Here is a 55,683-nt window from a genome sequence, read left to right on the forward strand (position 1 = left end):
TGCCGGAGAACCCGCCGGGACCCCGCCTGTCCGCCAGCCCGTCGGGACCGCGCGTGCCGGAGAACCCGCCGGGACCCCGCCTGTCCGCCAGCCCGCCGGGACCGCGCGCGCCGGCGAGCCCACCGGAACCCCACGTGCCCGCGAGCCCGTCGGCGCCGCGCGTGTCCCCGACGTCGATGTGCTGCGCGGATTCGCCCTGTTCGGGATCCTGCTCGTCAACGCCCAGCTCATGGCGGGCCCTTACACCGCCTTCGGCGGCGGTCCCGGTGTCTCGGCGCTCGACCGGGCGGCGGCCTGGGCGGTGACCGCGACCACCACCGTCTACCAGCTGTTCTCCTTCCTCCTCGGCTACAGCTTCGTCCTGGAGCGGCGCACGGCCCGCCCGGCGGACACCGGCGCGGCCGGAGCCCGTCATCTGCGGCGCACCGCGGGCCTGTTCGGCCTCGGGCTCGTACACGCCGTGCTGCTCTACCCCGGCGACATCCTGATGACGTACGCCGCGCTCGGCCTGGTCCTGTACGGGCTGCGCGGCCTCGCACCCCGGACGGCCGTGCGGGTCGCGGCCGGTCTGGTGGCGGGCCTGGCCGTGCTGCTCCTCGGGTACGGCCTGCTGACCGTCGCGCTGACCGAACCGGTCACGGCCGCCGCGTACGCGCCCCGGGCCGCGGACCTGGCCGCCGCCTACCGGGGCGGGTTCGGCTCGGTGGTCGGGGCGCATCTGCGCGAGCTGCCCTCGGCGCTCGGCGCCAACCTGATGTACACCCCCGACATGCTGGCCGCGTTCCTCGCGGGCCTCGCCGCGGCCAAGACGCGGCTGGTGGAGCGGCGCGGGCGGGACCGGGTCTGGCTGCGGCGGACCCTGCTGCGCTGGCTGCCGGTCGGCCTCGCGGGCGGGGTGGTCACCGCCGTCTGCGCGAACGGGCCGCTGGACAGCCGCTGGTTCCTGGTCGGGCACGCCGTCTCGCTGCTCACCGCGCCCGCCCTGACCGCGTCGTACGCCTGCGGGGTGCTGCTGCTGGCCGGGGCGGTGCGCCCGGCGGCGGACGTGCTCGCCGCCTCCGGGCGCATGGCGCTCAGCCAGTACCTCACCCAGTCGCTCGTCCTCGCCTGCGTGTTCACCGGGTACGGCCTCGGCCTCTACGACCGGGTCGGCACCGCGACCGTCCTCGCGGGCTGCGTCCTGCTGTACGCCCTCCAACTCGCCTACGGGGCCTGGCTGATGCGCCGGGTGCGGTACGGGCCCGCCGAACTGCTGCTGCGGACAGTCACGCTGGGGCGGCGTCCCGGCCGGGCTCCGGCTTGTGCAGGGTCACCCCCGGCAGCAGCCGGGCCGCCGCCCGTTCGGTGATCGCCGCCGTCTCCGCCTTCGCCGCCGCCGAGATGGCCCCGGCGCCGGGCTCCTTGTACCAGGGGCGCAGCCGGATCAGCGCCGGCCGCACACCGGTCGCGAGGAGCAGCGCCGTGCCCTTGGGCAGCGCGCGGATCCGGTCCGGCGGCAGGACGGCCTCCTGGCGGTAGGAGTACGACCGTGACGTGCCCTCCTTGCCGCGCGAGATGCTCGGCGTCCTGACGTCGTGCTGGCCGACCAGGGTGGAGATCTTCTGGACGAAGTCGGCGTCGTCCAGACCCGCGCCGAGGAGTTTGATGGTCGCCGCGCTCCACAGCGCGTCCATGCCGACCTCACCCCACACCCGGGCGCCCTGCCGGTAACTCTGGAGCAGGGTCACGACGTTGATGCCACGGGAGCCGAAGTGCGAGTACAGGTCGGGGAGATCGGAGATGCGGCACACGTTGGCCGCCTCGTCCAGCACCGCGGTCAGCGGCGGGTCGAGCCGGCCGCCCATGCGTTCGGCGGCCACGACACCGGCCCGCATCGTCGCGTCGGCGAGCCCGGCGATGACCCCGGCCGCGGAGCCGCCGCCGTCCTTCGACAGCAGGTAGAGCGTGTCGTGGCCGAGGACGTGCCGGTCGGGCCGGAACTCGGGGACGTCCGGATCGGGGGTGACCCAGGCGAGGATCTCCGGGTCCAGGAGGCAGGAGACGGTCTGCCGGGCCGTCTCGTAGATGCCGTCCCGGGTCTCCACCGCGCCGCGCACCGTGCCCTGCAACTGCTCGGCCATCGCCACGAGCCGGACCTCGCGCAGCAGGTCGATCGGGGTGCGGTCGGCGGGGTCGGCGAGCCAGGCCAGCAGGTCGGTCAGCGGGGCCTTTCCGCGTGCGGCGGCCAGGAACAGCGCGGTCAGGGTGTTCTGGGCGGCGGAGATCCAGAAGTCCTTCTTCGCGGTGTCGTCGTTGACGGACGCGACGAAGTGGCCGGCCATCCGGCGGGCGCCCTCGATGGTGTGGCACTCGCCGAGGATGTTCCACCACATGGCGCGCGGGGTGTGCGCGATGCCCTGCGGGTCGAACGTCCAGACCGTGCCCGCCTGTTCGCGCGCGGCGCGGGTGACGGCGTACACGTCGGACTTGTTGGAGGTGAGCAGCACCGCGCCCTGGGCGCGCAGCACCCGGGGCACCGCGATGCCGGTGGACTTGCCGGCGCGGGGCGCCATCAAATCCAGCTCCACGTCCTCGTAACTGCTGCGCAGTTCGGGGCCCTTGGGCTCCAGGTCGCCCAGCAGGTTGCCGGTCTCGTCCGGGTGGACGCGGTCGCGGCCCTTGAGGCCCGGGCGCAGTTCGCGGGCGCGGGCCTCGATGCCCTTGGGGCACATGGCGGCCAGTTCACGCCGGCCGGCCAGGCCCTTGGGGCGGGCCGAGCGGTCCATGAACAGCCGGACGGCCAGGGCGACGGGCAGCGCGAGAAGGACCAGCAGGGCGAGCATGCCCCCGTAGACGGCGGCGGGGGGCGCGGCCGGCCACAGCGTGCCGGGTCCGTCGGAGACCAGCCGGCCGATGGTGGACAGGGCGAACGGCGGGGCGTCCCAGCCGTGGCCGGACAGGCCCGAGCCGAGGGTGCCGCCGGACCAGGCGACGGTGAACACCGCCAGGCCGGTGCCGGCGACCGCGACGATCGCCCACGGCAGCAGGTCGTGCAGGTCGCCGCCGCCTCCGCCCTTGCCGTGCGGGGCGCTCACGCGGTCCACCTGCCCGCCGCCTCGACGCCCGTCCCGCCGGGGAGGGCGCCGCCACCGGGTCCGCCGGGCAGGACACCCTCCTGGGCGGCGCGGGCGACCTCCCGCGCGGCCCGCGCCGCCGCCTGTTCGACGGCGTCCTCGTTCGGCGTCCACCGGGTGTTGGTGTTGTGCAGGTGGCGCTCGGCGTCGGTGATGGCGACCTTGATGGGGATACCGGGGCGGCCACCGACCTTGATGAGGAAGCGGCCCCGGCCGGGCGGCTCCTCGTTGTCGCCGCCCACGCCCCAGCCGGGCGGCGACGACCACGACGACACGAGTTCGATCTCGCGCCGCGACAGGCCGACCACCTTGCCGAGGTCCTCCATCTCGGTGCGCGGCAGACCGGCGCAGACGACCATGCCGGCCCGCTCCACGAAGCCGCGCGCCTTGGCGCGGTCCGCGTCGGTGCCGAGGGCCTCGGCGTCCTTGAGGGTGTGGGTGATCTTCGCGTCGCCGAGACCGAGCGAGCGGTTGAGGCGGGTGAGCGCGTCGATGCGGTCCACGATGCCGGAGGCCGCGCGCAGCGGTCGCCACAGCTCGTCGAGGACGGTGAAGAACCAGCGGCGGGGCGCGAGTCCGGCGTCCGCGAGGGCGTGCGAGGCGGCGACCGTGCCGAGCCCGTCGGACCAGGCGGCGAGCATCGCGGCGGCGGTGAGCTGGGTGTCGGCCTCGCCGATGCCGGAGATGTCGATGCACACGGCGGGCGCGTTCGGGTCGATGCGGGTGGACGTCTCGGAGGCGAAGGTGTCGCCGAGCGGGCCGTCGAGGATGCCGAGCAGCGAGCGGTGCAGCGGGTCGACGGCGTCCCGGTAGCGGGTGTCGTCACCCCGGTCGAGGGTGACGGCACGGACCCGGGGCGGGCCCTCGGTGAGGACCCGCAGCACGTCGGGCAGCAGCACCGTACGGCCCTCGGGGGTGCGTTCGCGCAGGTGGTGCAGGACGGCGGAGAGCACGGACTGCTCGTGGTCGTCCATCGGCCGGCCGCGCACGATGGTGACGAGGGCCGCGACCATGTTCAGTACACGGCCGTGCGCCTCGGCCTTCAGCACCTCGCCCGCCTCGCCGCCGATCCGCGCGGCGGCGGCGCCCATCGCGCCCGGGTCCAGGACGTTGATGCCGCCCCGGCCGCGGCCGATGGAGATGACCTGGCCGCCGAGCGCGCGCACGGTGTCGGCGTAGTCCGGCTTGAGGTCGCCGAGGACGAGCGGGACGACCCCGGTCGCCGCCAGCCCGATCAGCATCCGGTTGACCAGGGTGGACTTGCCCAGGCCCGGCATGCCGAGCATGAACAGGGACGGGTTGGAGATGTAGCGGGCCCGGGTGAACCAGGACAGCGGGTCGCCGCAGACCGTGGCGCCGGTGAACAGGTGCTGGCCGAGCGGCACACCGGTCATCGGCGAGCCGGAGCCGGCCGCGAACGGCCACATGCCGCAGGCCTGCACGGTGGTCGCGCGCCACATGGTGGGCGGGTCCATGTAGCCGACCCGGCCGCCGCCGACGCCGTACCAGCCGCGGTGCGGGACGAACAGCTCCTTGGTCTTCCCGGGAGCCTTCTCCTTCCCGGACTGCCCCGGCTTGCCGGGCTTACCGGCCTTCCCGTACTTCTCGGCCTTCCCGGACTTGCGGGGGCGGCCGTCCTTGTCCGGCGGGGCCGGGGTGCCGGACGGGAGGGTGCCGGGGGCCGGCGCCCGGGACGCCTGCTCCTCGGCGAGCCGGTCGGCCCGCTCGGCGAGCTTCTCCTCGCGGCGGCGGCTCACAGCGCCTCCTGCAACTCGTGCGGGATGAGGGTCTGTTCCCACGGGAGGATGCCGGCGGGCAGCGTGCAGCTGAACGCCGCCGCCTGCATCCGGTCGGCCGGCCGCATCAGCACCCGGGACGCCGCGGTCAGGTTCCGTACGGTCACGCTCGCGTCCGCCAGTTCCTCCATGGTGTCGACGGTGACCGTCAGCATCAGGGAGAACTCCACGAGTCCGGCGCCGGACGCCTCCTCGGCGGCGGTCTGCTCGGCCGCCCGCACCTCGGAGGCGGCGCGGGCCTGGACCATGCCCTTGCCGGAGGTCGCCATGAACTGGGCGCTGCGCCGGTCCGCCTCGACGATCCGCGCCGAGGTGGCCGGGTCGATGGGCCGGTAGACCAGGGCGACCCGCTTGCGGCGGGTGCCGGGTGCGGCCTCCAGCATGCCCCGGAGCACCGAGGAGCGGATCGTGCCGCGCGGCGCGAGCGTCAGCAGCCAGGTCCGCGAGACGCCGGAGTCGTGCTGATAGCTGTTCACCGTCTCGACGGCGGCGGCCGGGCCCGCGTCGTCCCACTCCAGGCCCGTTCCGCCCTGCTGCGCACGGGCGTTGAGGACGTCGGCGGCGACCGCGGGATCGTAGGCGACCCGGACGACCTCGGCGATCCGCTCCGCCGACAGCGGGTACGCGGCGCCGCCGCCGGCCGCGACGAGCCCGCTGAGCAGGCCCGGGATGCGGATGGCGAGGTCGGTGATGACGTCGTCCTTCTTGCGCCGCTGGCCCGGCGGGACGCCGTAGGTCAGGGTGATGTACGTGTGCATCTCGGAGGAGGCGCTCGGGTACCGCTCCACGACCTCCTCCATCACGGCACGGGCGGCCGGCGGGGCGTCGGGGTGGATACGCGGCAGCACCTCGTGGGCGAGCCGGGTGCCCGGGTCGGGGGCGGTCTCCACGATCACGGAGGCGCCGCGCAGGCCGGGCTCGTGCGCCAGCCTGGCCAGCCACTCGCCCCACAGCGCGACCCAGACGTCCACCTGGTCCGGGTCGATGAGCGAACCGCCGTCCGGGTCGCAGCCGAGGACGATCGTGTACAGGTTGCGGACCGGGTGGTGCAGCACGCCGAACGGGCGGTCGTAGGCGTCCCGGCCCTCGGTCGCGGTGACCTTGTTGAGCAGCCCCGGCGGGCGGAACCGGCCGCCGGGACGGGCGGACAGCGGCCCGGAGACGTACAGGTGGGCGCCCTTGGCCTTCCGGCGCCACCAGCCGACGCGCAGCGTGATGAGCTGGTAGACGTTGCGGCCGTCCTGGGTGCGGATGGCCAGCGGCACGAGGAACAGCACGACCGGGACGAGGACGACCAGCGCCGCGTACAGCGAGATCAGCGACGCGAGCAGGGTGACGATGAGACCGCCGAACACCCCGAAGGTGCCGACGAGCCCGAGCGGTCCGAGCCCCGGGCGCCGTGGCCTGCGCCAGTTCCCGTAGGTCGGATGGGTGGCGGCTTCGGTGGACATGAGTCCGGTTTCCCTTCGTGAGGTGACGGGCACCGCGACGCGGCGGTTCGAAGACCGCCGGGCTCCCCGGGGGGACAGGGAGCCCGACGGCCGGTCAGAGGCCGGCCTCGGTGCCGGGGCACTGGCCAGGGCGCGGGCCGGGGCGCGGGGAGCCCGGCCCGGCAGGTACGGGGTCCGGCCATCAGGGACGGGGTCCGGACACCCCGTCCCATCGGGTACGGGGGCCGGTCATCAGGTACGGGAGCCGGTCACCGGCTCTCCGGGGGAGTACGAGGTGGAGGCGCCCGGAGTCGTCGGCGCCCGGGGAGCAAGTGCCGAAGGCACCGGGCGCCCGGTTGGCCGGGTCACTTGTTGTTGCCCAGTTCCCCGTCGGCGCCCTCCACCGCGCCGGAGACCGTGGAACTGGCCACCTGTGCCGCGGCCACCGCCGCGAGTACCGCGACCCCGGCCGGGCCTGCCGCCGCCGCGGCTCCGCTGCCCGCCGCGCCCGCGCCCGAGGCGCCGGCCCGGCCCGCCGCAGCCGCGCCGTTCGCGCCGCTCGACCCGGCCGCGCCCGCCTCGCCGCTCGCTCCGGAGGAACCACCCGCGCCGGAGGAACCGCCCGAGCCGGACGAGCCGCCGGACCCGGACGAGCCACCGGACCCGGTCGCCCCGCTCGGGCCGACCTGCGCGCCGCCGCCGGAGCTGCCGCCCCGGCCGCCGAGCTGGACCGCGCCGCTGGCCAGGTTGGAACCCGCCTGCCCCATGCTCGACATGGGGTTGCCGGTACCCATCGCGGCGGTGGCCGGCACGATCAGCTTCAGCAGCGCGGGCAGCGCGATCGCGGACAGCAGCATCACGCCGATACCGGCGATCCGGGTGTTGATGGTGGCCGTGTCACCCGTGCCGCTGTTCTTGCCCGAGTTGATCATCGCCATGCCCGCGTTGAGGACGAGCGCGACCGCGGGTTTGTAGAGCAGCCAGGCGATCATCCAGCCGACGTGCTTGCGCCACCAGCCGGCGCCCCAGTCCGTCATCGACGCCGCCGCGGCCAGCGGAAGCGTGCCGAGCAGCAGCATCATGACGCCGAGCCGGATGTACATCAGGATCGTGTGGATGATGCCGGAGATCAGCAGCAGGAACGCGAGGACCAGCAGCAGGAACGACTGGATGCCGCTGCCGTCCGAACAGGCGCCGACGTTGCTCAGCGACTCCCGTACGGCGTTGTTGAACAGGTAGTTGGAGTAGCTGTCGCCGACGGACGCGGCGGCCACCACGACGGTGGTCGCCGCACCCGAGACGAGCACCACCCGCATGATGCCCTTGAGCGCGGTGCGCCCCGCGTCGCCCTTGCGTTCGATGGCCATCCGGCAGGCCGCGAAGAGCAGCGAGCCGACGGCCAGGTAGACGACGATCCACTGGGTGTCGCCGCTGATGTCCTTCGACGTCTGGGTCTGTTCCAGCGTCGGGACGTTGGTGGTGAGCGCCGCGAACACGGCGACCGCGCCCGCGAGAATGGTCTTCGCGATCAGCTCGACGATGGTCCCGATGGGGTCGCCGAGAAAGCTGAAGAAGCCCTTCACCAGGTCGATGACCGGATTTCCGGACGTGCAGTTCACGTCAGACCCCCCAGAGGGTGAAGCCGTTGGTGCTCTGGACGGTGGACACCGGGGTGTGCAGGGACCCGTTGTCGTCGGGCCGCACCTTCCAGTCGCCGCCGCTCCAGCGCAGCGAGATGGTGGTCGCCGCGTATCCCTGGGCGCTCTTCAGGAGCAGCCGCACGGTCGCCGCCGACTCCGTGTACGAGGTGACCGTGAAGCCGACGTACGTGGCGACGGCCGTACCGCCGCTCTGCTCGTCGGTGTTGGCGACGGTGGCCCGCTGGAACTCGAACATGTCGCGTCCCTGCCCGGCCACCACCTGCTGTTCGGTGACGGTGCGCCAGTGCGAGCCGCTCATCTGCGAGGGGATGATGTGCGCCGCCAGCGCGGCCCCGTCGGGCGTGTGCGCGTAGCACCACCACAGCGGCCCCTGGATCAGGGTGGGGCCGGCCGAGGCGGAGACCGGCACCCGCGCGACACCGAGGGTGCGCCAGGTCACGTCCTTGGGCGCGGCCTTCGGCAGCGCGGAACCGGCGCTGTCGTCCGTGCCGCAGCCCGCGGGCCGGCCGTCCTTCGTGGCGGACGCCTTCGACAGGGGTCCCGTCGTGGCCGCGGCGTTCGCGGTGCCGGCGCCCCCGCCCGGGCCGGACAGCAGGCTGACGATCCCGCCCACCACGACCACGATGCCGAGGAACCCCGCGGACAGCTGCCAGCTCCGCTGCTTGTAGTACGGCCCGGACTCCGCGAGCCGGCGCTCCCTGCGCTTGAACATCACGACCGGCGCCCGCTTACGCGAAGACGAAGCTGATCAGCGGGCCCGCGGTGGCGACCAGGACACAGCCGCCGAGGACCATGCCGAGCCGGCTCATGTGCTCCGAACTCTCGCCGCGCTTCACCGAGACGGCCATCATCGCGCCGGTGATGAGCACACCGGCCACACCGGCGGCGGTGCCGGCCCAGGCGGCTATGCCGAGGACCGTGTTGACCTTGGTGGTCAGCTCACCGGGGGCGTTGCGGGCCGGCTGGGGGACACCGGAGGCCAGGAAGTTGGAGGCTTCGAAGAGCAGAGAGGACATGGGGATCTCCGAGGAATCGGCGCCCGCGCGAGCGGTGGGCGACTGGATGACTGGTGGTGCGCGAAGGTGGTGCGGGGTCGGACCGGTTCAGGGGCCGAGGAGTTGGAGGCTGCCGAGGGCCGCGACGAGCGGCCCGGCGCAGGTGGCGACCAGGCAGCTCAGGGTCACGAAGAAGACGCCCCGGAAGTGCTCGCCGCCCTCGCCGGGGTCGCCCCGGCGGAGCTGGAGCGCCATCTGGATGCCGACGATGATCAGTCCGCCGACCCCGCACGCCGAGGCGCACCAGGCGAGCAGGCCGAGGATCGTGTCGGCCTCCACGGGCGGGGTGTAGGCGGCGAGGAACCGCCCGTCCGGGAGGATCTGGCTCACGACGCGGCTCCCTCGCCGTAGAGGTCGCCGCCCACCAGCTTGGCGAGCGTGGCGAGTTGCCGGGGAACGGACCTGGGCCGGCCGCCGGTGCGCCAGGCCGGTATCCACGGCACGCGGTGCACGCGGGTGACCGAGCGGAGCACGCGGATACGGCGCAGCAGGGTGAGCGGCAGCCGTCCGGGGGCGTCAGCGACGAGGACCACGGCGAGCAGGTCGAGTCCCTGCGGGGCGTTGCCGTCTTTCAGCGCGCCGAGCGCCTGCGATACGGACTGGAGTCCGCGCGCGCTGGTCCTGCCGACCAGCACGATCCGGCGCGGTTCGCCGCGGGCCGGGTCGGGCCAGCGGGCGCCCACGTCGACCCCGCCGAAGGCCTCCACCAGCGAGGTCGCGCCGGACCCGCCGTGCGCCTTCACCCACCCGACCTCGTCACGCGAGCCCCCGCGCACCGGCCGGGGCCGCTTGGCCGCCTGCCCCCAGGCCGCCTCCCCGCCACCACCCCGCGCCGAACGCCGGGCGGGAGCAGCCGCCTTGGGACGCGGGGCGGCGGCTTTACGGGGGGCGGGGGGCGCTTGTACGGGAGCGGACTGCACGGGAGCGGCTTGTACGGGAGCGGGCTGGACCGGAGCCGCCTGCGCGGGGGCCGTCTGTACGGGCGCCACCTGGGCCGGGGGTGCCGCGTACTGAACAGGAGCCGCCTGAACCGGAGTCGCCGGTGCCGCCTGGACCGGGGGCGCCTGGACCGGCGTCGGCTGCGGCATCGGCTGTGGCTGTGGCTGGGGCTGGGGAGCCTGGAACGGAGTGTGCGGGGCCTGGGTCTGCGGGGGCACGGGCTGTCCGACCGGAGCCCCCGGCGCCTGCTGGACCGCCGGGGCCTGTTGGACCGGCGGGACTTGCTGGGCCTGTTGGACCGGTGGGGCTTGCTGGGCCTGTTGGACCGGCGGGGCTTGCTGGGCCTGTTGGACCGGTGGGGCTTGCTGCGCCTGCTGGGCCGGTGGGGCTTGCTGGGCCGGCGGGACCGTCCCATCGGTGTCCGGAGCGGGCCGTGGGTCCGGAGGAACCGGCGGTGGGTTCTTCGGTCCCCGTACCCATGCCCCCGGGCCCGACGGCATTGCCGAAGGAGTGCCCATGTGTGCCCCGCCCCCCTCTTCGCTCGTGAATCCGCTGCGCTGACTCATCTGTTTTCCACTGGTGTGAACTTATTTGCCCTGGGCGCCGTTTGGATCTGACGAGCCCGTCGGACAGCACAACGGGTCTCGTGGCCACAGCGGTTCAAGGTGTGGGGAAGAAGGCGGGCGCCATGAGTGGAGAAGGCGGAGAAGGCGGTGCGTCGACCGCCGTCCGGAACGGCATCATCGCGGGCACCGGCTGCGGCTGCCTGCTGTCGCCGCTCGCCCTGGCGGGCACCCTCGTCGTGGTGGTGGTGCTGGGCGGGTTCGGCGTCCTGCTGGCCCCGCTCATCGCGCTCTATCTGCTGTTCCACGGCGGCGGCGGGGACCCGCCGAGCCAGGACACGGCGGACCAGACGCTCAGCATCTTCCAGGGCGACGGCAAGGGGCAGCTGGACACCACGACCGTGCCCGAGGACCTGGTCGACCCGATCCAGAACGCGGGCGAACTGTGCGGCGCGATCGGCCCGATCGTGATCGCCTCGCAGATCGAGAAGGAGTCCGGCTTCAACAAGACCCTCGTCGGCCCGAACGGCGAGGAGGGCATCTCCCAGCTGCCGCCCGAGATCTTCACGCAGTACGGCAAGGACGACGACGACAACGGCAAGACCTCCGCCCTGGACGCGGAGGACTCGATCATGGCGCAGGGCCGCTACATGTGTGAACTCGCCAAGCAGGGCCAGCAGTTGATTGACGACGGGGCGATCCAGGAGACCGGCGAGGACGGCGCGAGCAACACCTCGCTCGACCTCGCGCTGGCCGCGTACGACGTCGGGATGGACGCGGTCAAGGCGGCGAAGGGCGTGCCGCAGACCAACGAGGCCCAGGGCTATGTCCTCGCGGTCCGCGCCCAGTTCGCGAAGTACCAGGGGATCGGCGCCCCGCCCTCGGGCGCCACTCCCGGCGTCACCCCCGACCCGGACGCCACCACGACCGGCCCCGCCGCATGAGGAGGACAGCGATGGCCCACTTCGACGTGTACATATCCGGTGAGGGGATCGCCGAGATCGACGGACGCACCCTGGTCCCCGCGCCGGGCCAGTCCGTGCACGAGGCCGTGCTCGACCGGTTGCAGGCTCACGCGGAGGAGCGGGGCGGGGCGGTCGAGGCGACGGTGTACGACGGTCCGGACGCCGTCCGTTTCGACCTCCAGGTCCTCCCGGACGGCTCCAGCCACGTCCTCGCCCCGACGGACCCGCCGACCCTGGCCCCGGCGGACCCGCCAACCCCGGCGGACCCGCCAACCCCGGCGGACCCGCCAACCCCGGCGGACCCGCCAACCCCGGCGGACCCGCCAACCCCGGCCCCGGCGGCGACCTCGGAAGCCGAACCGGCCCCGATATCACCGGAGTTCACCTCGGTCCCGCCCGAACATGCCCCAGCGCCAACGGAGTTCAGCGCCCCCGCCCCCACCGCCGTCGTCATCCCCCCGTCCCCCGCCGCCACCGCCTCCGCCGTCGCGACCGCCGTGGCCCGTGCGCGGGCGACCGCCGCCGCGCGGGCCGAGGTGCCGGACCCGGCGTCCGTCGCGGTGCGTGCCGTGCGGAGCGACTTCCCGGACTGGCTGACCGAGCGGATCGGCCGGATCAACGGGCTGGCCGCCGCCGGCCTGCTGGACGAGGCGTTCGACGACGCGACCGAGCTGCGCGAGAGCCTCACCGAGTCGATGGGCGCCGAGCATCCGCACGCGGTGGAGGCCCGGGCCGTCGAGGCCTACCTCGCCCACCTGCGCGGCGACCACCGCGAGGCCATCGTGCTGGCGCTCGCCGTGGCCCGGATCCGGTGCCGGGCCCGGGACGGCAGGGCCCCGGCGGAGGTGGCGCGGGCGGCGGCGGCCTGGCAGCAGCTCGACGACGACCGGGCGGTGGTCGCGCACGGCCGTGAACTGCTGCACATGTGGGCCTCGTTGGAGCGCAACGGCCTGCTGCCCCCGGGCTACGCGGCGCTGGTCCGCCAGGTCCGCCGACAGGTGGAGGCGCTCGCGGCCTACGTCTGATCTCCGGCCCATGGGACGCAAACCTCACGCGTACCTCTGGTCACACCCGTCCCGACCTGGCCGTCCATCGGTCCGTACAACCGACGTCAAACGAACGTGGAACACCCCTCGGAACACTCCGTTCCCCCGGAGGCCCCGGCTCCTCGTACCCCCCACGGGGCCGGCCATTCCCAAGGAACAGGAGCACACCATGAACGTGACGGTCATCGGATCGGCGAACGCGGTCTCCCCCGAGGAACGGGCGCTGCGCGACCTCTACCTGGAACACGGCCCCGCGCTCTACACGTATGTGCTGCGCATGCTCAACGGGGACACCCACCGCACCGAGGACGTCATCCAGGAGACGCTGCTGCGCTGCTGGAACAAGCGGAACCTGGGCGACAGCGAGGGGATGGCCGTACGCCCCTGGATGTTCCGGGTGGCCCGCAACCTCGTCATCGACGGGCACCGGACGCGGATGGCGCGCCCGCTGGAGATCGGCGGCGCGACCTGGCTGGACGAACTGGGCGCCGAGATGGACGACATCGAGCAGATGCTGTCGTCCATCGTGGTGCGCGAGGCGCTGAAGGCGCTCACCCCCGCCCACCGTGACGTCATACAGGCGACGTTCTTCGCGGACCGCACCACCCAGGAGGCGGCCGACGTGCTCGGCATCCCGCAGGGCACGGTCAAGTCCCGGGTGTACTACGCCCTGCGCAGTCTCCGGCTGGCCCTGCGCGAGCGAGGCGTCGCCGTGGACGAACCCGCCGCCCCCCGTCCCGTCACCGCCCGGGCCGCCACCCCCCGTCCCGTCACCGCCCGGGCCGCCACCCCCCGTCCCGTCACCGCCCGGCCCGCCACCCCCCGTCCCGCCAGCTCCCGTTCCGCCACCACTCAGCCCGCCGTCCCCCGTTCCGCCGCCGCCTGATCAGGCGTTCTCCGTCCCCTCCAGGCCGCGCAGGGTCTCCCGCAGCCCGGCGGCCTCCGGATGGCCGGTCTCCTCCAGCAGGGCCAGCGCCGTCCGGAACGCCGTGAGCGCCGTCTCCCGGTCGCCCGCGGCGAGGTGCGCGTCCCCCGCGTGCCGCAGGGTGTCGGCCTCCAGGGAGTGGTCGCCGATCTCCCGGTACAGCGCCACCGCCCGCTCGAAACGCTCGACGGCCGCGCCGTACTGGCCGAGCTGGTGGTGGGCGTAGCCGACGCTGTCCTGCGCGGCGGCCTCCCCGACCGGGTCGCCGGTCTCCTGGTGCAGGCCGACGGCCTTCTCGCAGTGCTCCAGCGCCTTGTCGTGCTCGCCGAGCAGGATGTACGTCCAGCCGACCTCGTTCAGGACGATCGCCTCGCCGCTCGTACTGCCCTCGCTCCGGTACAGCGCCCGGGCGTGCGCGTAGTGGTCCAGCGCGACGTCGAACCCGCCCTCGCCGTTGGCCTGGTAGGCCAGGCAGCGCCGGGTGCGGGCCTCGCCGGACGCGTCCCCCTCGGCCTGGAACAGCTCCAGCGCGCGCCCGAGGTCCCGGCGGGCCTCCGCGGCGTGCGCGAACCGGGTGTGGAAGAAGCCGATGCCGCGCAGCGCGTGCGCCTCGCCGGTGCGGTCGCCGACGGCCCGGGCGGCGCGCAGCGCGACACTGTTGATCTCCATCAGGTCGTGCCAGAAGCCGAGCCGGTCGAAGTAGAGGTCGAGGCCGACGGCGGTGCGCCAGGCGTGGTCCTCGTGGCCGTTGGCGGCGGCCTGCTCGACGACGGCGCGCAGGACGTGGCGTTCGGCGCGCAGCCAGTTCATGGCCTGCTTGCGGCCGGTGAACCGCAGCGGCGCGCTGTCCGTTGTGGCAGGTGGCAGGGGAAGGGTCTCGCGCAGCGGGCTGATGGTCGCGGAGGCGTGGTGGGTGGTGTGCAGGTAGTGGTCGTGCAGGCGCCGCAGGGCCGCCGCGCGCTGCTCCGGCCCGTCCTCGGCGTCGGCGAGTTCGGCCGCGTAGGCGCGCAGCAGGTCGTGGAAGGCGTAGCGGCCGGGGGCGTGTTCGCCGAGCAGGCTGGCGCCGGTGAGGTCGCTCAGCAGCGCGCGCACCGCGCGGACCGGCCCGGCGGCCAGGGCGGCAGCGGCGGCGGTGCCGATGTCGGGCCCGGGATGCAGGGAGAGCCGCCGGAAGAGCGCGGCGGCCCGGGGCGGCAGCGCCTGGTACGACCAGGAGAAGACGGCGCGGACGTCGGTGCGGGCGTCACCGCCGGTGAAGGCGTCCAGGCTGCCGTGGTTCTCGCGGAGTTCCGCGGCGATGTCCGCGAGCCGGAACGCGGGGTGGTGGGCGGCCCGCGCGGCCACCACGGCCAGCGCGAGCGGCAGGTGGGCGCACAGTTCCACGATGGCGTCGGTGGCCGCCGGTTCGGCCTCGACCCGGCCGCGTCCGAGCCGCCGGGCGAGCATCGCGCGGGCCTCCTCGCCGGTCAGCGGGCCGAGGGTGAGCGGGTGGGCGCCGTGTCCCGCGACCAGTCCGGTCAGCCGGCCGCGGCTGGTGACGACGACCAGGCAACCCGGGGTGCCGGGTAGCAGCGGGCGTATCTGCTCGGTGTCGCGGGCGTTGTCGAGGACGATCAGCACGCGGCGCCGGGCGAGGACGCTGCGGTAGAGGGCGGCCTGCGCGTCGAGCCCCTCGGGGACCGCCTGCGGGGCCACGCCGAGCGCCACGAGGAAGGTCTCCAGCGCCTCGGAGGGGTGCATGGCGGAGCCGCCCTGGGCGTATCCGCGCAGGTTGACGTAGAGGCTGCCGTCGGGGAAGCGGTGGGCGACCCGGTGCGCCCAGTGCACGGCCAGGGTGGTCTTGCCCGCGCCCGCCATGCCGTTGATGAGCGCGATGACCGCGGTGTCCGGGTGCTCCCCGGCGGGCAGCAAGGCCTCCACCCGGGCGAGTTCGGTGTCCCGGCCGGTGAACAGCGCGAGATCCGCCGGGAGTTGGGAGGGGTGCACATCGCCCCTGGCCGGTACGGGAACGGTGGCGCCCGGGTCGTCCGCCGGGCCGGTGCCGCCGGTGCCGCCGGTGCCGCCGGTGCCGGTGCCGGTTCCGCCGCCGCCGGTGCCGCCGCCCGGTCCGGTGCCGTGTCCGCCGTCCGGTCCGGTGCCGGTGTCGTGGGGCGGGACGGCGGAGATGCCGGTGGCGTCGGTCGGGTCGGTCGGGTCGGTCGCGTCGGTGGCCTCGGTCGCGGAGCCGGCCGAGGTGGCGGCCGGGGCGGGTACGGGCGGTGGGGCGAGGTCCGGGGCACCGGACAGCAGCCGGGCGTGGGCGGCGCGCAGGGACGGGCCGGGTTCGATGCCCAGTTCCTCCACCAGCGTGCGGCGGATGCGCGCGTACACGTCCAGGGCCTCGGCCCGCAGGCCGCAGCGGTGCAGCGCGACCAGCAGCAGTTCGCTGACCGCCTCGCGCAGCGGCTGTGCCTCGCGCAGCGCCCGCAGCTCCGGCAACACGGCTTCGTGGCGGCCGAGTTCGAGTTCCACGCGCAGCCGGTACTCCTGGGCGCCGAGCCGCCGTTCGGCCAGCCGGGCCCGTTCCGCGCGGGCGAACGGGCCGGGCACCCCGCCCAGCGCCGGGCCCTGCCAGAGGGCCAGCGCGCTGCCGAGCAGCCGGGCCGCGCCCCGGCTGTCGCCCGCCGCGCGGCGCCGCTCGGCCTGCGCGAGGCTCTCCTCGAACACGCCGAGGTCACTGGTGATCCGCTCGGTGCGCAGCGCGTAGCCGTCGCCCGCCAAGACCAGCAGCCGGGGCGGGGTTCCCGGGGCGCGGCCGGGCTCCAGCAGTCCGCGCAGCCGGGACGCGTAGGCGCGCAGCATGGGGACGGCGCCGGCCGGCGGCGCGGGACCCCAGACGGCGGCCACGAGTTCCCCGGCGGTGGCGGCGCGCCCGCCGCGCAGCAGGAGCACCGCGAGCACCGCCCGCTGCTGCGGTGAGCCGAGCACCAGCTCCGTCCCGCCCCGCCAGGCCCGCAGCGGGCCCAGTAAGGAAAAACGCACCACGTCCGCACCACCCGTAACCCTCACGGCACCGGAGGGTAGCGACTGTCCGTTAAGAACACTCGGCCGAACGTGAGATTCACGTGTTCGAGCCATGGATGTGACGCGTCACCGGGGTGGCCTGAACCGGACCAGATGGTTCCGAATGTCGTCGGAACACTGGCCGCATAAGGGACACTACCGGCATGGGTGAAGCTGACCATGCGCGGTGAGCGGGTTGTCCACAGGGTGTGGACCTTTGTGCGCGGCGCCCCGGGCACGTACATCTGGCTGGCGGTCCTGTTCGTCACGACCGTCGCGATGCACCACATGTCTCCGGATTTCGAAGCGCGGTTCCTGCGGCAGCGCTCGACCAACCTGCACGAGCTGTCGAGCAACCCGGTGCGGGTGCTGATCGCCAGCGCGATGTGGATCGACGGCGGGCGCTGGCTGCCGTACGCCGCGCTCTACACGCTCTTCCAGGCGCCCGCCGAACGCTGGCTCGGCACCGCCCGCTGGCTCGCCGTGAACGCCGCCGCGCACGTGCTGTCCACGCTGATCAGCGAGGGTGCGCTGCTCTGGGCGATCCGGCACGGCATGGCCCCGCAGTCCGCCTCCGACACCCTCGACATCGGCGTCAGCTACGCGCTCGCCGGGGTGATCGGCGTGCTCGCCTACCGGATCGCGACGCCCTGGCGGTACCCGTATCTGGTGATCGTCCTGGCCGTCTACGGGCTCCCCTTCGCCACCGGGCGCACCTTCACCGATCTCGGGCATTTCACCTCCGTACTGATCGGTCTCGCCTGTTATCCGCTGGTCAGAGGGCGGGGAAAAGCATGGAATCCGAAGGAGACAGTGGGCGCGTTCAGGGGTTAACGTCCCGCTCATGAGCAGCTCGGCAGACCACGCCGTGAACGGCGGCATCTCCTTCTGGTACGCGGACGACGGCTTCCCCGCCACCCGGGAACCGCTGACCGGCGACGCGACCGCCGACGTCGTCGTGGTCGGCGGCGGCTACACCGGACTGTGGACCGCGTACTACCTGAAGAAGGCCGCGCCCTTCCTGCGCGTGACCGTCCTGGAGCAGAAGTTCTGCGGCTACGGCGCCTCCGGGCGCAACGGCGGCTGGCTCTACAACGGCATCGCGGGACGCGACCGGTACGCCAGGCTGCACGGCAAGGAGGCGGCCGTCCGCCTCCAGCAGGCCATGAACGACACCGTGGACGAGGTCGTCCGGGTGGCCGCCGAGGAGGGCGTCGAGGCCGACATCCACCAGGGCGGCGTCCTCGAAGTCGCCTACACACCGGCCCAGTTGGCCCGGCTGAAGGCCTTCCACGCGCACGAGCTGTCGTACGGCGAGAAGGACCGCGAGCTGTACGGGGCGAAGGAGACCGCCGAGCGGATCCGGGTCGCCGACGCGGTGGGCTCGACCTGGACGCCGCACGGCGCCCGGCTGCACCCCGTCAAACTGGTCAAGGGCCTCGCCGCGGCCGTCGAGGCGCTCGGCGTCACCATCCACGAGCACACGCCGGTCACCGAGATCCGCCCGAAGCACGCGGTCACGCCCTACGGCACCGTCCGCGCCCCCTACATCCTGCGCTGCACCGAGGGCTTCACCGCGAACATCAAGGGCCAGAAGCGCACCTGGCTGCCGATGAACTCCTCGATGATCGCCACGGAACCACTCACCGACGAGCAGTGGGCGGCCATCGGCTGGGAGGGCCGCGAGACGCTCGGCGACATGGCGCACGCCTACATGTACGCCCAGCGCACCGCCGACGGCCGGATCGCGCTCGGCGGACGCGGTGTCCCGTACCGCTTCGGCTCGCGCACCGACAACGACGGCCGCACCCAGCGGGCCACCATCGACGCCCTAGACGACATCCTCGTACGCCTCTTCCCGTCGCTGGCCGGGGTGCGCGTGGCGCACGGCTGGTCCGGGGTCCTCGGGGTGCCGCGCGACTGGTGCGCCACGGTCACCCTGGACCGCTCCACGGGCCTCGGCTGGGCGGGCGGCTACGTCGGCTCCGGTGTCGCCACCACCAACCTCGCCGCCCGCACCCTGCGCGACCTCGTCCAGCAGGACTCCGGCCAGGGCGGCCCCACCGAACTGACCGGACTGCCCTGGGTGAACCACCGGGTCCGCAAGTGGGAGCCGGAGCCGCTGCGCTGGATCGGCGTGCACGGCATGTACGCCACCTACCGCACCGCCGACCGGCGCGAACTCACCACGCCCAGCGTCGAGTCCTCCCGGCTCGCCCGGCTCGCGGACCGGGTGGCGGGCCGGCACTGAGCCCTCGGGCGGGCGGCCGTGCCCTCGGGCGGGCGGCCGTCGGTTCGCCGCCGTTGCTGCCTGCGCCGTCGCTGCCGTCGCTGCCGGTGCCGTCGGTCAGGGCACGGGCTCCGGGACCGGGGAGTCCGTGGGGGCGTGCTTGGGCGGCTTGGCCGTGACCATGAGGCCCGCGATCAGACCCGCCAGCAGCATGATGCCGACCGCCCACCAGATGGCCACCGTGTACCCGTGCACGACGCCCTCCCGGACGACCAGCTCCCGCTGGGCGGGATTACGGAGATGGGCGGCGACGTAGGCCGTCGTACTGGTGGTGGCGATGGTGTTCAGCAGGGCCGTGCCGATGGAACCGCCCACCTGCTGCGAGGTGTTGACCGTCGCGGAGGTCACGCCCGAGTCCTGCGGGGCGACCCCGGCGGTGGCGGTCGCGAACACCGGCATGAAGGTCAGGCCCATGCCGAGGCCGAGCAGCAGCAGGCCCGGCAGCAGCTCGCCCGCGTAGTCGGATTCCACGGTGAGCTGGGTGAAGAACAGCATCCCGCCGGCCGCGAGGATCATGCCCGGCACCATCAGCGCCCGGGGCGGCAGATGCGGCAGCAGCCGGGCGGAGATCTGCGTCGAGCCGATGATGATCGCGACGGTCAGCGGCAGGAAGGCGAGACCGGTCTTCACCGGCGAGTAGCCGAGGACGACCTGGAGGTAGTAGGTCATGAACAGGAACACGCCGAACATGCCGATGACCGCGAGGCCCATCGTCAGGAAGCAGCCCGCCCGGTTGCGGTCCTTGATGATGTGCAGCGGCAGCAGCGGGCTCGGCGCCCTGTTCTGCCACCACACGAACGCGGCCAGCAGGACGACACCGCCGATGAGCAGCGCCAGCACCACCGGGTCCGACCAGCCGCGCGGCTCCGCCTCGCTGAACCCGTAGACGATCGCGACCAGTCCGCCGCAGCCCAGGATCGCGCCGGGCACGTCGAGCCGGACGTTCTTGTGGCCCGGCCGGTCGTGCAGCAGCGCGAGGGCGCCGAACACCGCGATCACCGCGATGGGGATGTTCACGTACAGGCACCAGCGCCAGTCCAGGTACTCCGTCAGCAGACCCCCGGCGATGAAACCGATCGCCGAACCCGAGCCGGCCAGCGCGCCGTAGATGCCGAAGGCCTTGCCGCGTTCCTTCGGATCGGTGAACGTCGTCGTCAGCAGCGACAGTGCCGAGGGCGCGAGCAGCGCGGCGAACGCGCCCTGGAGCGCGCGGGCGCCGAAGAGCATCGCGGACGTGGTCGCCGCGCCGCCCAGCGCCGAGGCGCCGGCGAAGCCGATCAGCCCGATGATGAACGTCCGTTTGCGGCCGACGAGGTCCGCGACCCGCCCGCCGAGCAGGAGCAGACCGCCGAAGGCGAGGGTGTAGGCCGTGATGACCCACTGCCGGTTGCCGTCGGACATGTGCAGATCGCTCTGTGCCGAGGGGAGCGCGATGTTCACGATCGTCGCGTCCAGCACGACCATCAACTGGGCGAGAGCGATGATCACCAAGGCCCACCAGCGGTGGGTGTCCTGACCTGTGGGGACACGGGGTTCGCCTGTCCGGGTGACACTCATCCGCTCAGAAGACCATGGATCGGCATGGGTCGCATCTTTGGACGAAGGCCCCATTCCGGACCTGCCGTCCGGCCTGCTCGGAGGGCTCGGAGGGCTCGGAGGGCCGGGGCGGGCTGGGGGCCGCGAAGAGCTGGGGGTCATGGTTCCAGCACCACCTTTCCGATCGTCGCCCGGTTCTCCAGGGCACGGTGCGCGGCGGCGGCCTCGGCCAGCGGGAAGCGGGTCACGGCCGGCCTGAGCCGTCCGGCCGCGGCCTCCGCGAGCGCGCGCAGTTCCAGGGTCCGCAGCGGGTCGGGACCGCCCGCCCGGCGCAGCATCACCGGCCCGAGCACCTGCTCGGACACGCCCTCCACGAGGTACGGGGAGCCGTCCCGGATGCCCTCGGCGGACCAGCCGAAGACGAGGTGCCGGCCGCCCGGCCCGAGCAGCGCCACGGCCTCGCGGGCCACCTCGCCGCCGACCCCGTCGTACACCACGGTCGCCACAGGGCCGCCGAGCCGGGCGCGGACCTTCTCCGCCCAGCCCGGTTCGGTGTAGTCGACGGCGTGGTCCGCGCCGTTCGCCCGGACCCGGGCCGCCTTCCCGGCGCCGCCCGCGAGGCCGATCACGGTCGCGCCCCGGTGGTGCGCGTACTGCACGAGCAGGGTGCCGATGCCGCCGGCCGCGGCGGGCACGAGGACCACGTCGGCGGGCCCCGGCTCGGCGAACCGCACGATCCCCAGCGCCGTACGGCCCGTGCCGATCATGGCGACGGCCTGCGCGAAGTCCAGGTTCTCCGGGATGTCGTGGACGCGGTCGACGTCCACGACGGCCCGTTCCGCGTAGCCGCCGGGGGCGAAGCCGAGGTGGGCGACGACGCGGCGGCCGAGCCACAGGGGCGCGACCCCCTCGCCGAGGGACTCGACGGTTCCGGCCACCTCCCGCCCCGGAATCGTCGGCAGCGCGGCCGGCGCCGGGGCGGGTCCGCCGCGCATCCCCTCCCGCAGCGCGGCGTCCAGCAGATGCACTCCCGCGGCCCGCACGGCGACCCGCACCTGCCCGGGCCCCGGCACGGGATCGTCGACGCGCTCGTGAACCAGGTGCTCGGGGGGCCCGAAGGTGTGCAGTCGGATGGCGTACATGGGGCTCCTTGGGGTCGGGGCGCAGGGGGTGGCCCACCTGGGGGCGTGGGGCCCGGCTATCGGGGTGCGGCCCACTCGGCGCCCGGCGATGGAAGGCACCCCGGTGATCACCACTCTTCAACCTCAAGCTTGCTTGAGGTCAAGGGGTTGCCGGAGGCGGAGGGCGAGGGTGACCGCCTCCAGGGCGCTGTTGAAGGAGACCTCCGAGAGGACGCCGGGCGCGGCCACCTGGTCCCCGGCCAGGTAGACGCCGTCCCCGCGGTCGATCGCGGGACGGTCCCGCCAGCTCGTGCCGGGCGGATCGACCGCGCCCGTACGCCCGCTCGCCACCGACTCCCGCCGCCAGGTGACCCGTTCACGCCAGCCCTCGAAGGCGAGGTCGAGCAGGTGCTCGGCGCGGGCCACCCCGTCGGCCCCGGTCTCGTCCGGCGCGATCGGGATCTGCCCCTGGAGGAGCTGCTCGCCGGCCGGCGCGAGGGTGCGGTCGCGGGCGGTGAACCGTTCGATCCAGCCGGGCGCGTCCAGGTCGGACACGGCGAACGCGTCACCGCGCCGGCTCCTCAGCGCCAGGTCGATCAGGGCGGTACGGCCGCTCGGCCAGCGCAGCGAGGAGTCGCCGAGCAGGGCGCGGGCGGAGGCGAGCGAGGTGGCGACGATGACCGGTCCCCGGCCCACGGGCACCCGGTCCACCCGGGTCAGCGTCTCCATCCGGACGCCGAGGTTCCATGCCCGCCCCGCCATCCGGTCGATGACGTTGGCCCAGCCGCCCCGGGGACAGTTCGCCTCCGGAGGCAGCCGCATCGCGCGGCGCAGCCGCTCCTGTACGAACGCGGCGGACAGCGACCCCGGGTCGTGGTGGAAGAGCGCGACGGCGGCGTAGTTGGCGGCGGCCCGCGCGCCCTCCGGGCCGGCCTGACCGGTCGCCCAGGTCAGGAAGTCGACGTCCGCGGGCGCCTGCTGGCAGGAGCGCCGGAGCAGTTTGAGCATGGCGAAGGGCGGGGTGCGGCGCAGCACGCCCTTGTGGCGCAGCCGCAGCCGGGCGGCCTCCCGGGGCGGGACCGGCGCGAGCGGCCCGATCAAGTCCCGCTGCTTCAGCCAGGTCCAGTGCGGGCCCGCGCTGTACAGGGCGTGCGGGCCCTCGTTGGTCCGGTAGGGGCCCTCGGCGGTCCGGGCGCGCCCGCCGAGGGTGTGGTGCGCCTCGTGAACGGTGACCTTCGCGCCCGCCTCGGCGGCGGTGATCGCGGCGGTCAGTCCGGCGAAGCCGCCGCCGATGACGGTGATGCGGTCCATGGCTGGAGGTCTCCTCTGGTCTGGCTCGGGGCCTGTCTGCGATGAAGACCGATCGAGAACCCCGGAATGTGACATGAACCGGGTTCGGCCCTGGTTCCCGCAGGCCAGGGCGTTTGTCAGTGGGGGAGGGCAGGATGGGGGGATGGCGAGGAGAGTTGCGGGCGGGGCCGGAGCGCGGGCGTCCGGCGGGGGAGTGAAGGGGGCCCGGCGGCCCGAGCTGCGGCTGCCTCCGCTGGAGCCGTTCGGCGGCGGGGAGCTGGAGCCGGACGGCGACTATGACGGGCTGGATTTCCGGGACGCGGACTTCGCCGGGCAGGACGGCGGGGGCGCCCGTTTCATGGACTGCGCGCTGACGGGCTGCGCGCTGGACGGGACGCGGCTGCACCGGGCACGCGTACTGGACTCGGTGCTGACGGGGATACGGGGGGTGGGCACCGACCTCGCGGAGGCGACGCTGCGGGACGTCGAGCTGGTCGACGCGCGGCTCGGCGGGACGCGGTTGTACGGCTCGGTGCTGGAGCGGGTGGTGGTGCGCGGCGGGAAGATCGACTATCTGAACCTGCGGACGGCGCGGCTGAAGGACGTCGTCTTCGAGGGCTGCGTGCTGGTCGAGCCGGACTTCGGCGGCGCGCGCCTGGAGCGCGTGGAGTTCGTGGACTGCGTCCTGAGGGGCGCGGACCTGACGGGGGCGACGCTGACGGACGTGGACCTGCGGGCGGCGGCGCAGCTGGATATCGCGCGGGGCGTGGACCGGCTGGCGGGGGCGGTGGTCGGCACGGCCCAGCTTCTGGACCTGGCCCCGGTGCTGGCCGCCGCGCTGGGCATCCGGGTGGAGGGTCCGTAGGGTTCCGGTGGCGGGTCCGCAGGGTCCTATACGCGGGGGAAGCGGGCCTGGAGGGACCAGATCGCGGGGTTCTCGGCGAGGTCGTCGTGCAGGTCGGTCAGGTCGGCCAGCAGATCGTGCAGGAAGTCCCGGGCCTCGCGGCGCAGGGCGGTGAAGGAGAAGGTCAGCGGCTCCTCCTCGCGGGGCATCCAGTCGGCCTCGATGTCCACCCAGCCGAAGCGGCGCTCGAAGAGCATGCGGTCGGTGGACTCGGTGAAGTCCAGCTCCGCCTGCTGGGGCCGGGAGGCCCGGCTGCCCATCGGATCACGGTCGAGCTGCTCGACGATGTCGCACAACGCCCAGGCGAAGTCCAGCACGGGCACCCACCCCCACCCCGTGGACACCTCCCGGTCCGCTTTGGTGTCGGCGAGGTAGACGTCCCCGCAGAACAGATCGTGCCGCAGCGCGCGCACGTCCGCCCGCCGGTAGTCGGTCTGCGGCGGATCGGGAAAACGGTTGGAGAGGGCATACCCAATGTCAAGCACGTAGAAGATGGTGACACGCCCCCGAGAACCCCCCGTCCGAACCGGAGACCAACGCACCCACCCCTGAACCGCCGGACGCCCGCCCAGGGGCGCGAGGAACCGCGCGCCCAGTCCCCACCGGCGCGCACCGGCCAGGATGACCGCGCGTAGGGGCAGGGGGCGAAGCCCGAAGACGCCGGGGACTTTCCCGGGGCGCGAGGAACTGCGCGCCCAGCCCCCACCGGCGCGCACCGGCCAGGATGACCGCGCGCAGGGCCAGGGGCGAAGCCCGGAGACGCCGGGGAGTTTCCAGGGGCGCGAGGAACTGCGCGCCCAGCCCCCACCGGCGCGCACCCGCTCGGCTGCCCGCGCGTAGGGCCAGGGGCGAAGCCCGGAGACGCCGGGGAGTTTCCAGGGGCGCGAGGAACTGCGCGCCCAGCCCCCACCGGCGCGCACCGGCCAGGATGACCGCGCGTAGGGGCAGGGGGCGAAGCCCGAAGACGCCGGGGACTTTCCCGGGGCGCGAGGAACTGCGCGCCCAGCCCCCACCGGCGCGCACCGGCCAGGATGCCCGCGCGCAGGGCCAGGGGCGAAGCCCGGATACGCCGGGGAGTTTCCAGGGGCGCGAGGAACTGCGCGCCCAGCCCCCACCGGCGCGCACCGCCCACACCACGGCCACCCCCACCCCACCCCCCCTAAAATCCCGATGTGCCCCGACCCCGTAGCGCCACCCTCCCCCCGGCCATCTCCCTCGCCCTCGCCCTCGGACTGACCGCCTGCGGCGGCACCCCCGTGCACGGCACCCCCGGTGCGGCCGGAGTGCGCGACCCCTACTTCCCGAAGTCGGGCAACGGCGGCTACGACGTCACGCACTACGGACTGACCCTGTCCTACGACCCCAAGGACAAGCGGCTCAAGGGCACCGCCGACATCACCGCCAAGGCCGGCCAGGACCTCAGCGCCTTTCACCTGGACCTGCGGGGAATGGACGTCACGGGCATCACCGTGGAGGGCCACCGCGCCACCTGGAGCCGGGCCGGCCAGGAACTGACCGTCCGCCCGAGGAAGGACCTCGACAAGGGCCGTACGTTCCGCACGACCGTCCACTACTCCGGCACCCCGGAGACGATCACGGACCCCGACGGCTCGAAGGAGGGCTGGCTGCGCACCGCGGACGGTGCCCTCGCCCTCGGCGAACCGACCGGCTCGACGGCCTGGTTCCCCGGCAACCACCACCCCTCCGACAAGGCGTCCTACGACGTCCGCGTCACCGTCCCCGAGGGCCTTCAGGCCGTGTCCAACGGGGAGTTGAGGAGCGAGACGACCACGAAGGGCCGTACCACCTACGTCTGGCACACGGCCGAACCGATGGCGAGCTACGTCGCCACGCTCGCGATCGGCCACTACGACATCACCCGCTCCACGACGAAGAAGGGGCTCCCCGTCTACGTGGCCGTGGACCCCACCCAGGCGAAGGCGAGCAAGAAGGTGCTCGCGGGCATCCCCGGGATCATCGACTGGGAGGAGCGCACCTTCGGCCCGTACCCCTTCTCCTCCACCGGGGCGATCGTGGACCGCCCCGAGGACGCGGGCTACGCCCTGGAGACCCAGAACCGCCCCGTCTTCCCCGGCGCCCCCGACACCGGGACCCTCGTCCACGAACTGGCCCATGAGTGGTACGGCGACTCGGTCACCCCGAAGTCCTGGCGGGACATGTGGCTCAACGAGGGGTTCGCCACCTACGCGGAGTGGCTCTGGCAGGAGGACCACGGCGGCGACAGCGCCGACAAGATCTTCCACGCGCTCTACGAAGGCGACTACTACGAACCGGTCGACAACAGCGAGGTCTGGGCGTTCCCGCCCGCCACCCCGCCGGACGCCGCGCACATCTCGGACCCGCCCGTCTACTACCGGGGCGCGATGGTCCTGCACAAGATCCGCCAACTCGTCGGCGACAAGACCTTCTTCGCCATCCTCCGGGGCTGGGCGGCCACCCACCGACACCGGAACGCGGACACCGCCGACTTCACCGCCTACGCGGAGAATGCCGCCCCGGACAAGGACTTCACCGGGATCTGGACCGACTGGCTGCACGGCAAGGCCAAACCGGACCACCCCTGACCGCGCACGGGACGGCGGCACGGGTGGAACCCCCGGCCGGGGCCCCACCCGTCGTGCTCGCGCTCAGGTCACCGGGATCAGACGTTGACCCCGAAGTCCTGGGCGATGCCCACCAGGCCCGACGCGTAGCCCTGGCCCACCGCGCGGAACTTCCACTCCGCTCCGTTGCGGTACAGCTCGCCGAAGACCATCGCCGTCTCCGTCGCCGCGTCCTCGGAGAGGTCGTAGCGGGCGATCTCGGCGCCGCCCGCCTGGTTCACGATGCGGATGTACGCGTTGCGGACCTGGCCGAAGTTCTGCGAGCGGGTCTCCGCGTCGTAGATCGAGACCGGGAAGACGATCTTCTCGACGTCGGCGGGGAGGCCGGCCAGGTTGACGTTGATCGCCTCGTCGTCGCCCTCGCCCTCGCCCGTGCGGTTGTCGCCGGTGTGGACGATCGTCTGGTCCGGGGTCTGCTTGTTGTTGAAGAAGATGAAGTGGGCGTCCGAGTAGACCTTGCCCTGGGGGTTGACCGCGATGGCCGAGGCGTCGAGGTCGAAGTCGGTGCCCGTGGTCGTACGGACATCCCAGCCGAGGCCCACGGTGACGGCCGTCAGGCCCGGAGCTTCCTTGGTGAGCGAGACGTTGCCACCCTTGGACAGGCTTACAGCCATTGTTGGGAGTCCCTTCCCTCGTTGCGTACGGGCTTCGTACTGGGGACGAAGCTACCGTCACCCCTATGAACGCCAAGGGGGGTCCCCGAGGTTCCGGCTCTCTTTACTTTCTTTACCCGGTCCCGGCACCCGCGCCTGGTGAAAACGGGGTGACGCGGGCCCGCGGGCAGGCGACCATGGACACATGTCCGGTCCCTATGTCATCCGCGGCTCCGTCTCCCTGCCCGAGGCCGAGCTGATGTGGCGTTTCTCGCGCTCCGGCGGCCCGGGCGGGCAGCACGTGAACACCAGCGACACCCAGGTCGAGCTGCGGTTCGACCTCGCCAACACCGAGGCCCTGCCGCCCGTCTGGAAGGAGCGCGCCCTCGCCAGGCTGGCGGGGCGGCTCGTCGACGGGGTCGTCAGCGTCCGCGCCTCCGAGCACCGCTCCCAGTGGCGCAACCGCGAGAGCGCCGCCGTCCGGCTCGCCTCGCTGCTCGCCGAGGCCACCGCCCCGCCGCCCAAGCCGCGCCGCGCCACCCGCATCCCCCGGGGCATCAACGAACGGCGGCTGCGCGAGAAGAAGCAGCGCTCCGACACCAAGCGCGGTCGCACCGGCCGGGACTGGGGATAGCCACCCGCGCGCCCTCGGACGGGACGCCAGACGGGGCGTCAGGTGGCGCGTCAGGCGGCGCGTCAGGCCAGGTGGCGGTAGCGGCCCTTGAAGTACGTCAGCGGGCCGCCCTCCTCGCTCGGCACCCGCGCGGTCAGCACCCGGCCGATGACGAGCGTGTGGTCGCCCGCCGTCACCTGCTGCTCGGTGCGGCACTCCAGGGTCGCCAGCGAGCCCCCGACCAGCAGCGCCCCGGACGCCTCGCCGCGTACGTACGGGATGTCCTCGAAGAGCAGCCGGTCGCTGATGCGGCCCTTCATCGCGAAGCGGCCCGCGATGTGCCGCTGGCTCTCGGAGAGCACGGACACGCCCCACAGGGGCTGTTCGTCGAGCAGGTCGTCCATCCGGGAGCCCTCGCGCAGGCTGACCATGACGAGCGGCGGGTCCAGGGACACGGACAGGAAGGCCGTCGCGGTCATCCCAACGTCCTCGCCGCGCGGTCCGTCGGCGGACAGCGCGGGCTCGTACGCGGTCACCAGGACCACACCCGCGGCCAGCCGGGACATGGCGGCGCGGAACTCGTCGTTGCTCACCCCCTCAGCATGCACGGGCGCCCGCGCGGACGCGTGCGCGGAGGGGGCGGTCGGGGTGGCGGGGGGAGTCGTGAGCACGCCGGAAACGCTAGTCTCCGCTACCGGGACCGCACATCGGACCTCGGCCCGAACCAGGACCTAGGTCCGGCATCCGACCTTGGCCCGAACCAGGACCTAGGTCCGGGGACGTACCGGTACGCTCGGGCTTGCTCATCCGGCGGGCACAAGCGGCCACACGGTCTGCACACCAGACCGACAATGCGGTCGATAAACGCGCGCCGAAATGCAGAAACTCCACTCAATTGCTCATCTTCCGCTGTGACTTGAGTCACAGGAGCCATATTTTGTTGACCCTGTGTACCGGGTGGGCAGCGCGCTGTGATTCAGTGGCGGAGATGCGATACGGGAACAGCACCTAGTACGCCGAGAGAACCCTGGAGTTGCTGCGAGGTCTCGAGGGGAGGGCGAATGGAGACCGAGTCGGAGCCCTACGTCCGTCTTGCGACCCTGCGGCAGCTTCACCAGGTGATGGCGGACATGAACACCGCCCGCAGCCTGGCCGACACGCTGCAGACCGTCGCCGACGGCGTGGTCACCGGGCTCGGCTACGAGCTGGCCTGCGTCAACCTCGTACGCCCCGACGGCGACCTCGTCGTCGCCGCGCTCGCCGGCAACTCCGCCGCCGAGGCCCTCATCACCGGCCGCGTCGGCTCCCGCAGTTCCTGGGAGCGCCGGCTCACCATGGGCGAGAGCTGGGGCGACCTGCGGTTCATACCGCACACCGAGGGCTGGGTCCTCGACGAGGACGACGTGCCGCAGTGGTACACCGACGGCCCCGCGCCCCGCTTCGAGGACGAGTGGCACCCCTCCGACCGGCTCTTCGCCCCGATGTACACCCCGAGCGTGTCCGGCGGCGGACGCGGCGAGCTGATCGGCGTGCTGTCCGTGGACCGGCCGCGCAACGGGCGGCGGCCCGGCGCCTGGGGCCGTGAGGCACTCCAGATGTACGCCTTCCAGGCCGCCATCGCGATCAGCAACGCCCGGCTGCGCGCCAACATGCAGCGCGCCCTGGTCCGGCTGGAGCGCGAGCAGCAGGCCCTGCGCGCCAGCGAGGAGTCCTTCCGGCAGGCCTTCGAGTACGCGCCCTCCGGCATGGCGATCGCCGAGATGGGCGGCGACCAGCACGGCCGCATCCTGCGCACCAACGACGCCCTGTGCCGGCTGCTCGGCCGGCCCGCCTCCGCGATGCGCCGCTACTCCTTCTCCGACCTCGTGCACCCCGAGGACATCGGCACCCTGCTGCGCACCTCCGCCGAGGGCGGCCGGGCCGAACTGCGGCTCGGGCGCCGCGACGGCACCTACGTCTGGGTCCACCTGCGCAACTCGGTCGTCGCGGACGCCGCCGACGGCCCCCGCTTCCTGCTCACCCACGTCGAGGACATAGAGGAGCGCAAGCGGCGGGAACTCCAGCTCGCCCACCGCGCCTCGCACGACGCGCTGACCGGCCTGCCCAACTCGGCCGAGCTGCGCTCCCGGCTCAGCTCCCGGCTGTGCGCCCGCCCGCAGGCCCTGCCGCCCGGTCCGGTCGCCTCGCTGGACGCGGCGTACGGGCACGGGGACTTCGCGGAGCCGCAGGGCGCCGCCCAGGACGGCCACCCCGCCTTCGACGGGAGCGGACACGGGCACGGGAGCGGGAGCGGCTTCGACTTCCGCTCGGCGTCCGAGGCCTTCGACGCCTTCGACCACCACGTCCACACCATCGCCCCCGAGGGGGAGACGGACGACGGCACCAAGGGGCTCGCGGTGCTCTTCTGCGACCTCGACGGCTTCAAGTCGATCAACGACCGGTTCGGGCACAACGCGGGTGACGAGGTTCTCATCGAGGTCGCCCGCCGGCTCACCCACGCGGTCCGCGACGGAGACACGGTGGCCCGGCTCGGCGGCGACGAGTTCGTGGTGCTCGCCGACGGTCTCGGCCGGGCGGACGCCCAGGACCTCGCCGTCCGGCTGCGGAACGCGATCATCCCGCCCATCAGGGTCGACGGCCGCGCCGTGCGGGTCGGCGCCAGCTTCGGCATCGGGTGGGCACACTGCGGCATGACGGCGGACGAGGTGTTGAAATCCGCTGACGAACGGATGTACGTCGAGAAACGATCACGTCCGAAACAACACAGGCGCGCGGGATAACCCCAGGTCAGCGAGTCGGTGTGGGGAAGGCCCCCCGTTTGGCCCAGGGAGAGCGGGTAGGCTCGCCATTCATTCACGTACCGCATCCGCACCGCACCCGCTGAGGAGACCAAGGGATGACGCCCGGCAGCAACGGCGCGAGCACGCCCGAGGACGACGACCCGTTCGGCTACCTGTACGCCGACGGTCAGGCCAACGGAGCCACCCCGCCGTCCGGAGGAGGCGGTGGCTACGGCTACCCCGGATCGGTGAACCGGGTCCGGGCCGTCGGCGAGCGCCGGTACGGCCAGCAGCAGACCGCGCAGGGCGGCTACGGGCAGCAGACGGCGCCCACCGCCCCGTACGGCCAGGTGCCGCAGCAGCAGGGCTACAACCAGCCGCAGGGCTACAACCAGCCGAACGCGCACTACGCGGCCCCCGAGACCGTGCCGGGCGGTCCCGTCACCACGCGCTCGCCCATGCCGGGCCACGGTGACGACGGAGGCGGCGGGCGCGGGCGCGGCCCGAACACCAAGGGTCTGCTCATCGGCGCGATCGCGGTGGTCGCCGCCGTCGTGATCGGCATCGGCGTCGCCATGATCGGCAGCGGCGGGGACGACGACAAGAAGGACGACGCGGCACCGACCCCGACGGCCTCCCAGAGCGCCTCCCCGAGCGCGTCCGCGTCCAAGGGGGCGGACGACGCCATGGAGCCGAAGGAGATCGACGCCAAGGCGCTGAACCTCGGCGACGGGGTCAGCACCGCCTCCGACGTCGAGGGCGCCCAGTCCGACGGCGGGGTCTACGTGGCCGGCCTGAACAACCCGGGCGCCTCGGTCACCTGGACGGTCGACGACGTCCCCGGCGACGGCGTCTACACCCTCTTCGCCCGCTACAGCGTCCCCGGCGCCGACCAGTCGATGACGCTCACCGTCAACGGCAAGACCTTCGGCTCCAAACTGAGCATGAAGAACTACGCCAAGGCCGGCGAAGGCGACTTCGCCAAGGGCTGGACGAAGACGTACGCCTGGCCCAGCCTCAACAAGGGCACGAACACGATCACTCTCTCCTGCGGGGACGGCGACAGCTGCAACGTGCTGCTCGACCAGCTCTCGCTGAAGAAGGGCCAGGTCCGGCAGTAGTCCGGTGGCCCGTAACCCCGGCGGCCCGGTAGCCCGGTACCCCGGTGGCCGCGCCGGAGGTCAGGCCGCCGCGGCCTCCGCCGTGACCGTGACCTCGCCGAGCAGCCGCTCGTACAGCCCCCGGTCGAACTCGCCCGCCGTCGGCGCCGCGACCGTCGCCGCCGACAGGGCGACCGCGCGGGCCAGCCGGTCCGGCCAGGGCAGGTTCTCGACCAGGCCCGACAGCAGGCCCGCGACCGCCGAGTCGCCCGCCCCGGTCGGGTTGCCGTGAGCGCGCACGGGCGGCCGGGCCCGCCAGTGGCCGTCCGGGGTGTGCGCCAGCAGCCCGTCGGGGCCGAGCGAGGCGACCACCGCGTGCGCGCCGCGTCGGCGGGCGTTGCGGGTGGCCTGCAACGGCTCGTGGGAGCCGGTGAGTTCGGCCAGCTCGTCGGCGTTCGGCTTGACGATGTCGGGCCGGGCGGCGACCCCCCGGCGCAGCGGCTCGCCGCTGGTGTCGAGGAGCACCGGGACGGCCAGCGCCCGTGCGGCGCGCACGAGTTGGGCGTAGGCGCCGACCGGGACGCCCGGCGGCAGGCTGCCGCACAGGGCCACCGCCGAGGCGGAGCGCAGCAGCCGCTCGTACGTCTCCTGGAGGGCCGCCCACTCGGCGGGGGTGATCTCCGGTCCCGGTTCGTTGAGTTGGGTCGTGTCGCCGCTCGTCGCGTCGACCACGGCGATCGTGCGGCGGGTCGGTCCGGCGACCGGGACGAGCGCGTCCTCGACACCGGGCGTCCCGGCGAGCCGCTCGCGGACCTGGCGGCCGGTGGCGCCGCCGGTGAACCCGGTGACCGTCACCTCGTGGCCGAGGGCGGCGAGGACGCGGCCCACGTTCAGGCCCTTGCCGCCGGGGCGTTCGGTCACCTCGCTCACCCGGTGCGAGGCGTGCGGGCGCAGGGACCGTACGCGGTAGGTGATGTCGAGAGCGGTGTTCAGCGTGACCGTGAGGATCACCTGCGACGACCTCCCCCGTTGACGGTGTGGCACGGGCGCGCCGGCCGCGCGCCCGCCGGTGGTTTTCCGGAGGCACGATCATGCCAAACACCACGGCGGTCGGCCCAGTCCCCGGGCCGGCCGCCGTGTCACAACAAAGGGGCGAATCACCCCAGTTGGGGATCGACCACCCACGCACCGCCGCGCATCACGCCCTTGAGGGCGAAGTCCTCGTCGAGGACGACGAGGTCGGCGTCCTTGCCGGGCTCCAGGGAGCCCTTGCGGTCGTCCAGGCCCAGCAGCCGGGCCGGGTTGGCGGAGATGGCCTCCACGACGTCGCCGACCGGCAGCCGGTCGACGGTGACCGCGCGCTGGAAGGCGCGGTCGAGGGTGAGCGTCGACCCCGCGATCGAACCGCCCTCCACCAGCCGGGCCACGCCGTCGGCGACCTCGACCTCCAGCGGGCCGAGCATGTAGCGGCCGTCGCCGAAGCCGGCCGCGTCCATCGCGTCGGTGATGAACGCGACCCGGCCGGCGCCCGCGTGATGGAACGCCAGCTCCAGCGAGGCGGGGTGCAGATGGGTGCCGTCGTTGATCAGCTCGACGGTGACCCGCTCGTCCTCCAGGAGGGCGGCGATCGGGCCCGGGGAGCGGTGGCCGAGCGGGGGCATCGCGTTGAACAGGTGGGTCGCCACGGTCGCGCCCGCGTCGATGGCCGCCCGCGTCTGCTCGTAGGTGGCGTCGGTGTGGCCGATCGCCGCGATCACCCCGTGCTCGGCGAGCAGCCGTACGGAGTCGAGGCCGCCGGGCAGTTCGGTGGCGAGGGTGACCATCTTGGCGTGGCCGCGGGCCGCGTCGATCAGCTTGCGCACGTCGGCCGGGTCCGGGTCGCGCAGCAGTTCCTCGGAGTGCGCGCCCTTGCGGCAGGGCGAGATGAACGGGCCCTCGAAGTGGATGCCCGCGAGGTCGCCCTGCTCGGCCAGCTCGGAGAGCAGTCCGGCGCGCTGGGCGAGGCCGTCCATGTCGCCGGTCACGGTGGAGGCGACGATCGTGGTGGTGCCGTGCAGACGGTGGGTGCGCACGCCCTTCAGGACGTCCTCGACCGTGCCCGAGGTGAAGGACGCGCCGCCGCCGCCGTGGTTGTGGATGTCGACGAAGCCGGGGACCAGCCAGTGACCGGTCAGGTCGAGGACCTCGGCGTCCGCGGGAGCGCTCCCGCCGATGCGCGCGCCGTCCACGATGACGCGGCCGTCCGGCACGGTCCCGGTGGGCAGGACCACCCGGGCACCGGCGAGAACCTTGCTAGGAGCCATCAGGTGGTTACCTCCGGGGAGTCGTTGGCGTGGTGTTCAGCAGGTCCCGGGCGAGGAGCCCGGCACCGAGACAGCCGGCGGTGTCCCCGAGGGCGGCGGGGACGATGGCCGGCAGTTTCTGGAAGGTGACCCGGCGTTCCACCGCGGCGCGCAGCGGTGTGAACAAGGTTTCCCCGGCCTCGGCGAGTCCGCCACCGATGATCAGGGTCCGCGGGTCCAGCAGGGTGAGCGCGGTGACCAGGCCGTCGGCGAGCGCGTCGACGGCGTCCTGCCACACGGCGCGGGCGCGCGGGTCGCCGGACTCGACGGCCTTGGCGCAGTCCGCCGCGTCCGCCTCCGGGTCGCCGGAGGCCGCCGCCCAGGCCTGGCTGACGGCCGCGGCGGAGGCGTACCGCTCCAGACAGCCGTACTGGCCGCAGGGACAGGCGGTGCCGCCGGGGCGTACGACGATGTGGCCGATCTCCCCGGCGAAGCCGTGGGCGCCTTCCTCGACGCCGCCGTTGATGCCGATGGCGCCCGCTATGCCGGTGCCGAGCGGCACGAACAGGAAGCGGTCCGCGCCCTGGCCGGCGCCGATGCGGCCCTCCGCGAGCCCGCCGGTGCGCACGTCGTGCCCGAGGGCTACGGGGACGCCGCCGAGGCGTTCGCCGAGCAGCCGGCGCAGCGGGACGTCGCGCCAGCCGAGGTTGGCGGCGTAGACGGCGACGCCGTGTTCGGCGTCGACGATGCCGGGGACGGCGACGCCGGCGGCGACGGCGCTCTCGCCGAAGTGCTTCTCGCCGTGGGCGCGCAGTTCGGCGGCGAAGTCGAGGATGTCGCCGACGACGGCCTCGGGCCCGCGCTCGCGGCGGGTGGCCCGGCGGGCCTGGTGCAGCAGCACGGGGTGCTCGGGGGCCCGCGGCGGCGCGTCGCGGGGGCCGGCCGCGGGCTCGTCGTCGACCCCGACGAGGGCCGCCTTCATCCCGGTGCCGCCCACATCGAGGGCGATGACGTGTCTCACGGGGGACAGTGTCGCCCCTTACCCCAGGAGAGGTCTAGTCCACTCACGTGGTGTAGACCTTGTATCCGCATTCCGAGACGGATGCAACGGACGCAGAAGCAAAGAAGAAGCCGATACGGCTCAGGGGCTGGGGAGAGCAAGCGGTGCAGCGGCGCAGTACGACGGGAATGATCGCGGCCGTCTCGGCCCTCGGCATGACGGCGGCCCTCGCGGGCTGCGGCGGGCCGGGCGGTTCCTCGGACGTCACCCTCAGACTCGTGGCCGCCGACTACGGCGACTCCAAGGCCACCTCCTCGCAGCGGTACTGGGAGTCGGTCGTCAAGGACTACGAGTCCCGCCACCCGGGGACCAAGGTCGAGGTCAGCGTCTATCCGTGGACCGACGTCGACCGCAGGGTCAAGGAGATGGTCGCCGCCGGGCACGCCCCGGACATGGCGCAGATCGGCGCGTACGCCGACTACGCGGCGAAGGGCCAGCTCTACAAGGTGGACGACCTGCTCTCCATACCCGTGCAGGCCAACTTCGTCTCCCAGCTCACCGACGCCGGGCAGATGAACCAGACGCAGTACGGGATGCCGTTCGCCTCGTCCACGCGGCTGCTCTTCTTCAACAAGACCCTCTTCTCCGAGGCCGGGATCACCCCGCCGGCGACCTGGGACGAGCTGGCCTCCGACGCGCGGGCGCTCAAGGCCAAGGGCGTGAAGTTCCCCTACGCGCTGCCGCTGGGGCCCGAGGAGGCTCAGGCGGAGACGATGCAGTGGCTGCTGAGCGGCGGCAGCACGGGGTACACCGACGACGTCGGTACGTACTCCATCGACTCCGCGCAGAACGTCCACACGTTCTCCTGGATCAAGGACGAACTGGTCGGCAAGGGGCTCACCGGACCCGTCGCACCTGCCAAGCTGAACCGGGCCGCCGCGTTCGCCGCGTTCACTCGCGGTGAGGTCGGGATGCTGGTCGGGCATCCCACGCTGATGCAGCAGGCCGCGAGCAAGGGGGTGAAGTTCGGGATGGTGCCGATGCCCGGGGTCGACGGGCGGACGAAGTCCACCATGGGTGTCGCCGACTGGATGATGGCCTTCAAGAAGAACGGCCACGGAGAGCAGGTCGGTGACTTCCTCGACTTCGTCTACCAGGACAAGAACGTCCTGGACTTCTCCCACCGCTACAACCTGCTGCCCGTCACCGCGTCGGCGTCGGACGCGATGGCCTCCGACAAGGGGGACAAGGACCTGGAACCCTTCCTGGCCCAGCTCCCGTCCTCGCAGCTCTACCCCGTGGGCAAGACCTCGTGGGCCGGCGTGAGCGCCGACATCAAGCGCCAGATAGCCAAGGCCGTCGCCCCGACCGCCGACCCGGCGGAGATCCTGGGCTCCCTCCAGACAAAGGCCACCCTGGCCGACAGCCAGTCCTGACCTCCGGCACCGTCCCACTTCCCGGCCGCCGGCCGGTGGGAGCTGACCGCGTGGTTCGCCGCGCCCCTGGACCGCCTCCGGCGGGGCGGTAGGTTGCTGGGTATGGATGAGTTGCCGGTGCGGGAGCGGCGGGTGTTGGCGTTGGAGCGGCGGGGGTTTTCCGGGCCCGGGGCCAAGGAGCGGGCCATTCGGGAGGAGCTGGGGCTGGTGCCCGTGCGGTACTACCAGCTCCTCAACGCCCTGCTCGACGACCCGCGGGCCCTCGCCCACGACCCGGTCACCGTGAACCGGCTGCGGCGGGTCCGGGAGGCCCGTCGGTCGGAGCGCTGAGTGGCCGGGGGGCCGGATAGGGTCGGGGCATGGGTAGTCATGGCGAGACCACGGAACCTCTGCCGACGCCGGTGACCGCCGCCGGGCGGGACGGGCTCGACGCGATCCTCTCCCGGCCCGGCCGCGCTGTCGTCGCACTCGACTTCGACGGGACGCTCGCTCCCATCGTCCCCGACCCCGACATGGCCCGCGCCCACCCCGACGCGGTCCCCGCCCTCGCGGCCCTCGCCCCGAAGGTCGCCTCCGTCGCCGTGATCACCGGCCGGCCCCCGGGCGTCGCCGTCCGCAACGGCGGCTTCGCCGGTGTCCCCGGCCTGGAGCACCTGGTCGTCCTCGGCCACTACGGCGCCGAGCGCTGGGACGCGGTCAGCGGTGACGTCACCGCCCCCGCCCCGCACCCCGGCGTCGCCGCCGTCCGCGCCGAACTGCCCGGTTTCCTGGACGGGATCGGCGCCTGGCGGGGCACCTGGATCGAGGAGAAGGGCCGCGCCCTCGCCGTCCACACCCGCCGCGCCGAGGACCCGGAGGCCGCCTTCGAGGCGCTGCGCGAACCCCTCGCCGGTCTCGCCGCCCGGCACGGACTGATCGTCGAGCCCGGCCGGATGGTCCTGGAGCTGCGCCCGCCGGGCGTGGACAAGGGTGTCGCGCTGCTCGACCACGTCCGCGAGACCGGCGCCGAGGCCGTCCTCTACGCTGGTGACGACCTGGGCGACCTGCCCGCCTTCGGCGCCGTCGACAAGCTCCGCTCCGAAGGGGTCCCCGGGCTCCTGGTGTGCAGCGGCACCCCCGAGGTCGGTGAACTCGCCGAGCGCGCCGACCTGGTGGTGGACGGCCCCGCCGGAGTCGTCCACCTCCTCGCCGCCCTCGCGCAGCGGCTGGACCCCTAGGACCACCGGGACCCCTAGGACCACTGGGACCCCTAGGACCGCGCGGCCGCAACAGACGCCTTGTTGGACGGGCCGCCCGGCCGGACGGCCCCCTCGCGCCGCCGGACGGCTCCCCTCAGGCCGCCGGAGGCCCCCCTCACGCCTCCAGCGCGTGCAACTGGTCCAGGAACCACTGGGCCGGGGGCAGCGCGGTGGCCGCCGCGGACAGGCGCTTGGTGCGCTCCGCCCGCTCGCCCGGCTGCATGGACAGCGCCTCGTGCAGCGCCCGCGCGGTGCCGATGACGTCGTACGGGTTCACCGCGACCGCGTCCTCGCCCAGCTCCTCGTAGGCCCCCGCCTCCCGGGACAGGACCAGCGCGCAGCCCTCGTCGGAGACGACGGGGACCTCCTTGGCGACCAGGTTCATGCCGTCCCGGATGGGGTTGACGAGGGCGACGTCGGCCAGCCGGTACGCGGCCAGCGAGCGCGCGAAGTCGTCCTTGACGTGCAGCACCACCGGGGTCCAACCGGGCGTCCCGTACGCGGAGTTGATCTCGTCGGCGACGCGCTGCACCTCGGCCGTGTAGTCCCGGTAGACCGCCAGGTCCTGCCGGGAGGGGTAGGCGAAGGCGACGTGGACGACGCGCTCGCGCCACTCGGGGTGGTCGTCGAGGAGCTGCCGGTAGGCCAGCATGCCGCGCACGATGTTCTTCGACAGCTCGGTCCGGTCGACCCGCACGATCGTCCGGCGCCCCTCGCCGATCTCCTCGCGCAGCGCGGTGATCCGCTCCTCGACGTCGTCCTCGTGCGAGCGGGCGCGCAGGAACTCGGCGTCCGCGCCGAGCCCGTGCACCCCGACGAGGGTCCGCCGGGGCGGCGCCCCGTCCAGGTGCTCGACCGCCCGGGACGGCTGCTCCGCCGGGGTCACCCGGTAGCGGGCGGGGTCGATCTCGGCCGCGCAGTCCAGGAAGGCCGTCGCCCAGCGCCAGGTCAGGAAGGCCAGCCGGTCCGCGCCGAGCATGCCGTCGAGCAGTTCCGCGCGGATGTCGTCGGGCAGCATCCGGAAGTAGTCCACCGGCGCCCACGGGGTGTGCGAGAAGTGCCCGACACGCAGGTCGGGCCGGAGCGCCCGGAGCAGGCCGGGCACCAGACACAGGTGGTAGTCCTGCACCAGCACCGAGGCGCCCTCGGCGGCCTCCTCGGCCAGCGCCTCGGCGAAGGCCTGGTTGTAGGCGCGGTAGGCGTCCCACTGGCGCCGGAACTCCGCGTCGAAGACCGGCTCCAGCGGTGTCTGGTACAGCATGTGGTGGACGAACCACAGGACCGAGTTGGCGATGCCGTTGTACGCGTCGGCGTGCACCCGGGCGTCGATGTCCAGCATCCGCACGCCGTCCTCGCCGACCCCGCGCCGCACGGCCTCCCGGTCGCCGTCCCCGAGGGCCGCGCACACCCACAGGGCGTCCGCGTCCGGACCGATCGCCGAGAGCCCGGAGACGAGTCCGCCGCCGCCGCGCCTGGCCTGGAGCGAGCCGTCGTCCTGGGTCTGGTAGGTGATCGGACCGCGGTTGGACGCGACGAGAATCCGGTGAGCACCGTGCGTGGAAGCCATGCCTCGAAATCTAGCCCCGACTCGAAACGCTCAAACGTTCCCGTCGGCCGGACGCGAGCGGCCCGTCGGCCGGACGCGAGCGGCCCGCCGGCCGGACCCGGGGGCCGGCCGGCGGACCCGGTCAGGCCGCTTTCCGCTGCTGGTACTCGGCGATTTCGGACATGGGGGGCCTTTCCTCCGTGTCCACCGAGTACGTGCGCGGCTCGAAACCGTCCCGGGTGCGCTCGAACTGGGTCAGGGACGGCCGGATCAGGTGGCCGCGGGCCAGCCGCAACTGCGCGGTGCGGTAGATCGCGGCGGCCATCCGGCCGAGCGCCTGGCCGTCCTGGTGGCGGTGCTTGCGCACCCCGACGTCGACCTGGGCGAGGGCGTCCAGGCCCACCAGGTGCAGGGCGTCCACCAGCATGCCCAGCTCGACGCCGTACCCGACCGGGAAGGGCAGCCGCTCCAGCAGGGAGCGGCGGGCGGCGTACTCCCCGCCGAGCGGCTGGACGAAGCCGGCGAGCTGCGGCCAGTGCATGTTCAGCAGCGGGCGGGCCATCAGCTCGGTGACCCGGCCGCCCTGTCCGGCGGCGCCGCCCAGCGGACGGTCGTACATCGCCTTGACGAGATCGACACCGGGGTCGGTGAGCAGCGGGCCCACGATCCCGAGGACGAAGTCGGAGGAGAACTCCTTGAGGTCCGCGTCGATGAAACAGACGATGTCGCCGCTCGTCACGAGCAGCGACCGCCACAGCACCTCGCCCTTGCCGGGCACGGCCGGCAGGCCGGGCAGGATGTCGTCGCGGTGCACGACCCGCGCGCCCGCGGCGGCGGCGACCTCGGAGGTGCGGTCGGTGGAGCCGGAGTCGACGACGACGATCTCGTCGACGAGCGGCACCTGGCGCATCAGGTCGTGGCGGATGATCGCGACGATCTCGCCGACGGTCTCCTCCTCGTTGAGCGCGGGCAGCACGACGCTGACCGTCGACCCGGAGGCCCGTTTCGCGGACATGATCTTGTGGAGCGGGCGGTCGGTCAGGGACCAGGAGCGTGTGCTCAGCCAGCGGTCGACTTCATTCAGCACGGTCTGCGGCTCCTCACTGTCTGATCACACGCTCTCATCAGCGTGCCCGCTGCGGCCAGCGGCTGATCGCTTGCCGTCGTCTCGCGGTTCGGACGACTGCTTCAACTGTCCTGGCCTTCGGTTACAGTCTTGAACAACGCGGATGACCATCGCATGTCCTGGATCATCGGCACGTAATATGTTCAACAGTTCAACAACCGAATACCGCTCATCCAGAGGGGCAGAGGGATACGGCCCGATGAAGCCCCGGCAACCCTCCAGCCGGTCTCGTACCGATCGCCAGACGATCGCGTCGCGAGGCTCCCGGCTAGGGAAGGTGCCAAATCCGTCTCACGGCGAAGTGCGTCGTGAGGAAGATGAGGAGAAAGGGCCTCGCCTCCATGGCTGCGCAGACAGTTGCAAGCACCACGAACTCCGCCGAAGCGGTCGATCTCGGCCCGGCCGCGGCGCTTTCCTGCCGCGAGTGCGGACACCGCGTCCCGCTCGGTCCGGTCTTCGCCTGCGAGGAGTGTTTCGGCCCGCTGGAGATCGCCTACGACTTCTCGGCCTACGAAACCGAAGAACTCCGCAAGCGCATCGAAGCGGGCCCCGCGAACATCTGGCGCTACGCGCCGCTGCTCCCCGTCCCCGCCGACGTGGCGGACAAGCCGAACATCAACCCCGGCTGGACCAAGCTCGTGCGGGCCGACAACCTGGCCCGCGAACTCGGCGTCGACGCCGGCAAGCTCTTCGTCAAGGACGACTCCGGGAACCCGACGCACTCCTTCAAGGACCGTGTCGTCGCCCAGGCCATCGAGGCGGCCCGCGTCTTCGGCTTCACCACCCTCTCCTGCTCCTCCACCGGCAACCTGGCCGGCGCGGTGGGCGCCGCCGCGGCCCGCGCCGGCTTCCGCTCCTGCGTGTTCATCCCGCACGACCTGGAGCAGGGCAAGGTCGTCATGGCCGCGGTCTACGGCGGCGAGCTGGTCGGCATCGAGGGCAACTACGACGACGTGAACCGCTTCTGCTCCGAGCTGATCGGCGACCCGGCCGGCGAGGGCTGGGGCTTCGTCAACGTCAACCTGCGCCCGTACTACGCCGAGGGCTCCAAGACGCTCGCCTACGAGATCTGCGAGCAGCTCGGCTGGGAGCTGCCGGACCAGCTCGTCGTGCCGATCGCCTCCGGCTCCCAGCTCACGAAGATCGACAAGGGCCTCCAGGAGCTGATCAAGCTCGGCCTGGTCGAGGACAAGCCCTACAAGATCTTCGGGGCCCAGGCCGAGGGCTGCTCCCCGGTCTCGGTCGCCTACAAGGCCGGGCACGACGTGGTCCGGCCGCAGAAGCCCGACACCATCGCCAAGTCGCTCGCCATCGGCAACCCCGCCGACGGCCCCTACGTGCTCGACATCGCCCGGCGCACCGGCGGCGCCGTGGAGGACGTGAACGACGCGCAGATCGTCGACGCGATCAAGCTGCTCGCCCGCACCGAGGGCATCTTCGCGGAGACCGCGGGCGGGGTGACCGTCGGCGTCACCCGCAAGCTGATCGAGAGCGGTCTGCTCGACCCGTCGCTGACCACCGTCGTGCTCAACACCGGCGACGGCCTGAAGACCCTGGACGCGGTGGCCTCGGACACCGGCCTGACCGCGACCATCCGCCCGAACCTCGACTCCTTCCGAGAGGCTGGCCTCGCATCATGAGCGTCAACGTCCGCATCCCCACCATCCTGCGCACCTACACCGGGGGCGCCGCCGAGGTGACGGCCGAGGGCACCACCCTCGCCGAGGTCATCGCCGACCTGGAGAAGAACCACACGGGCATCAGCGCGCGCGTCCTGGACGACGAGGGCAAGCTGCGCCGCTTCGTGAACGTGTACGTGAACGACGACGACGTGCGCTTCGAGCAGGGCCTCCAGACCGCCACGCCGGACGGCGTGGGCGTCTCGATCATTCCGGCCGTCGCCGGAGGCTGAGCAATCCCGGGGATTGTTACCCCCGGTAATTCCGAACACGAAGAGTTCATGAAATCGCCCCCTCCGTGAGAGAAGCGGAGGGGGCAATTCCATGGGGTTGACCGGGGTAGGGTTGGGGAAGCCGCCCCGTTCTGGATGTTGGTTTCATGCCGGACGCATATGAGTCCTCGCCCGGCAGCCGACAAGAAGCAGCCAATGTACCCGGCCTATTTGAGCCGTTTATGGCATTTACGGGGCCCGACTTGCCCTGGATCATCGCGAGTTCTCCCTATACCGGTGATCAGCCATGCCCAGAATTCTCGTCCGATTGACCTGTTGCAGACGGCAGTTGGACAGATACATTCAGCCGCGGTCGACGCGTTCCGGCGCACACCCCCAACCCGTTGGGGGGTGGAGGTCTGACCCGGATCCGCGAAGTGCGGGTCTGTGCAAGGGCCAGTAATAGGGGAGTTAGGCATGGCTCAGGGCACCGTCAAGTGGTTCAACGCGGAGAAGGGGTACGGCTTCATCGCGGTCGACGGTGGTGCGGACGTCTTCGTGCACTACAGCGCGATTCAGATGGACGGCTACCGCACCCTTGAAGAGGGTCAGCGAGTGGAGTTCGAGATCTCGCAGGGCCAGAAGGGTCCGCAGGCGGACATGGTCAAACTCGCCGTCTGATCGGGCGCGAACGACCACCGACGCATTACGGGCGAGGGGCCCGCATCCCACCAGGGATGCGGGCCCCTCGTGCGTCGCCGCCCACCGTCCTTCCTCACGCGCGCGCGGGCGCGCGACCCCGTAGGAGGCCTCCGCGGGGGGCCTCTTCGCGAGCGCACCTTGCACTCGACGGGGTCGAGTGCTAATCATTGGCGTTAGCACTCTCCGAGTGAGAGTGACAGAACTTGGATCGGGCCAGCGAGGTCCGCAGGCCGGTGGGGCAAGGAACCACAGGGCATGCAGGCCGTCCGTCGCGGGCGCGGGCGCGATCCGGAGCAATCCACCCCGTCCGGGAGGACCACTTCACATGGCCAAGATCATCGCGTTCGACGAGGAGGCACGGCGCGGTCTCGAGCGCGGGATGAACCAGCTCGCCGACGCCGTCAAGGTCACCCTTGGCCCCAAGGGCCGCAACGTCGTCCTCGAGAAGAAGTGGGGCGCGCCCACGATCACCAACGATGGTGTTTCCATCGCCAAGGAGATCGAGCTCGAGGACCCGTACGAGAAGATCGGCGCCGAGCTGGTCAAGGAAGTCGCCAAGAAGACGGACGACGTCGCCGGTGACGGTACGACCACCGCGACCGTCCTGGCCCAGGCGCTCGTCCGCGAGGGCCTGCGCAACGTCGCCGCCGGCGCCAACCCGATGGCCCTCAAGCGTGGCATCGAGAAGGCCGTCGAGGCCGTCTCCGGTGCCCTCCTGGAGCAGGCCAAGGATGTCGAGACCAAGGAGCAGATCGCTTCCACGGCCTCCATCTCCGCCGCCGACACCCAGATCGGCGAGCTGATCGCCGAGGCGATGGACAAGGTCGGCAAGGAAGGCGTCATCACCGTCGAGGAGTCCCAGACCTTCGGTCTGGAGCTGGAGCTCACCGAGGGTATGCGCTTCGACAAGGGCTACATCTCGGCGTACTTCGCCACCGACATGGAGCGTATGGAGGCCGTCCTCGACGACCCGTACATCCTCATCGCGAACTCCAAGATCGCGAACGTCAAGGACCTGCTCCCGCTCCTGGAGAAGGTCATGCAGGGCGGCAAGCCGCTGCTGATCATCGCCGAGGACGTCGAGGGCGAGGCCCTGTCGACCCTGGTCGTCAACAAGATCCGTGGCACCTTCAAGTCCGTCGCCGTCAAGGCCCCGGGCTTCGGTGACCGCCGCAAGGCCATGCTCGGCGACATCGCCATCCTCACGGGCGGCGAGGTCATCTCCGAGGAGGTCGGCCTGAAGCTGGAGAACGCGGGTCTGGACCTGCTGGGCCGTGCCCGCAAGGTCGTCATCACCAAGGACGAGACCACGATCGTCGACGGCGCCGGCTCCGCCGACCAGGTCGCCGGCCGGGTCAACCAGATCCGCGCCGAGATCGAGAACTCGGACTCGGACTACGACCGCGAGAAGCTCCAGGAGCGTCTGGCGAAGCTGGCCGGCGGCGTGGCCGTCATCAAGGCCGGTGCCGCCACCGAGGTCGAGCTGAAGGAGCGCAAGCACCGCATCGAGGACGCCGTGCGCAACGCGAAGGCGGCCGTCGAGGAGGGCATCGTCGCCGGTGGTGGCGTGGCCCTGCTGCAGGCCTCCTCGGTCTTCGAGAAGCTGGAGCTGTCGGGTGACGAGGCGACCGGCGCCAACGCCGTGAAGCTCGCCCTGGAGGCCCCGCTCAAGCAGATCGCCGTCAACGGTGGTCTCGAAGGCGGCGTCATCGTCGAGAAGGTGCGCAACCTTCCCGTCGGCCACGGCCTGAACGCCGCGACCGGTGAGTACGTCGACATGATCGCCGAGGGCATCATCGACCCGGCGAAGGTCACGCGTTCCGCTCTGCAGAACGCCGCGTCCATCGCCGCGCTGTTCCTCACCACCGAGGCCGTCATCGCCGACAAGCCGGAGAAGGCCGCCGCGGCCGCTCCGGGCGGCATGCCGGGCGGTGACATGGACTTCTGATCGGCCCCGGTCGATCACCGTCCTGACGTTCCGAGGGCGGCACCTCCCGCGAGGGGGGTGCCGCCCTCGGGCGTTCCCGGAAGCGGGCGGGCCGCCGCCCCGCCGGGCGTGGCCCGGATCACAGCGGACGGTCCCCGCGCGTCGGGAATGCGGTGCCGCGCCCACCGGTTGACGCTTCCGGGCAGTCGATGCATGTGCACATACCGCATGGAATCCGGCCGCCGAGCGCTTCCCCGACCGCCCTACCGACCAGCTTCCCGAGGAGCCCCCACATGACCGCAGACGCCGCGTCCCGCGCCGCCGACATCCTCGCCCGTCCCGTGTCCCTGAACGGTCTGACCGTCCCGAACCGGATCGCGATGGCCCCGATGACCCGGCAGTTCTCGCCGGGCGGCGTACCGGGCGAGGACGTCGTCGGGTACTACGCGCGGCGCGCCGCCGCGGGCGTCGGCCTCATCGTCACCGAGGGCACCTACGTCGGCCACGACTCGGCGGGGCAGAGCGACCGCGTGCCGCGCTTCCACGGCGAGGACCAGCTCGCCGGCTGGGCCAAGGTCGCCGAGGCCGTGCACGCGGCCGGCGGCACGATCGTCCCGCAGCTCTGGCACGTCGGCATGGTCCGCAAGGCCGGTGAGCCGCCCTTCGCGGACGCCCCGGCCGTCGGCCCCTCCGGCATCGCCTCCGAGGGCGCCGAGGTCACCGGCAAGGCCATGACCCAGCAGGACCTCGACGACGTCATCGAGGCGTTCGCCAAGGCCGCCGCCGAGGCCGAGCGCATCGGCTTCGACGGTGTCGAACTGCACGGCGCGCACGGTTATCTGCTCGACCAGTTCCTCTGGGCCGGCACCAACCGCCGCACCGACGCCTACGGCGGTGACGCGGTCGCCCGCACCAAGTTCTCCGCCGAGATCGTCGCCGCCGTCCGCGCGGCCGTCTCGCCCGAGTTCCCCGTCCTCTTCCGCTACTCCCAGTGGAAGCAGCAGGCCTACGACGCCCGTCTCGCCGAGACGCCGGAGGAGCTGGAGGCGATCCTCGCGCCGCTCGCCGCCGCCGGGGTGGACGCCTTCCACGCCTCCACGCGCCGCTACTGGGTCCCCGAGTTCGACGGTTCCGACCTCAACCTCGCGGGCTGGACCAAGAAGATCACCGGCAAGCCCGCCATCAGCGTCGGCTCGGTGGGCCTCGACGGGGAGTTCCTCAAGGCGTTCCAGGGCGAGGGCTCGTCGGTGCGGGGTATCGACGACCTCCTCGACCGGCTGGAGCGCGACGAGTTCGACCTCGTCGCGATCGGCCGCGCACTGCTCCAGGACCCGGAGTGGGCCGCGAAGGTCCTGGCGGGCCGCTTCGACGAGCTGAAGCCGTATGACGCGGCGGCGCTGCGTACGCTGAGCTGACCGGGCGTGCGGCGAGGGGCGGTGCCCGCATGACGCGGGCCCGCCCCTCGATGTCGTCCCGCGCCGGTCAGCTGTCGCCGCCGACGTGCCCGACGAACGCGGCCCACGCGGAGGCGCCGAAGGCGATAACGGGGCCGAGCTTCTTGGAGTCCCGCACGGGGACGAGGGTGGGGTCGCCGTCGGCAACTTCCAGGCAGTCGCCGCCATCACCGGCGCTGTAGGTCGACTTGCGCCAGCGAGCGACCTCCAGGCAGTTGCCGCCGTCGCCGCCGCTGTAGCTGGACTTGTACCAAGCTGCGGCGTTCAGATCATGCTCGTGGGCGTTGTTCTCCATGCTCGTAATCCTCCGCCACGGATTCGATCAGAGCCAGCGAATCCTGGAGGGAAAGCGCCGAAGCCTGGAGGAGGTTGAACGTGAGGGCATGGCGGGCGACAGTTGCCGGGTCGTCCAGCAGCTTGCCCATGTTCGGCCCATCCACGAAGGACAGCGGCGGCGCGTCCTCGAACTCCATGAGTTTCAGGGAGCCGTGCATCGACGCGTGAGCCCCGGCCCTGAACGGCAGTACTTGCACGATGATCCGGTGCACCCGTGCCAGGGCTGCCAGGTGTTGGAGAGCCTTCGCCATCACCAGGCCCCCACCCACCCTGCGCCGGAGGACAGCCTCGTCCAGAACCGTCCACAACAGCGGAGTTGTTGGATCGTCAATCAGACGTGCTCGCTCCAGTCGAGCGGCCACCAGCGAGGCGATCTCGGTGTCGGGCGCTGTAGGCGCGTACGCGCGGAAGACCGCCTCGGCGTATTGCTCGGTCTGCAACAGCCCCGGAATCAGGAGCGTTGAGTACTCCCTGATCCCCGATGCGATCGCCTCCGCCTCCGCCGCCTCCGCGAAGTGGTCCGGGTACTTGGACCTGGCCAGCGCCCGGCAGTTGCGCTCGAAGAACCCGTCCGTTTTGAGGATCTGGTCTATCTGGACCGCGTATTCGAGGTGCAGCCTGCGCGTCCCGGCCTCCAGCTGGCCGATGAACGAACCGCTCACGAAAAGGGGCTCGCCCAGCTCGGTCTGGGAGAGCCCCGCCTTCTCGCGGGCGTGCCGCAACTCCGCTCCGATCATCGCGCGGGGTGAGGAGGAGGGGTCGAGGTCCTTCGGGCCGGGCATGGCAACTCCCTGTCACACAGGCACGGTTGTTGAGACGCCGTCTCTGGCCAGGTTAGAGCCCTGACGGCCACGCTGGGTGGTGAAAGCGAACACTCAGCGTGGAGGGATGGGTCCGATGAAGATGACGCCGGGTACACGGGTGCGGCCGACGGAGGAGATCGTCGCGGAGCTGAAGGCGGCGCTGACCGGCGTCGGCGTGGTGCTGCCGTCGCTGCGGGTCGACCCGGTGACCGGGGCGAGCGACGAGCCCTTCGCCCTGGTCGCGCTCGGCCGCTGCAACGTCGGCACGGCGCAGAAGCTCACCGCGGTGCTGCGGGAGTGCGCCGCCGCCCGGGGCGAGGGCGAGGGCGCGTGAGGGAGGAGTACGCGATCGACGTCCGCGACGGGCGGCTCGGCCAGATCATGGGCCGGGAGGGCGGCCGGGTCCAACTGCGTCCGCCGGGCGGTGGCCGCGAGTGGGACTGTCCGCCGGAGGCCCTGGGCGAGCCGACCCCCGGGGACGTGTTACGCGCCCGGGTGCGGCGGCTCAACGCGGAGGCCCGGCTGCCGTAGAGCCGTGGGAAAGCCGCAGTGGCGGCGGGTCCTACAGGTTGCCCATCGGCTCGATGTCGACCTTCACCGGCGTGCCCCAGATGCGGAGCACCTCGTAGTCGGTGAACTCGTGCACGAGCCGGTAGGCCATCCCGGGCCGGGGTGTGCGGCGCTCGGCGGCGAGATAGCGCTCGGCCTCGTGCCGGTCGCGGCGCGGGGTGCCGCACAGGTGCCACTCCTGGCCCGTCCACACCTCGGGGAGCCACCGCTGCTGCGGCTGGGGCCGGTCGCCGCGCACCCCGTACCGGGACATCGAGCGGTCGGGCAGCTCGTCCGGGGCGGGCGTCCGGCCGCGGGTGTACGCGTCGTGGACCTCGGTGCGGCGGGCGGCGCGGCGGCGGGTCTCGCAGAGCAGGCAGCGGTCGGGGGCGCTCTCGTCCACCGGCCCGTTCGGATGCTCGGCGCAGCGGGTGGTCGGCGCCGCCGTCGTGACCGTCTCCTCCAGCAGGTCCAGGGCCCGCTTCAGGTCCGCCTTGACCTCGTGCAGCCGGGCGTCGGGGGTGTCGGCGGTCAGGGCGTCGCCATGCTCGCCGAGCACCCGCAGGGCCCGGCCGAGGGCGGTGAGCTGAGCGTGGTTCATGCCCCCAGCGTCGCACGCGCCACCGACAGCGCGGTCAGCCGGCGGCCGGTTCGGGGACGGCGAGGCGGGTGCGGCGGTCCAGGCCGAAGAAGTAGGTGGCCGCGAAGCCGACCGCGTACCCGGTGAGCAGGCCGCCCGCGTAGACCGCGGCGGTGAGGCCGAGGCCCCGGTTGCCGGACAGCAGCGGGAACAGGGCCCAGCCGGAGGGACCGATGGCGGTCGAGCCGACCTGGTCGCCCAGCATCGAGAAGAAGCCGATGAAGGCGCCGCCCGCCGCGCCGCCCGCGCAGGCGGTGAGGAAGGGACGGCCGAGGGGGAGCGAGACGCCGTAGATGAGGGGTTCGCCGACGCCGAGGAGCCCGGCCGGGAGCGCCGAGCGGATCGTCGTACGCAGCGAGACGTCGTGGCGCAGCCGCACGTAGACGGCGAGGGCGGCGCCGACCTGGCCCGCGCCCGCCATGGCGAGGACGGGCAGCAGGACGGTGTAGCCCTGCTGTTCGATGAGGGTGGTGTGGATGGGGATGAGCGCCTGGTGCAGGCCGAGCATCACCAGCGGCAGGAACAGCGCGCCGAGGACGAGTCCGGCGAACGCGCCGGTGGTGGTGAGCAGCCAGTTCGCGGCCGTACCGATGGCGGAGGACAGCTCCCCGGCCGCGTACATGAGCGCGTACAGCGTCACCAGGCCGGTCAGCAGCACGGTCAGGGTGGGGGTGACAAGGACGTCCAAAGTCGGCGGCACCCAGCGGCGGCACCACTTCTCCACGTACGTGCCGAGCGCGGCGGCGGCGAGCGCGCCGAGGACGCCGCCCTGGCCGGGGGCGAGCGTTACGCCGAAGACGGTCACCTTGGCGACGCCCGCGTAGACGACGATCGCCGCGACCGCGCCGCCGAGGACCGGGGTGCCGCCGAACTCCTTGGCGGTGTTGTAGCCGACGAACACCGCGATCAGGGCCATGAAGCCGCCGGCGATCGCGGCGAGGGCGGGGGTGAGGCCCGCCAGCACGCCGAGGTTGACCAGCAGGCCGTTCAGGCCCGCGATCACCCCGCAGCCGATCAGCGCCGGGATCAGTGGGACGAAGATGTCCGCGATCCGGCGCAGCAGCAGTTTGACCGGGGTCGCGTTGCGGCGGGCCCGGTCGGCCTTCAGCTCGGCGCCGCGCAGCGCCAGCCGTTCGGCGGTGGGCGGGGTGAGCGCGGCGGGGGCCAGCAGCGCCTCGAACTCCGGGGTCACCCGGGCGACCGTGCCGGGACCCAGCACGATCTGGCAGCCGGTGTCGTCGGCGACGACGCCGAGGACGGCGGGCAGCGCCCGCAGGGCGTCCTCGTCGGCCAGGGCCCGGTCCCGCAGGCCCAGCCGGAGCCGGGTCATGCAGTGGGCGACGGTGAGGACGTTCGCGGGGCCGCCCACCAGGGGGAGGATCGCGGCGGCTGTGGTGGAGTCCGGTGTGCGCACTCCCCGAGCGTGCTGGTCAGCCCGAGGCGTTGGCCAGCGCGGCACGCAGATGGCCCTGGCTCTCCTCCAGAAGGCGGCCCGCCGTCGGGCCGTCCACTCCGCCGAGGATCGTCAGGATCGCGTTCTTCACCTCGCCGTCGGTGGCGGCGAGCGCCCGCTCGATCTCCTCGTCCGAGGCGCCGGTCGCGAGCGCCACGATCCGCCGGGAGCGGGCCCGCAGCTTCTCGTTCGAGGCCCGCACGTCCACCATCAGGTTCCCGTACGTCTTGCCGAGCCGGATCATCGTGATCGTCGACAGCATGTTCAGCACGAGTTTCTGGGCGGTGCCGGACTTCAGGCGGGTGGAGCCGGTGAGCAGTTCGGGGCCGACCACCACCTCGATGCCGTGGTCGGCGGCGGCGGCGAGCGGGCTGTGCGCGTTGCAGGACAGGCCCACCGTCAGGGCGCCGAGCGAGCGGGCGTGCTCGACCGCGCCGACCGCGTAGGGGGTGCGGCCGGAGGCGGAGACGCCGACCACGGTGTCGTCGGCGGTCAGCGCGAGCGCGTCCAGGTCGGCTGCGGCCAGCTCCTTGGAGTCCTCGGCGCCCTCGATCGAGGTGGACAGGGCGGTGGGGCCGCCCGCGATGACGCCGACGACCTGGGCGGGGTCGGTGTTGAAGGTGGGCGGGCACTCGGAGGCGTCGAGCACGCCGAGGCGGCCCGCGGTGCCGGCGCCGGCGTAGACGAGGCGCCCGCCGCGGGCCATGCGCTCGGCGATGCCGTCGATCGCGGCGGCGATGCGCGGGAGCTGCGCGGCGACGGCCGTCGGCACCGTCGCGTCCTCCCCGTTCATCAGCCGGGCGATCTCCAGGGTGGGCAGCCGGTCGATCTCGGACAGTTCGGGGCGGAACGCCTCGGTGGTCAGCGTCTCCAACTCTGCTCGAAGATCGCCATAGTTGGGCAGCGAGGTCATGACGGGTGCGGCTCTTTCCGGTGAGGTGTCGTACCGCGCCCCGGACAAGGGGCGCGGCCGGGGCGAGGCACGGCACCGTCACACGGGTGGCGTCAGGCCGCCCCACGGACCGCGGTCCCCCTGCTGAATCAAGTCCCCCGGTTCTCGGTCCCCCCGCGGGGCGGCTAGCGTCCGCCGCGCGGGGTATGGCGGTGCGCCAGCGCCTCGTAGGAGGCGGACAGCGCGGGCGCCGCCGTCTCGTAGGTGCGCTGGGCGACCCCCACGAACAGGCAGTCCACCACCAGGAGCTGGCTGGTGCGCGACGACATGGCCGCCGGGCGCAGCTCGCTCTCGCGGGCGGTGGACGTGGTGAGGATGTGGTCGGCGTACTGCGTGACCGGGCCGCCGGGGCGGCCGGTGATCGCCACCGTCGTCGCCCCCCGCTCGAAGGCGACCCGCAGCGGCTCGATGACGTCGCCGGTCGAGCCGGAGTGCGTGATCGCTATCGCCACGTCCCTCGCGCGAAGCTGCACCGCGCCCGTCACCGCGAGGTGCGGGTCGCTGTGCGCGTGGGCGGTCAGCCCGATCCGCAGCAGCTTCTGGAAGAGGTCCTGGGCGACCAGCCCGGAGGCGCCGACGCCGTAGATGTCGATACGACGGGCGGCGGCGATCGCGGCGACGGCCGCGCCGAGCTGCCCGGTGTCCAGCGAGGCGGCCGTGTCGGCGAGGGTCTGCTGCTCGTCGTAGGCGAGCTTGGCGACGACGTCCGCGATCGGGTCGTCCACGGCTATGTCCGCGGTGACGGCCGGGGCGCGGCCCGACTGCTGCTGGGCGGCGAGGCCGGCGAGCGCGAGGCGCAGGTCCCGGTAGCCCGGGTAGCCGAGCAGGCGGGCGGTGCGGACGACCGTCGCCTCGCTGGTGCCGGTGAGTTCGGCCAGGCCGGTGACCGTGAGGGCCGCGCAGCCGGCCGGGTCCCCGGCGACGGCCTCGGCGACCCGCTGCATGGAGCGCGTCATCGAGGGGGCCAGCGTCCGCACCTTGGCCGCGAGGGCGGCGGGGGCGGGCGGCGCCGCACCCGCGAAAATTTCCTTCACGTCTTGGGTCACGCGATGAAAGATATTTTCCTTTGGGGCATACGGTCAAGGGTGCGCACAATGGGGGACATGGACCCCACCGGCAGCCCCCTCAGCCCCCTGGAGCAGGCCCTGCACGCGGCCCGTGCCCGTGTGCTCGCCGACCTGGTCGCCGGCCAGGTCGCCGAGGCGGACGTCGTCTCCCTCGTCGAGGAGTCGGTCACGCAGCGCCGCTGGTGGGTCGAGCAGTGGCCGGAGGGTGCCGGATTCGTCGCCGGACTGGTCGCCCAGGACGTCCAGGACGCGCTGCTCGAACGGCACGGGCGCTGGCCGCTGTGCCCGGTCTGCGGCAGCGGCGACCCGCACGCGCTGGAGGTCGAGCCCGAACTCGGCCCCGACCCGCACTGGGTGTGCCACCAGGCCGGCGTGAAGGTCTCCCCGGTCGGCTCCCTCGGCTCGGCCACCGGCTTCGGGGCCCCGCCCGCGTGACCGTCTACATCGACCCGCCCACCTGGCCCGGCCACGGCCGGGTCTGGTCCCACCTGATCAGCGACGTCTCCTACGCCGAACTCCACGCCTTCGCCGAGGCGTTGGGCGCCCCCCGCCGCGCCTTCGAACGCGACCACTACGACATCCCCTCCCACCGCTACCCCGCCGCGGTCGCCGCCGGCGCGGTCGAGGTGAGCAGCCGCGAGGTGGTACGCCTGCTGCACGGAGCGGGCCTGCGCCGCCGCAAGCGCACGACACCGGACCGTACCGGGCCGGGCGGAGGCGGGTGAGCTGCGGGGCGCGGTGCGCGGGGGGCGTTCAGGACTCCCGGGTGTAGAGGCGCAACGACGGTTCCAGGTCGTGGAGTCCGTAGGCCGCTCGCTCGTCCTCCTCGCTCACGCGGGTGAAACCGGCGCGGGCGATCACGCGCTGGGAGGGGGCGTTGTCCTGCTCGATGGCGGCGAACAGCAGCTTCACGTCGTCGCGGGCGAGCGCGTACGCGGAGAGGGCGTTCAGCGCCTCGGTCGCGTACCCGTGGCCACGGGCCGTCTCCGCCAGGTCGTAACCCACCTCGGCGCGGCCCTCCTCGTCGGGCACCCCGTGGAACCCCATCCCGCCGACGGCCCGCCCGTCCTCCCGGCGCACGAGCGCGAACATGCCCCACTCCGGCCGGTGCGTCCCCGCCTCGTAGGCCTTCACCACCATGCCCGCCGCCTCCCGGGTGCCCTCGAAGGGGCCGCCCTCGACCCACGCGAAGCCGCCCGTGCCGCCCGCGCCGAGGTCGGCGGCGGCGGCCGGGGTGACACCCTGGAGCGTGAGCCGCCCGGCGTCGATCACCAGGTTGTTGCGCCAGCGCCACTCGGTGAGCCGCGTACGGCCGGGCAGGTCGGCGCGGCCGGTGGCCCACAGCAGCATGTTCCAGGGGGCGCCCGGCTCGGGCCGCACATGGGGGAAGATCCGCGACAGCACCCACGTGCACAGCTCGGCCGGGGCCCGGTAGGCGAGGCCCAGGCCCTCGGCGATGTCGTGCGCGTGCACCAGGACCTCCGCGACGCCCATCGCCGCGAACCCCTCCCGGTTCGCGCTGCGGAACGGGTACGGGTGGAAGGCCCGCACCTCGCGCGGAGCCGTCCGCACCGCCGCCGCGAGCAGCGCGCCGGTCGTCTCGATCACGTCGACGACCCCGGCGTTGTCCGTACCGTCGTCCACGCTGATGTCGAACGGCACGTACGCTGTGGTCGCCCGCCCCGCCAACTGCCCGGCGTACGCGATGAGATCACTCGCGATGTGCTCGGCGGTCCGCCGGCAGTCCCAGTCCAGGACGCCCGCCCGGACACTCCAGTCCAGCCCGGCCGCCGGCCGCAGCAGCGCGGCGCAGTCCCGGACGGCTGCCTCCACCTGGTCCCCACCCGTGTCTTCCATGCGGCCGAGGATAGGACGGATCACGCCTTCGAACACACGGGATTAGCCTCCGTGTGCCCCCTTCCGGTGACCCGCTGTCCGCGCGGTCCGCGCGGTCCGCGCTGTCCGCGCTGTCCCCGTGGCCCGCGCGGCGCCCGTGGCCCGCGCGGTGCCCGTGCGCTCCGGTGCAGCCGCAGCGAGACGACGGCCAGGGCGATGGCCGAGGTCGTCAGCGCCGCGCCCGCCCAGGCGGTCGCCCGGTAGCCGAACCCCGCGTCGATGACGGCGCCGCCCAGCCAGGGCCCCGCCGTGTTGCCCAGGTTGAACGCGGCCGTGGTGGTGGCGCCCGCCAGGGTCGGGGCGGCGGCGGCCACGTTGAACATCCGCGCGTTCAGCGCCGGGGCGGTGCAGAAGCAGGCCACACCGAGCAGGAACGACAGCAGCACCGCCGCGACCGCGTACCGCCCGAGCAGCGCGAACGCGACGAGCACCACGGTGTCCGCCGCCATCCCGGCGATCAGCACCCCGAACAGGTGCGCGTCGGCGAACCGGCCGCCCAGCGCCGTCCCGATGATCGCGCCGGCTCCGAACAGCGCCAGCACGGTCGGCACCCAGCCGTCATCGAGGCCCGCCACATCGGTGAGCAGCGGCGCGAGATAGCTGAACGCGCAGAACACGCCGGCCGCCGCGAGCGCGATCGTCCCGATGGACAGCCAGACCTGCCGGTCCCGGTAGATCCCCATCTCCCGCCCCAGGCGCGGCCGTTCGGCCGGCCGGGGGATGGCCGGGACCAGGGTCACGATGCCGGTCAGCGCCACCGCCGACGCCGCGCCGACCGCCCAGAACGCGGCACGCCAGCCCAGCCCCTCGCCGAGGAACGCCCCGGCGGGCACCCCGAGCACGTTCGCGACCGACAGCCCGCCGATCATCACGGCCAGCGCCCGTGCCCGCGAGGTCTCCGGCACCATCGCGACGGCCACGGCCGCCCCGACCGCCCAGAAACCGGCGCAGGCCAGCGCGCTGACCACGCGCGAGGCGAACAGCACGGCGTACGTGGGCGCGAGGGCCCCGGCGACCTGGCCGAGCCCGAACACGGAGATCAGCGCGACCAGCGTGGTCCGGCGCGGCAGCCGCAGGGTGGCCACCGCGAGCAACGGCGCCCCGACGACCATGCCGATCGCGAACGCCGAGATCAGCAGACCGGCCTGCGGGATCGTCACCCCAAGGTCCTCCGCGACCGGCGGCAACAGCCCGGACAGCATGAACTCGCTGGTCCCGAGGGCGAACACGGACAGGGCGAGGATGTAGACGGACAGGGGCATGCGGGGGCGGGCGGAGGCGGGGGCGGGGGTGGCGCCGGTTTCGGTGTCGGTGTCGGGTGGGTCCGGCTTCAGGGGGCCGCGGCTCGGAGGCATGCCTCCTTCGTACGGGGTGCGGCGCCCGGCGTCGAACCGTTTGCCGGGTGTCTTGGATGGCGGACGGGGGGAGAGGGGGCGGGGGTTGGGGGTAAGTGGGTGGGGGGCTGGGGGCTGGGGGGGGCTCTGCCGGGTTTCCGGGTTCCCGGGTGCGGCCGGTGCGGCCGGTGCCGCCGGTTCGGGCGGTTCAGGCGGTTCGGGCGGTTCGACTAGCCGGGCGGGTCGGTGGGTTCGGCCGGCGCGGTCAGTTCGGCGAGTTCGGCGCTGATGTTGCGGTGGGCGGGGGCCGTCCACTCCCGTCGGCCGTACGAGGTCCTGAACAGGCCGGGCAGATCCAGGAGTTGGCGCAGTACGGCGGCGCGGCCGGCGCGGAAGGCGTCGTCGGGGACGAAGCCGTACTCCTCGCGGACCGCCGCCGCGTAGGCGGCGTACGCGGCCGGCGGTGACGCCAGGACCGCCAGGTCGGCGTCGCACAGCACGGCGCCGTCGCCGTCCCCCTCGGCGGGGTCGTGCGTGACGGTCAGCCGGACCAGCCGGGCCACCTCGGCGGTGCGCTCCGCGCCGACGCCCAGCTCGGTCAGGGCGCGCTCGGCCAGCCGCGCCGAGCGCTCCTCGTTCTCCGAACGGTCCGGCAGATACACCGC

Annotated in this window: 52 protein-coding genes and 1 riboswitch (1 of these 53 cut by a window edge); of the genes, 23 read left to right on the forward strand and 29 right to left on the reverse strand. The window is 73.0% G+C overall.

Annotated elements, in window-relative coordinates:
- Positions 1-178 precede the first annotated feature (178 nt).
- Positions 179-1,348, forward strand: a complete 1,170-nt coding sequence (locus AB0912_RS10450; RefSeq protein WP_366697906.1) for a DUF418 domain-containing protein — start codon at positions 179-181, stop codon at positions 1,346-1,348.
- On the opposite strand, the gene AB0912_RS10455 is transcribed toward AB0912_RS10450, so the two are convergent.
- From AB0912_RS10455 to AB0912_RS10490, 8 genes are all read right to left on the reverse strand, one after another.
- On the reverse strand, positions 1,266-3,074 hold the full coding sequence (locus AB0912_RS10455) for a TraM recognition domain-containing protein (RefSeq protein WP_366697790.1): 1,809 nt from the start codon (positions 3,072-3,074) through the stop codon (positions 1,266-1,268). The genes AB0912_RS10450 and AB0912_RS10455 overlap by 83 nt on opposite strands.
- Complete coding sequence (locus tag AB0912_RS10460) at positions 3,071-4,573, reverse strand: ATP/GTP-binding protein (RefSeq protein ID WP_366697908.1); 1,503 nt, start codon at positions 4,571-4,573, stop codon at positions 3,071-3,073. Before AB0912_RS10460 ends, AB0912_RS10455 begins: the two co-directional genes overlap by 4 nt.
- A 293-nt stretch (positions 4,574-4,866) precedes the next feature.
- The gene (locus tag AB0912_RS10465) at positions 4,867-6,360 is read right to left on the reverse strand and encodes an SCO6880 family protein (protein ID WP_366697793.1); all 1,494 of its coding nucleotides are present in this window, start codon (positions 6,358-6,360) and stop codon (positions 4,867-4,869) included.
- Positions 6,361-6,704: 344 nt separating this feature from the next.
- Positions 6,705-7,958: a hypothetical protein gene (locus AB0912_RS10470; protein WP_366697795.1), complete on the reverse strand. Its 1,254-nt coding sequence runs from the start codon at positions 7,956-7,958 to the stop codon at positions 6,705-6,707.
- Between the two features lies 1 nt (position 7,959).
- Complete coding sequence (locus AB0912_RS10475) at positions 7,960-8,712, reverse strand: hypothetical protein (protein ID WP_366697797.1); 753 nt, start codon at positions 8,710-8,712, stop codon at positions 7,960-7,962.
- 16 nt (positions 8,713-8,728) lie between these two features.
- Positions 8,729-9,016, reverse strand: coding sequence for a hypothetical protein (locus tag AB0912_RS10480; RefSeq protein WP_366697799.1), 288 nt, complete (start codon positions 9,014-9,016; stop codon positions 8,729-8,731).
- Between the two features lie 87 nt (positions 9,017-9,103).
- Positions 9,104-9,385 (reverse strand): hypothetical protein, encoded by a 282-nt coding sequence (locus tag AB0912_RS10485; RefSeq protein ID WP_366697801.1) that lies wholly within the window; start codon positions 9,383-9,385, stop codon positions 9,104-9,106.
- Entirely contained in the window at positions 9,382-10,143 is a 762-nt protein-coding gene (locus AB0912_RS10490; protein WP_366697803.1) for a hypothetical protein, read from the reverse strand. Before AB0912_RS10490 ends, AB0912_RS10485 begins: the two co-directional genes overlap by 4 nt.
- Before the next feature lie 539 nt (positions 10,144-10,682).
- Here AB0912_RS10490 and AB0912_RS10495 point away from each other — a divergent pair.
- The 3 genes from AB0912_RS10495 (at position 10,683) to AB0912_RS10505 (ending at position 13,454) form a co-directional block, all read left to right on the forward strand.
- Entirely contained in the window at positions 10,683-11,501 is an 819-nt protein-coding gene (locus AB0912_RS10495) for a lytic transglycosylase domain-containing protein (protein WP_366697805.1), read from the forward strand.
- A gap of 11 nt (positions 11,502-11,512) precedes the next feature.
- Positions 11,513-12,547, forward strand: coding sequence for a hypothetical protein (locus AB0912_RS10500; RefSeq protein WP_366697807.1), 1,035 nt, complete (start codon positions 11,513-11,515; stop codon positions 12,545-12,547).
- 190 nt (positions 12,548-12,737) lie between these two features.
- Positions 12,738-13,454, forward strand: a complete 717-nt coding sequence (locus tag AB0912_RS10505; RefSeq protein ID WP_366697809.1) for a sigma-70 family RNA polymerase sigma factor — start codon at positions 12,738-12,740, stop codon at positions 13,452-13,454.
- Here AB0912_RS10505 and AB0912_RS10510 read toward each other — a convergent pair whose 3' ends face one another.
- Positions 13,455-16,517, reverse strand: coding sequence for a BTAD domain-containing putative transcriptional regulator (locus tag AB0912_RS10510; RefSeq protein WP_366697811.1), 3,063 nt, complete (start codon positions 16,515-16,517; stop codon positions 13,455-13,457).
- 198 nt (positions 16,518-16,715) lie between these two features.
- On the opposite strand from AB0912_RS10510, the gene AB0912_RS10515 reads away from it, so the two are divergent.
- A complete protein-coding gene (locus tag AB0912_RS10515; protein ID WP_366697910.1) occupies positions 16,716-17,369 on the forward strand; it encodes a rhomboid-like protein in 654 nt (217 codons plus the stop codon).
- Between the two features lie 10 nt (positions 17,370-17,379).
- A complete protein-coding gene (locus AB0912_RS10520; protein ID WP_366697813.1) occupies positions 17,380-18,786 on the forward strand; it encodes an FAD-dependent oxidoreductase in 1,407 nt (468 codons plus the stop codon).
- A gap of 96 nt (positions 18,787-18,882) precedes the next feature.
- Here AB0912_RS10520 and AB0912_RS10525 read toward each other — a convergent pair whose 3' ends face one another.
- The 3 genes from AB0912_RS10525 to AB0912_RS10535 all read right to left on the reverse strand — a co-directional run bounded on the left by AB0912_RS10525 (position 18,883) and on the right by AB0912_RS10535 (position 22,793).
- On the reverse strand, positions 18,883-20,382 hold the full coding sequence (locus tag AB0912_RS10525; protein WP_366697815.1) for a DHA2 family efflux MFS transporter permease subunit: 1,500 nt from the start codon (positions 20,380-20,382) through the stop codon (positions 18,883-18,885).
- 137 nt (positions 20,383-20,519) lie between these two features.
- On the reverse strand, positions 20,520-21,503 hold the full coding sequence (locus tag AB0912_RS10530) for a zinc-binding dehydrogenase (protein WP_366697817.1): 984 nt from the start codon (positions 21,501-21,503) through the stop codon (positions 20,520-20,522).
- 123 nt (positions 21,504-21,626) lie between these two features.
- Positions 21,627-22,793 carry an NAD(P)-binding protein gene (locus AB0912_RS10535; RefSeq protein ID WP_366697819.1) on the reverse strand — a complete coding sequence of 389 codons (1,167 nt, stop codon included), beginning with the start codon at positions 22,791-22,793 and terminating at the stop codon, positions 21,627-21,629.
- A gap of 142 nt (positions 22,794-22,935) precedes the next feature.
- Here AB0912_RS10535 and AB0912_RS10540 point away from each other — a divergent pair, with 142 nt between their 5' ends.
- Positions 22,936-23,637 carry a pentapeptide repeat-containing protein gene (locus tag AB0912_RS10540; protein ID WP_366697821.1) on the forward strand — a complete coding sequence of 234 codons (702 nt, stop codon included), beginning with the start codon at positions 22,936-22,938 and terminating at the stop codon, positions 23,635-23,637.
- Positions 23,638-23,663: 26 nt separating this feature from the next.
- Here the strand turns inward: AB0912_RS10540 and AB0912_RS10545 are convergent, their stop codons facing one another.
- Positions 23,664-24,161 carry a hypothetical protein gene (locus AB0912_RS10545; RefSeq protein ID WP_366697823.1) on the reverse strand — a complete coding sequence of 166 codons (498 nt, stop codon included), beginning with the start codon at positions 24,159-24,161 and terminating at the stop codon, positions 23,664-23,666.
- Between the two features lie 687 nt (positions 24,162-24,848).
- Between AB0912_RS10545 and AB0912_RS10550 the strand changes: the two genes are divergently transcribed.
- Entirely contained in the window at positions 24,849-26,261 is a 1,413-nt protein-coding gene (locus AB0912_RS10550) for a M1 family metallopeptidase (protein WP_366697825.1), read from the forward strand.
- Between the two features lie 77 nt (positions 26,262-26,338).
- On the opposite strand, the gene AB0912_RS10555 is transcribed toward AB0912_RS10550, so the two are convergent.
- The gene (locus AB0912_RS10555) at positions 26,339-26,914 is read right to left on the reverse strand and encodes a TerD family protein (protein WP_366697827.1); all 576 of its coding nucleotides are present in this window, start codon (positions 26,912-26,914) and stop codon (positions 26,339-26,341) included.
- 184 nt (positions 26,915-27,098) lie between these two features.
- On the opposite strand from AB0912_RS10555, the gene arfB reads away from it, so the two are divergent.
- Positions 27,099-27,527 (forward strand): alternative ribosome rescue aminoacyl-tRNA hydrolase ArfB, encoded by a 429-nt coding sequence (gene arfB, locus AB0912_RS10560; protein WP_366697829.1) that lies wholly within the window; start codon positions 27,099-27,101, stop codon positions 27,525-27,527.
- A gap of 62 nt (positions 27,528-27,589) precedes the next feature.
- Here the strand turns inward: arfB and AB0912_RS10565 are convergent, their stop codons facing one another.
- Positions 27,590-28,099 (reverse strand): flavin reductase family protein, encoded by a 510-nt coding sequence (locus tag AB0912_RS10565; protein ID WP_366697831.1) that lies wholly within the window; start codon positions 28,097-28,099, stop codon positions 27,590-27,592.
- 468 nt (positions 28,100-28,567) lie between these two features.
- On the opposite strand from AB0912_RS10565, the gene cdgB reads away from it, so the two are divergent.
- A complete protein-coding gene (cdgB, locus tag AB0912_RS10570) occupies positions 28,568-30,286 on the forward strand; it encodes a diguanylate cyclase CdgB (protein ID WP_366697833.1) in 1,719 nt (572 codons plus the stop codon).
- Positions 30,287-30,402: 116 nt separating this feature from the next.
- On the forward strand, positions 30,403-31,407 hold the full coding sequence (locus AB0912_RS10575) for a carbohydrate-binding protein (RefSeq protein ID WP_366697835.1): 1,005 nt from the start codon (positions 30,403-30,405) through the stop codon (positions 31,405-31,407).
- A 60-nt stretch (positions 31,408-31,467) separates the two neighbouring features.
- On the opposite strand, the gene AB0912_RS10580 is transcribed toward AB0912_RS10575, so the two are convergent.
- From AB0912_RS10580 to AB0912_RS10590, 3 genes are all read right to left on the reverse strand, one after another.
- Positions 31,468-32,397 carry a 1-phosphofructokinase family hexose kinase gene (locus AB0912_RS10580; protein ID WP_366697837.1) on the reverse strand — a complete coding sequence of 310 codons (930 nt, stop codon included), beginning with the start codon at positions 32,395-32,397 and terminating at the stop codon, positions 31,468-31,470.
- A 146-nt stretch (positions 32,398-32,543) separates the two neighbouring features.
- Complete coding sequence (gene nagA / locus AB0912_RS10585; RefSeq protein WP_366697839.1) at positions 32,544-33,689, reverse strand: N-acetylglucosamine-6-phosphate deacetylase; 1,146 nt, start codon at positions 33,687-33,689, stop codon at positions 32,544-32,546.
- Between the two features lie 7 nt (positions 33,690-33,696).
- On the reverse strand, positions 33,697-34,689 hold the full coding sequence (locus tag AB0912_RS10590) for an ROK family protein (protein WP_366697841.1): 993 nt from the start codon (positions 34,687-34,689) through the stop codon (positions 33,697-33,699).
- 167 nt (positions 34,690-34,856) lie between these two features.
- On the opposite strand from AB0912_RS10590, the gene AB0912_RS10595 reads away from it, so the two are divergent.
- The 3 genes from AB0912_RS10595 (at position 34,857) to otsB (ending at position 37,321) form a co-directional block, all read left to right on the forward strand.
- A complete protein-coding gene (locus AB0912_RS10595; protein WP_366697912.1) occupies positions 34,857-36,104 on the forward strand; it encodes an extracellular solute-binding protein in 1,248 nt (415 codons plus the stop codon).
- 102 nt (positions 36,105-36,206) lie between these two features.
- A complete protein-coding gene (locus AB0912_RS10600) occupies positions 36,207-36,434 on the forward strand; it encodes a DUF3263 domain-containing protein (RefSeq protein WP_366697843.1) in 228 nt (75 codons plus the stop codon).
- Between the two features lie 29 nt (positions 36,435-36,463).
- Positions 36,464-37,321 (forward strand): trehalose-phosphatase, encoded by an 858-nt coding sequence (otsB, locus tag AB0912_RS10605; protein ID WP_366697845.1) that lies wholly within the window; start codon positions 36,464-36,466, stop codon positions 37,319-37,321.
- A gap of 136 nt (positions 37,322-37,457) precedes the next feature.
- Here otsB and AB0912_RS10610 read toward each other — a convergent pair whose 3' ends face one another.
- Together AB0912_RS10610 and AB0912_RS10615 are read right to left on the reverse strand one after the other, a co-directional pair.
- Positions 37,458-38,909 carry a trehalose-6-phosphate synthase gene (locus AB0912_RS10610; protein ID WP_366697847.1) on the reverse strand — a complete coding sequence of 484 codons (1,452 nt, stop codon included), beginning with the start codon at positions 38,907-38,909 and terminating at the stop codon, positions 37,458-37,460.
- Positions 38,910-39,030: 121 nt separating this feature from the next.
- A complete protein-coding gene (locus AB0912_RS10615) occupies positions 39,031-39,975 on the reverse strand; it encodes a glucosyl-3-phosphoglycerate synthase (RefSeq protein WP_366697849.1) in 945 nt (314 codons plus the stop codon).
- Positions 39,976-40,180: 205 nt separating this feature from the next.
- Positions 40,181-40,338, forward strand: a riboswitch (SAM riboswitch).
- A 17-nt stretch (positions 40,339-40,355) separates the two neighbouring features.
- On the opposite strand from AB0912_RS10615, the gene thrC reads away from it, so the two are divergent.
- From thrC to AB0912_RS10640, 5 genes are all read left to right on the forward strand, one after another.
- The gene (gene thrC, locus AB0912_RS10620; protein WP_366697851.1) at positions 40,356-41,654 is read left to right on the forward strand and encodes a threonine synthase; all 1,299 of its coding nucleotides are present in this window, start codon (positions 40,356-40,358) and stop codon (positions 41,652-41,654) included.
- Positions 41,651-41,926, forward strand: coding sequence for a MoaD/ThiS family protein (locus AB0912_RS10625; protein WP_366697853.1), 276 nt, complete (start codon positions 41,651-41,653; stop codon positions 41,924-41,926). The genes thrC and AB0912_RS10625 overlap by 4 nt, the downstream gene beginning before the upstream one ends.
- A gap of 456 nt (positions 41,927-42,382) precedes the next feature.
- Positions 42,383-42,586 carry a cold-shock protein gene (locus AB0912_RS10630; protein ID WP_005315736.1) on the forward strand — a complete coding sequence of 68 codons (204 nt, stop codon included), beginning with the start codon at positions 42,383-42,385 and terminating at the stop codon, positions 42,584-42,586.
- A 346-nt stretch (positions 42,587-42,932) separates the two neighbouring features.
- On the forward strand, positions 42,933-44,555 hold the full coding sequence (gene groL, locus AB0912_RS10635; protein WP_366697855.1) for a chaperonin GroEL: 1,623 nt from the start codon (positions 42,933-42,935) through the stop codon (positions 44,553-44,555).
- A 272-nt stretch (positions 44,556-44,827) separates the two neighbouring features.
- A complete protein-coding gene (locus AB0912_RS10640; RefSeq protein WP_366697857.1) occupies positions 44,828-45,949 on the forward strand; it encodes an NADH:flavin oxidoreductase in 1,122 nt (373 codons plus the stop codon).
- A 67-nt stretch (positions 45,950-46,016) separates the two neighbouring features.
- Here the strand turns inward: AB0912_RS10640 and AB0912_RS10645 are convergent, their stop codons facing one another.
- Together AB0912_RS10645 and AB0912_RS10650 are read right to left on the reverse strand one after the other, a co-directional pair.
- Positions 46,017-46,283: a DUF397 domain-containing protein gene (locus AB0912_RS10645; RefSeq protein ID WP_366697859.1), complete on the reverse strand. Its 267-nt coding sequence runs from the start codon at positions 46,281-46,283 to the stop codon at positions 46,017-46,019.
- Positions 46,258-47,106: a helix-turn-helix transcriptional regulator gene (locus AB0912_RS10650; RefSeq protein ID WP_366697861.1), complete on the reverse strand. Its 849-nt coding sequence runs from the start codon at positions 47,104-47,106 to the stop codon at positions 46,258-46,260. The genes AB0912_RS10645 and AB0912_RS10650 overlap by 26 nt, the downstream gene beginning before the upstream one ends.
- Before the next feature lie 115 nt (positions 47,107-47,221).
- Here AB0912_RS10650 and AB0912_RS10655 point away from each other — a divergent pair, with 115 nt between their 5' ends.
- Both AB0912_RS10655 and AB0912_RS10660 read left to right on the forward strand, forming a co-directional pair.
- Positions 47,222-47,461, forward strand: coding sequence for a hypothetical protein (locus AB0912_RS10655; protein WP_366697863.1), 240 nt, complete (start codon positions 47,222-47,224; stop codon positions 47,459-47,461).
- Entirely contained in the window at positions 47,458-47,658 is a 201-nt protein-coding gene (locus tag AB0912_RS10660) for a hypothetical protein (RefSeq protein ID WP_366697921.1), read from the forward strand. The genes AB0912_RS10655 and AB0912_RS10660 overlap by 4 nt, the downstream gene beginning before the upstream one ends.
- A gap of 31 nt (positions 47,659-47,689) precedes the next feature.
- Here AB0912_RS10660 and AB0912_RS10665 read toward each other — a convergent pair whose 3' ends face one another.
- The 4 genes from AB0912_RS10665 to AB0912_RS10680 form a co-directional block, all read right to left on the reverse strand.
- The gene (locus AB0912_RS10665) at positions 47,690-48,277 is read right to left on the reverse strand and encodes a hypothetical protein (protein WP_366697865.1); all 588 of its coding nucleotides are present in this window, start codon (positions 48,275-48,277) and stop codon (positions 47,690-47,692) included.
- A gap of 34 nt (positions 48,278-48,311) precedes the next feature.
- Positions 48,312-49,730 carry a PTS transporter subunit EIIC gene (locus tag AB0912_RS10670; protein WP_366697867.1) on the reverse strand — a complete coding sequence of 473 codons (1,419 nt, stop codon included), beginning with the start codon at positions 49,728-49,730 and terminating at the stop codon, positions 48,312-48,314.
- A 16-nt stretch (positions 49,731-49,746) separates the two neighbouring features.
- Entirely contained in the window at positions 49,747-50,682 is a 936-nt protein-coding gene (gene murQ / locus AB0912_RS10675) for an N-acetylmuramic acid 6-phosphate etherase (protein ID WP_366697870.1), read from the reverse strand.
- Positions 50,683-50,846: 164 nt separating this feature from the next.
- The gene (locus AB0912_RS10680) at positions 50,847-51,767 is read right to left on the reverse strand and encodes a MurR/RpiR family transcriptional regulator (RefSeq protein ID WP_366697872.1); all 921 of its coding nucleotides are present in this window, start codon (positions 51,765-51,767) and stop codon (positions 50,847-50,849) included.
- Between the two features lie 57 nt (positions 51,768-51,824).
- Here AB0912_RS10680 and AB0912_RS10685 point away from each other — a divergent pair, with 57 nt between their 5' ends.
- Both AB0912_RS10685 and AB0912_RS10690 read left to right on the forward strand, forming a co-directional pair.
- A complete protein-coding gene (locus tag AB0912_RS10685; protein WP_366697874.1) occupies positions 51,825-52,223 on the forward strand; it encodes a hypothetical protein in 399 nt (132 codons plus the stop codon).
- Complete coding sequence (locus AB0912_RS10690) at positions 52,220-52,513, forward strand: DUF4031 domain-containing protein (protein WP_366697876.1); 294 nt, start codon at positions 52,220-52,222, stop codon at positions 52,511-52,513. The genes AB0912_RS10685 and AB0912_RS10690 overlap by 4 nt, the downstream gene beginning before the upstream one ends.
- 28 nt (positions 52,514-52,541) lie before the next feature.
- Here AB0912_RS10690 and AB0912_RS10695 read toward each other — a convergent pair whose 3' ends face one another.
- The 3 genes from AB0912_RS10695 to AB0912_RS10705 form a co-directional block, all read right to left on the reverse strand.
- Positions 52,542-53,645 carry a GNAT family N-acetyltransferase gene (locus tag AB0912_RS10695; protein WP_366697878.1) on the reverse strand — a complete coding sequence of 368 codons (1,104 nt, stop codon included), beginning with the start codon at positions 53,643-53,645 and terminating at the stop codon, positions 52,542-52,544.
- Positions 53,646-53,665: 20 nt separating this feature from the next.
- On the reverse strand, positions 53,666-54,946 hold the full coding sequence (locus AB0912_RS10700; RefSeq protein ID WP_366697914.1) for a Cmx/CmrA family chloramphenicol efflux MFS transporter: 1,281 nt from the start codon (positions 54,944-54,946) through the stop codon (positions 53,666-53,668).
- A 302-nt stretch (positions 54,947-55,248) separates the two neighbouring features.
- Positions 55,249-55,683, reverse strand: the 3' portion of a protein-coding gene (locus tag AB0912_RS10705; RefSeq protein ID WP_366697916.1) for a hypothetical protein. The gene runs 282 nt beyond the window's last position; 435 of the gene's 717 nt are visible here — the last part of the coding sequence; the start codon falls outside the window, past its right edge; its stop codon occupies positions 55,249-55,251.

It is taken from the genome of Streptomyces sp. NPDC007084 (assembly GCF_040703595.1).
Classification (GTDB): Bacteria; Actinomycetota; Actinomycetes; order Streptomycetales; family Streptomycetaceae; genus Streptomyces.

Excerpts from the sequence above, each read along its gene's own strand:
- AB0912_RS10475 (WP_366697797.1), bottom strand. The coding sequence starts at position 8,712 with ATGTTCAAGCGCAGGGAGCGCCGGCTCGCGGAGTCCGGGCCGTACTAC.
- AB0912_RS10645 (WP_366697859.1), bottom strand. The coding sequence starts at position 46,283 with ATGGAGAACAACGCCCACGAGCATGATCTGAACGCCGCAGCTTGGTAC.
- AB0912_RS10460 (WP_366697908.1), bottom strand. The coding sequence starts at position 4,573 with ATGTGGCGCGCGACCACCGTGCAGGCCTGCGGCATGTGGCCGTTCGCG.
- AB0912_RS10650 (WP_366697861.1), bottom strand. The coding sequence starts at position 47,106 with ATGCCCGGCCCGAAGGACCTCGACCCCTCCTCCTCACCCCGCGCGATG.
- AB0912_RS10575 (WP_366697835.1), top strand. The coding sequence starts at position 30,403 with ATGACGCCCGGCAGCAACGGCGCGAGCACGCCCGAGGACGACGACCCG.
- otsB (WP_366697845.1), top strand. The coding sequence starts at position 36,464 with ATGGGTAGTCATGGCGAGACCACGGAACCTCTGCCGACGCCGGTGACC.
- AB0912_RS10610 (WP_366697847.1), bottom strand. The coding sequence starts at position 38,909 with ATGGCTTCCACGCACGGTGCTCACCGGATTCTCGTCGCGTCCAACCGC.
- AB0912_RS10630 (WP_005315736.1), top strand. The coding sequence starts at position 42,383 with ATGGCTCAGGGCACCGTCAAGTGGTTCAACGCGGAGAAGGGGTACGGC.
- AB0912_RS10495 (WP_366697805.1), top strand. The coding sequence starts at position 10,683 with ATGAGTGGAGAAGGCGGAGAAGGCGGTGCGTCGACCGCCGTCCGGAAC.
- AB0912_RS10640 (WP_366697857.1), top strand. The coding sequence starts at position 44,828 with ATGACCGCAGACGCCGCGTCCCGCGCCGCCGACATCCTCGCCCGTCCC.
- AB0912_RS10555 (WP_366697827.1), bottom strand. The coding sequence starts at position 26,914 with ATGGCTGTAAGCCTGTCCAAGGGTGGCAACGTCTCGCTCACCAAGGAA.
- AB0912_RS10520 (WP_366697813.1), top strand. The coding sequence starts at position 17,380 with ATGAGCAGCTCGGCAGACCACGCCGTGAACGGCGGCATCTCCTTCTGG.
- nagA (WP_366697839.1), bottom strand. The coding sequence starts at position 33,689 with ATGGCTCCTAGCAAGGTTCTCGCCGGTGCCCGGGTGGTCCTGCCCACC.
- arfB (WP_366697829.1), top strand. The coding sequence starts at position 27,099 with ATGTCCGGTCCCTATGTCATCCGCGGCTCCGTCTCCCTGCCCGAGGCC.
- AB0912_RS10525 (WP_366697815.1), bottom strand. The coding sequence starts at position 20,382 with ATGAGTGTCACCCGGACAGGCGAACCCCGTGTCCCCACAGGTCAGGAC.
- AB0912_RS10595 (WP_366697912.1), top strand. The coding sequence starts at position 34,857 with ATGATCGCGGCCGTCTCGGCCCTCGGCATGACGGCGGCCCTCGCGGGC.
- AB0912_RS10490 (WP_366697803.1), bottom strand. The coding sequence starts at position 10,143 with ATGCCGCAGCCGACGCCGGTCCAGGCGCCCCCGGTCCAGGCGGCACCG.
- AB0912_RS10530 (WP_366697817.1), bottom strand. The coding sequence starts at position 21,503 with ATGTACGCCATCCGACTGCACACCTTCGGGCCCCCCGAGCACCTGGTT.
- AB0912_RS10465 (WP_366697793.1), bottom strand. The coding sequence starts at position 6,360 with ATGTCCACCGAAGCCGCCACCCATCCGACCTACGGGAACTGGCGCAGG.
- AB0912_RS10625 (WP_366697853.1), top strand. The coding sequence starts at position 41,651 with ATGAGCGTCAACGTCCGCATCCCCACCATCCTGCGCACCTACACCGGG.
- murQ (WP_366697870.1), bottom strand. The coding sequence starts at position 50,682 with ATGACCTCGCTGCCCAACTATGGCGATCTTCGAGCAGAGTTGGAGACG.
- AB0912_RS10535 (WP_366697819.1), bottom strand. The coding sequence starts at position 22,793 with ATGGACCGCATCACCGTCATCGGCGGCGGCTTCGCCGGACTGACCGCC.
- AB0912_RS10500 (WP_366697807.1), top strand. The coding sequence starts at position 11,513 with ATGGCCCACTTCGACGTGTACATATCCGGTGAGGGGATCGCCGAGATC.
- AB0912_RS10480 (WP_366697799.1), bottom strand. The coding sequence starts at position 9,016 with ATGTCCTCTCTGCTCTTCGAAGCCTCCAACTTCCTGGCCTCCGGTGTC.
- cdgB (WP_366697833.1), top strand. The coding sequence starts at position 28,568 with ATGGAGACCGAGTCGGAGCCCTACGTCCGTCTTGCGACCCTGCGGCAG.
- AB0912_RS10655 (WP_366697863.1), top strand. The coding sequence starts at position 47,222 with ATGAAGATGACGCCGGGTACACGGGTGCGGCCGACGGAGGAGATCGTC.
- thrC (WP_366697851.1), top strand. The coding sequence starts at position 40,356 with ATGGCTGCGCAGACAGTTGCAAGCACCACGAACTCCGCCGAAGCGGTC.
- AB0912_RS10695 (WP_366697878.1), bottom strand. The coding sequence starts at position 53,645 with ATGGAAGACACGGGTGGGGACCAGGTGGAGGCAGCCGTCCGGGACTGC.
- AB0912_RS10540 (WP_366697821.1), top strand. The coding sequence starts at position 22,936 with ATGGCGAGGAGAGTTGCGGGCGGGGCCGGAGCGCGGGCGTCCGGCGGG.
- AB0912_RS10665 (WP_366697865.1), bottom strand. The coding sequence starts at position 48,277 with ATGAACCACGCTCAGCTCACCGCCCTCGGCCGGGCCCTGCGGGTGCTC.
- groL (WP_366697855.1), top strand. The coding sequence starts at position 42,933 with ATGGCCAAGATCATCGCGTTCGACGAGGAGGCACGGCGCGGTCTCGAG.
- AB0912_RS10700 (WP_366697914.1), bottom strand. The coding sequence starts at position 54,946 with ATGCCCCTGTCCGTCTACATCCTCGCCCTGTCCGTGTTCGCCCTCGGG.
- AB0912_RS10600 (WP_366697843.1), top strand. The coding sequence starts at position 36,207 with ATGGATGAGTTGCCGGTGCGGGAGCGGCGGGTGTTGGCGTTGGAGCGG.
- AB0912_RS10515 (WP_366697910.1), top strand. The coding sequence starts at position 16,716 with ATGCGCGGTGAGCGGGTTGTCCACAGGGTGTGGACCTTTGTGCGCGGC.
- AB0912_RS10505 (WP_366697809.1), top strand. The coding sequence starts at position 12,738 with ATGAACGTGACGGTCATCGGATCGGCGAACGCGGTCTCCCCCGAGGAA.
- AB0912_RS10685 (WP_366697874.1), top strand. The coding sequence starts at position 51,825 with ATGGACCCCACCGGCAGCCCCCTCAGCCCCCTGGAGCAGGCCCTGCAC.